Genomic DNA, 55,116 nt, shown 5'->3' with positions numbered 1-55,116 from the left:
GACCGTCGCGGTGTTCGAGGAACGGATCGCCAACCTCGAAGGCGGCGCAGGTGCGGTGGCCTTCGCAAGCGGGATCGCCGCCCAGGCGGCGGCACTGTTCACCCTGCTGGAGCCGGGCGACCACGTCGTCGCCTCCGCGGCCCTGTACGGCGGCACGGTCAACCAGCTCAAGCACCTGCTGCGCAAGATGAACGTCGAGCTGAGCTGGGTCGACCCCGACGATCCGCAGGCGTGGCGCAAGGCGGTCCGGGCGAACACGAAGGCGTTCTTCGGCGAGACGATCGGCAATCCCGGCGGGAACGTGCTGGACATCGAGACGGTGGCCGGCATCGCCCACGAACACGAGCTACCGCTTGTCGTCGACAACACCTTCGCCACGCCGTACCTCTGCCGGCCCATCGAGTGGGGCGCCGACATCGTGGTCCACTCGGCGACGAAGTTCATCGGCGGTCACGGCACCAGCATCGGTGGTGTGGTCGTGGAGGCCGGCACCTTCAACTGGTCGAACGGCCGGTTCCCGGTCATCGCCGACCCGTCACCGGCCTATCACGGTCTCCAGTTCCACGAGACGTTCGGCACGTACGGCTATCTGATGAAGCTGCGCGCCGAGACGCTGCGGGATCTCGGCGGCGCACTCTCGCCGTTCAACGCGTTCCTGTTCCTCCAGGGCCTGGAGACGTTGTCGCTGCGAATGGAGCGGCACGTCACCAACGCCCGCCGGGTGGCGGCCTTCCTCGAATCGCACCCGCTGGCCTCCAACGTCACCTACCCCGGCCTGCCCGACAGCAGGTACCAGCCGCTTGTGGAGAAGTACCTGCCCCTGGGCCCGGGGGCAGTGTTCTCGTTCGACTGCGCCGGCGGACGCGACGGTGGACAGAACCTGATCCGCCGTGTGACGCTCTGGTCCCACCTCGCCAACGTCGGCGACGCCAAGAGCCTGATCATCCACCCGGCCAGCACCACCCACCGGCAGCTGAGCGACGCCGAACTGCAGGCGGCCGGAGTCGGGCCGGGAACCGTACGACTGTCGGTCGGCACCGAATCCGTCGAGGATCTGATCTGGGACCTGGATCAGGCGTTCGCGCACGTCGCCGCTGCGACCGTGGAGGAGTGACAGGCATGTTCGCAGTCGAGCGGTACCAGGACGTGTCGACCATCCAGCGCGCCCTGCACACGGCGAAGACGATCGCGGTCGTCGGGCTGTCCGGCAATGCGCTGCGGGCCAGCAACTTCGTCGGCTACTACCTGAAGCGGCACGGCTATCGGATGATCCCGGTGAACCCTCGGGAGACCGAGATCCTCGGTGAGCGCAGCTACCCGAGCCTGACCGACGTACCGGTGCCGGTGGACATCGTCAACGTCTTCCGGGCACCCAGCGCCCTGCCGCAGATCGCCCGCGAGGCGGTCGCAATCAAGGCCGGCACGCTGTGGACCCAGTTCGGTGTGATCAACGAGGAGGGTGCCCGCATCGCCGAGGAAGGCGGTCTGACGGTCATCCTGGACCGCTGTCTCAAGGTCGAACACGCCCGCTACGTCGGCCGCATGCACTGGCTCGGCTTCAACACCCAGCGCATCACCGCCGTGCGGGGCGGGCTCCAGTAGCCCACCCCGTCAGGCCGGCGGCCGCTCAGGCCGGCTCAGGCCGTGGCACCGCCGTCGACGGCGATCGACGCGCCACTGATGTGCTGTCCACCGTCGCCGACGAGGTGGCTGACCGTGGCCGCCACGTCGGCCGGGGACCCGTAGCGACCGAGGGCGATCTGGGTGCGCTGGGCGTCGGCAGCGGCGCTGTCCGCCGGGTTCATGTCGGTGTCGGTGGAGCCGGGCAGGATCAGGTTGACGGTGATCCCGCGCGGGCCGAGTTCCCGGGCCAGTGCCCGGGTCAGCCCGTTGACCGCGCTCTTGGTCATCGCGTACGCGCTCACCCCGGGCGCCGCCACCCGGCTGGCGAAGCTGCTGCCGATGTTGACGATCCGCCCACCGGCGCCCATGTGGCGGACCGCCGCCTGGGTGACCAGGTACACCCCGCGCACGTTCACCGCGACCGCCCGGTCGAGGTCTTCGAAGCTGACCGACTCGATCGGCCCGCCGGCGAACACCCCGGCGTTGTTGACCAGGATGTCCAGCCGCCCGAACTCGGCGACGGTCCGCTCGACCGCACCCACGACCGCCGCCGGGTCGGCGCTGTCCGCGCTTATCGACAAACCCCTCCGACCGTACGCCTCGATGTCGGCGACCACGGCCTTCGCGCTCGCCTCGGCGGCGCGGTAGGTGAACGCGACGTTGATGCCGTCCTCGGCCAGCCGGCGCGCGACCGCAGCGCCGATGCCCCGGCTTCCGCCCGTGACCAGTGCAACCCTGTGCGCAGATCGAACCGTCATGGCCGCAATCCTGACAGTCGACTCAGGACGCGAGTCGACCGGGTCGCTGGTTTACTGACCCCGCGATCAGTCGGCGCTTCAGCGGGACAGGCTGGTGTTGAGGCGAGCGGCCTGGCGGGTCAGGTGATCCCGTTCGGGGAGGTTGTGTGCCTTGCGAGCGGCCTCGGCGTACAGGCGCGCCGCCGTCACCAGGTTGCCGTCGCGTTCGTGCAGGTACGCCGCGACGGCTGTGTGCCGGGGCAGCGCCTCGTCCAATGCTGCGAGCGCCACCAGACCGGCGCGTGGACCGTCGGCCTCCCCGACGGCGACCGCCCGGTTGAGTCGTACGACCGGGCTGTCGGTCAGTTGCGCGAGTTCGTCGTACCACTCGACGATCTGCACCCAGTCGGTCTCCTCGGCCGCGCGGGCGTCGGCGTGCAGTGCCGCGATGGCGGCCTGGGCCTGGAACTCGCCCAGCCGGTCCCGCGCGAGCGCCGCCTGCAGGAGCGCGATGCCCTCGGCGACCGCGGTGGTGTCCCAGCGGCCCCGGTCCTGCTCGGCGAGCGGCACCAGGCTGCCGTCGGGCGCGGTCCGGCTCGCGCGGCGGGCGTGGTGCAGCAGCATGAGGGCGAGCAGCCCCGCCACCTCGGGATGGTCGATCACCGCCGCGAGTTGCCGGGTCAGTCGGATCGCCTCGGCGGCCAGGTCGACGTCACCCGAGTAGCCCTCGTTGAAGACCAGGTACAGCACCCGCAGCACGGTGGCGACGTCGCCCGGCTGGTCGAACCGCACGGCCGAGACGGTGCGCTTGGCCCGGCTGATGCGCTGCGCCATTGTCGCCTCGGGCACCAGGTACGCCTGGGCGATCTGGCGGGTGGTCAGCCCGCCGACCGCGCGCAGCGTGAGCGCGACGGCCGACGACGGCGTCAGCGACGGATGGGCGCAGAGGAAATACAGCGCCAGCGTGTCGTCCACCGAAACGGCGGGCCCTGGTGCCGGTTCCTCGTCGAGGAGGTCCTCCCGTCGGCGGCGCGCGGCGTCCGCCCGGGCCACGTCGAGAAACCGACGCCAGGCCACGGTGATCAGCCAGCGTTGCGGATCCCGTGGCGGGTCGGTGGGCCACGTCCGGATCGCCTCGACAAGCGCGTCCTGGACGGCGTCCTCGGCCGCCGCGAAGTCTGCTCCGCGGCGGACGAGGGCCCCGAGCACGCCCGGAATGAGGCTCCGGAGCAGTGCTTCGTCCATCAGGTCACTGCGTGATGGTGGGCGGCGCGGCCAGGAACGGGCGCACCTCCAGCCATTCGTGGATCGGCTTGCCGCCCGCCCCCGGCGCGGCCGACAACTCCCCGGCCAACTCGATGGCCCGTTCGTAACTGTCGACGTCGATGATCATCCAGCCGGCGATGAGATCCTTGGTCTCGGCGAACGGACCGTCGGTGACCGGCGGACGGCCCTCCCCGTCGTACCGGACGAAGGTCCCCTCCGGGGCGAGCGCCTGGCCGTCGACGAACTCGCCCGTCGCCTCCAGCCGGGCCGCGAAGTCGCTCATGTACTGCATGTGGGCCGAGATCTCCTCCGGCGTCCACTGGTCCATGGGCACGTCGTTTACCGCAGCCGGCGCACCACGGTAGTGCTTGAGCAGCAGATACTTTGCCATGCTGGTTCTCCTCGATGCCTGTACGACCCATTCTGGCCGCTTCCACCCAGGGGACGGAGCCAACCACCGGATCTCGACATACCCGCTACCAGCGATTGCGTGCTTCCTCGGCCCAACCGACCAGACCGTCCAGGTCGACCCGCTCACCATCATCGGTCGTCGCCCAGCCGGTGAAGTGCCCGAAGCACTGGTGTGTCTCGTTGGCGAGCACACCGAGGTTGGTCCGGGCCACCTTCTCGTGGAAGGGGTGGAACCGCACGTCCACCCGCTGGCCGCTGATCCGCCACGGCCGCAGCCAGTCGGCGCGGTCGTACTCCCAGCGCAACTCGTCGCCGATCTTGTGCAGCCGGCCGTCGACGAAGAGGCCGTTCTCGGTCGAGCCGGTGCCGTCGGTCCACCGGCCGCCGAGTTGGATGGCCCGACCCGGGCCGCTGCCGGCGGCCCAGTTCCAGCGGATCGCGTACGGCCACCGCCCACGCCCGTGATCCAGTACGGCGAACGAGTCGGCCTCGTCGACCACGTACGGCACCCCGCTGACCCGCAGTGTGCCGTGCACCGGGCGACCGACGTCCTTGACCGTGTACTGGAACCGGCGGCTGCTCCAGGGCACCACCACGCCGAGCGACTCGTGCCCCAGCGGCACCACCAGGTCGACCTCGATGTCTTCAGCGGTGGCCCGGATCGTGGTGCCCATCGCCGACTGGTCGATGTCGATCGAGATCCCGGCGCCGCGGGCCCGCACCTCACCCGCCCCGCTGACCGGCGGAAAGACGGTGCCGCGCGCGAACGGAACCACCACGCCACGGTCGATCTCGACATTCGTCGTACGGTCGAGCACGTAGAGGCTGTGCACCCCGGCGTAGTCCAGCGACGAGGCGACCAGGCCGACGATGTGGCTCGGGGTGACGATCCCCCAGTACTCCCAGCGCTTGTTGCGGCCCCAGCCACGCAGGTTCGCCCGGTGTACGGGACGGCGGCTCCACCCCACCGCGTCAGGCCGGAGCCGCCCGTTGGCCAGACACAGGTCGACCGGTTCGGTGATCTCCTTCTCGTGCGTCACGACGCGAGCGTAGCCACTGCTCATCGCCTTGCCCCTGCACCGGCCCTCCGACGGGCTCAGCGGTCTCGCCGGGGTTGCTGTCCCCGAGGTTCGACGGGCAACTGATCCTGGATGAGGCGCATGACGCGCCGTTGGGCCTGGTTCATGTTCTCGGTCGCGACCACACCGACGACATCGGCGCTCACCCGACTGCCGCCGATGTCCGGGAACGTCTCGTAGTTGACGGCGATGAACGTCTTGAGCGCGGTGGCCGCACGATCGGCGAGCGTGACGATCTCGTCCTCCGACGCCTCGGCGGGCAGTTCGAGGATCGCCGTGTTGATGCTTTTCAACTCTTCGGGCACGCCTTCGAGGACCGCGACGAGAGCGACCATGTCCTCCCGAGGCATCAGGTGGGACAAGATGATCGCTACGTCACGTGACGCGGGGTCGCGCCCAAGTGTCTCCATGGCAACAAGCGCTTCGGTTGACAGGTCCGGCGAGACGCCGAGGCGGATCAGCTCGTCGATCTCGGTGCGGATGCGTTCGAGCCTGCCGATCGTGGTGTCCAGTTCCGCCCGCAGCCCGTGCAGCGACTCCTGGCCGTACTCCTGGGATGCGAGCATGCGCGCCACGTCGTCCAGAGCGAACCCGAGGCCGCTGAGCCGACTGATGCGCAGCGCGAGAATGAGATGCCGCGCGCCGTACTGCTTGTAACCGTTCGTCAGGCGCTCCGGTTCGGGAAGCAGCCCGATGTCATGCCAGTGGCGGATCGACCGCAGGGTGACCCCTGCCAGATCCGCGAGTTGCCGGGTGCTCCACGCCACGATCAGCCCTCTGCTTCCGCTACCGGATTCAGCCTGTCCAACGACCGGAAGGCGGGGGCGCAGAGCGCGACGATGACGGTCAGCACGATGACGACCGCGAGCCCGATGCCGGCCGTCTCCAGCCCGCGACCCGAGGCGATCGCGGCGATGGGAGCCGCGGTGAGCGCGGGAGCGGCGAGCATGAGCGCATTCTGTACGCCGAGCACCCGTCCGCGCAGTTGGTCAGGGGTCGCCTCGATGGTCGCCACCCCCAACACCGCCGACATGGGACCGTTCGTCAATCCGATGAACACGGCCGCGGCGAGCACCAGCCACGGCGCTGCCAGCAGACCGATCACGGTGAACCCGATGCCGATGCCGACCATCCCGATCACGAACCAGGTACGACGCGACACCTTGCCCACTGTCGCCGCGTAGATGGCGGCGCTGACCAGGCTGCCGACCGCGATGCCCATCGCGGCGAACCCGCTGAACTCGGGCAGGCTCTCGCTCGTGAAATAGGCGGGCATGATCGTGGTCTGCAACGCCACGATCACCGCGATGAGCACCGCCGACAGCACGCTCACCCCCAGCACCAGCCGATGCCCCAGCAGGAACCGCCACCCGGCCACAAGATCAGAGACCACCGTACGCACACCTGCCCGCGCGGCATCCCCGTCCGGCCGGTTGACTTCTCCCACCCTCGACGACATCGCGAATGACAGCAACGCCGCGGCAACGCTCATCCCAGCCGTGATGAACAAGGTGGCCGAACTCACCCCGACCAGCCACACCAGCAACCCGCCCAGCCCGGGGCCGATCAACACCAGCGCACCCGACAACGCCTCGCGTACGCCGACCAGCCGCTCCAACGCGCCCGGCTTACCCCCGTCGAGTTCGACGAGCCGGGGCAGCAATGTCTCCCGCGCCGTCATCCCCGGCATGTCACCGAACGAGCCGAGCACGCCCAGCACGATGAACCACGTCAGGTTCAACCCCCACAGGGCGTCCACGACCGGCACCGCCGCAACCGACACCGCCGACAGCACATCGCTGACAATCGACACGGTCCGCCGGTTGACCAGGTCCACGATCACCCCGGCCAGCACGCCGACGACCGCAGCGACAGCGGCGGTCACCGAGGCAAGAATCCCGGCCGCGAGAATGTCGCCGGTCTGCGCAAGCACCAGCAGCGGAAACAGGACCGACGCGACCCCGTTCCCCAGCAGAGACAGGCTGTACGACCCCAGATAAGCCCACGTGCTTCGACCCATGCCCCGAGGACACACCATGCCGCCACGGCACAGTCAAGCCCTGACCACCGTTACCGCCGCCACACACCCACCAGCAGCGCTGGGCACCTCTTTCGAGGCCTTGCCGGAAGGATCAGAGGCGGCACCAGAAGTACGCCGGCCGCGCTACTGCCTCACTGCTGTACAAGATCGAAAAGGCCGTCTCCGACTAGCGGAAACGGCCTTCGAACTGGGTGGAGCTGAGGGGATTTGAACCCCTGACCCCCTCGATGCGAACGAGGTGCGCTACCGGTCTGCGCCACAGCCCCTCCGCCGGCTAACCGGCGTCGGTCCCACCCGGCTGTCACCGGGCGGGCCGGCGCCAAGGCTAACAGGTCGACCACCTCCACCGCGAACCGCCCCGCCCGGCCGCCCCCGCCTCCGCTTCAGGGTGGTCGCGCAAGTTCGGCGATGTTGCGGTGTCCGCACCAGCCGGATACCGCAACATCGGCGAAATGGAGTCGGGCCCGGGGAACGCCCGTCGGGACGGGGGGCGGGTTGGTCAGGCGGAGTGGGAGCCTCGGCCGGCTTCGTAGGGGCGTCCGCGAAGGCCGCCGGTGCGGCGATAGGAGACCGAGCCGCCGTTGGCGGCGGGTGGCAGGTCGGCGGGGCGGTCCAGGCCCATGGCGGCCCGCCGGACGGCTTCCCGCTGGGCAGCCAGGCGGCGTTGGGCCTCGCGTCGGGCGGCGGCGCGGCGGGCCTGCTCGCGGCGTACCTCGGCTTGGCGGGCGGCGAGCCAGGCGGCCTCGCGGGCGCGGGCCCGGCGGCGGCGCTGGTCGGCGAGCGCACGGGCCCGCAGGTGTACGACGTACACCAGCAGGAGGGTGGCGGTGACCGCGAAGCTGATCCAGAAGCCGGGGCCGACCACTGCCACGCCGACCAGTTCGACGGCGTTGAGCAGGAACAGCGCGGCGAGCACCCGGCGGCGGCGGTAGATGACAGGGGTGTGCGGGCGACGCCGGTCGGGGCGGCGGCGGGACCGCCCTGCGGCGGACGGCACGGACCGCAGTCGGCTCGGCCGACCGGAGCGACGACCCGGCTCGCCGGAGCGAGGGGGCGACGAGTCCGTCAACTCGGCGGCGCGGCGAGGCGCGGGTGGTCCGGAGACCGGGGCGGCGAGTTCCCCCGAGGCGGAATCCTCGCTGAGCGTGACGACCAGGGCGCGGGGCGCGTTGACAGGGCGGCGTCCCGGGACAGTGCGACGTCGTCGGCGGCGTTGGAGCACCCGCGCCGTCGACTGCGCCCGCTCCGCCACCAGCCGCTCGGCGGCGTCGTACCGGCGAACCAACGCCGGAGCGAGGGCGAGCAGACCGGCGGCGGCGAGGACGGCGAGGAGCACCGAGGTCGGCACCCTCACCCCTCCCGTCACCAGATTCGAAGCAACCGCCGACCGGCCGCAGAATCTTTCACCGAACGGCGTCGGCGACGTGAAACGTGCGGAGCGGGCAGCGCCTGCCGCAGCTTGCAGTTACTTGAGGTTACGGGTCAGCGTCGCCGGAACCACCGCGCCGCGCCGATCCTGCACGTGGGACGCCTCACGGCGTGATCATGGCGTACGGGCACGTAGCCGGTGCCAGCGGGCCAGCAGCCCGCCCTCGGCGGCGACTTCCTCACTGGTCATCGCGTATCCGATGTGGTCGCGCCAGGCGCCGTCGATGTGCATGTAGCGCGGGTGGTACGCCTCCTCGCGGAAGCCCAGCTTCTCCACCACCCGGCGCGACGGCCGGTTCTCCGGCCGGATGTTGACCTCCACCCGGTGCAGCCCACCCGGGCCGAAGGCGTGGTCGACGACGAGGGCCAACGCGGTCGGGATCACGCCCCGGCCGGCGACCCGGCGGTCCACCCAGTAGCCGACGTAGCCGGAGCAGAACGCGCGGCGCACGATGTTGCCCACGTTGATGTGCCCGACCAGACGCTCCTCGCCGTCGGCGTAGAGGCAGACCGCGAACGGCATGCCCTCACCGGTACGCGCCGATCGCCGCTGGTCCCGGTACACCCATCGGAAGGTGGCCGGCGAGTTCAGCTGGTCCCAGTCACCGCCCAGCGACGACTCCCAGGGGGCCAGCCACTCACGGTTGGCGCAGCGCACCTCCGACCAGGCCATCGCGTCGGAGCGCCGGTACGGCCGCAGGGTCACCGGACCGTCGGTGAGTACCGCCGGCCAGCCGGGTGCCTGTCGGAACCGCACCTGTCCTCCACGTTGCAGCGTCAGCGGCGGCGGTCGAGCAGCAGCACGTCCACCGTGGAGCCAGCGGCGGCGGCGGTCACCCGCTCGCCGAGTACGAGAAGTCCGTTCGCCTCTGCCAGGCCGGAGAGGGTGAACGGGCCGCCATTGAGCGGTTGGACAGTGTAACCCCCGCCTCGCCGCTCGGCGACGTGCGCGGGCCGGAACTCGCGCAGCCCGGCGGGTGAGGAGACGGTCTCCAGCAGGTGTGCCCGCACGCTGGGACGGAAGACCGGTTCGGCGCCGGCGAGCAGGTTGATCGCCGGACGGGCCAGCACCTCGAAGCCGATCATCGCGGCACCCGGGTCGCCGGGCAGGCAGACCACCGGCACTTCCTCGGCGCCGACGGTGCCGAACCCGAGCGCGGTGCCGGGGTAGAGCGCCACGTCGGTGAAGGTGACCGGGCCGGCCCGGTTGCCCTCCCGGCGGGACAGGATGCGACGGACCATGTCACCCGGCCCGGTGCCGGTGCCGCCGGTGGTGATGATCAGGTCGGCCCGCAGCGTCTGGTCCTCCAGCAGGCCGCGCAGCCCTTCCGGGTCGTCGTCGCAGATGCCCACCCGGTACGCCAGCGCGCCCGCCTCCGCCGCGGCGGCGGTCAACGCGTGCGAGTTGGCGTCCACCACCTGACCGGGCTGGCTGCCCCGGCCCACGTCGACAAGTTCGTCGCCGGTGGCCACGATCACCACCCGAGGGCTGGGGCGGACCACCACGTGCCCGATGCCGGTGGCGGCGAGCACCGCCACCAACGCCGGCGAGACGTACGTGCCGGAGCGGGCGAGCACCGCACCGGCGGCCACCTCCTCGCCGGTGCGGCGTACCCCGTACCCCCGTTTGGGGACGCGGAAGATCTCCACCGCCGCCATGCCCTGGTCGGTCCATTCCACCGGCACCACCACGTCGGCGGCGATCGGCAGTGGCGCACCGGCGGCGACCGAGAAGCACGAGCCCGGGGTGAGGCGGACCGGACGCCAACTGGCCGCGCCGAGGTCACCGACCACATTGAGCCGTACGGTGCGGCCGGCGGCCCCGCCCGACTGGGCCGGGACGTAGATCGTGCCCCGGCCCCCGCCGGCGATGTCCTCCCAGCGCGCGGCGTACCCGTCCACGGCCGCCTGGTCGAAGGCCGGGAACGAGTGCGGCGCGACGACGTCCTCGGCGAGGACGTTGCCGTACGCCTGGGTGAGGTCGAGGTCGAGTGGAGGCAGCGCGCGTAACCTGCGCAGCACACTGCCCAGGTAGTCGGCGAGCGGCGTCAACCCGTTTTCGGCCGCCTCGGCGTCGGCCGTCGCGGTCATGTATCCCGACCGCCCGACGCGTCGGAGTTGACGAATTCGGCAAGCCACTTGCGGAACTCGCTGCCCAGGTCCTCGCGCTCGGCGGCGATCTGCACCACGGTCTGGAGGTAGCCCAGCGGCATGCCGGTGTCGTAGCGGGTGCCCCGGTAGACGATCGCGTGCACCGGGGTGCCCTCGGTCCGCAGCAGTTCCATCGCGTCGGTCAGCTGGATCTCGCCGCCGCTGCCCGGCTGGGTACGCCGGATGGCATCGAAGATCCTGCCGGGCAGGACGTAGCGGCCCAGTACGGCCAGGTTGCTCGGCGCCTCTTCCGGTGTCGGCTTCTCGACCATGCCGGTGACCTTGACGACCTCGCCGATGTCGGTCAGCTCGGCCTCCGCCGGCTCGACCGAGGCGATGCCGTACCGCTTGGTCTCGGCCGGGTCGACCTCGAAGAAGGCCAGCACCACCCCGCCGGTACGGGCCTGAAGCTCCAGCATGGCCGGCAGGAGCGGTTCGGAGGGCTTGACGAACTCGTCGCCCAGCAGCACTGCGAAGGGCTCGTCTCCGACGTGCGACTCGGCGTACCCGACGGCGTGGCCGAGACCCAACTGCTCGGGCTGCCGGCAGGTGTAGATGGCCGCCAGTTCTTCGGTCCGCTTGACGGCGGCTAGCAGGTCAGGTTTTTCCGCGAGCCGCTCCTCCAGGTCGGGCCGGCGGTCGAAGTGGTCGACCATCGATGTCTTGCCGCGGCCGGTGATCAGCAGAATGTCGCCGATGCCGGCCTGAGCGGCCTCCTCGACGATGTACTGCAACACCGGACGGTCGACGACCGGCAACAGTTCCTTGGGAACCGCCTTGGTGGCCGGCAGGAACCGGGTCGCCAGGCCCGCAGCCGGGATCACGGCCTTGACAGCACGGGGGCGACCGGCGGCGGCCGCTGAGGGGTTCGCTGAGTGCTCCGACATGTCGCGAGACTATCGGCCACGGCCGCACCTCGGCGGGTGAGGACCGGAAGACGCGCCGCCCACCCGACCGGTTCAGCCGGTGCAGGGCACAACCGTCTCAGGCGGACTCGTCGCGTTCGGCCGGGGCACCGGTGGCGTCGACAGGACCAGCCCGGGGCAGGCCGTCGATCGGGCTGCTCGTCACGGCCGACACCGGCATCTCCCGGGTGGGAGGCGCCGCGTGGGCGGCCCGTACACCTGTGCCGCCGTCGCCCGGGTCGGTGATCCGACTCGTGTCCTGCGCCACCCGCCAGGTGTCCCGGCCGGCCGACTTGGCGGCGTAGAGCGCCTCGTCCGCCGCTTCCAGCACCCGCAGTCCGGTCTCGGCGTGATCGGGATAGACGGCGATGCCGATGGAAACGGTGAACCCGATGGACTCCTGCACGCCCGCGTGCCCCAACACGGCGACCGGTGTGTTGCGGGTCGCCGCGCCGAGCCGCTCGGCGACGATCGTGGCACCTCGGGCGTCGGTCTCCGGCAGCAGCACCACGAACTCCTCCCCACCCTGGCGGAAGGCGAGGTCCACCTCGCGGATCTCGCCGCGGACCCGGCGGGCGAACTCGGCCAGCACGGTGTCGCCGGCCGCATGCCCGTACGTGTCGTTGATCTTCTTGAACCGGTCGAGGTCGAGGACGAGGACACTGACCATCCGACCGAACCGGTTGGCCCGCTCCACCTCACGACGCAGCGACTCACGCAGGTAGCGGTAGTTCCACAGGCCGGTCAGCGGGTCGGTGAGCGACAGCCGTTGCGCCTCCTCGTGGACGCGTACGTTGTCGACCGCCACCGCCACGTGCCCGGCGAAGGTCTGCAGCGTCGCCAGGTCGTCGTCGTCGAACTCCTCCCCGCCGAGTCGGTCGTAGAGAGCGAGCACCCCCAACGGCCGGGCCGACGCTGCACCCTCCTCCCCGGAGCGGCTGTCCGCGGTTCTGCCGGCCTCGGGGGCGGCGAACGGCACCGCGATGTACGTCCCGCACCTCGGCTCGCCGGGCGACGCGGCGGCGGTCTCCATCCGTCCCCGGCAGGGCTGGCCGGTGGCCGCGACCGCACCGACCACGCTGCTGCCCAGCGGCACCTGCGGCGTCCCGGTGCCGGCCCAGTACTCGTCGAGGCCCTCGGTGCACTGCGCGACGAGCATCCCGCCCGGCTCGGTGAGCAGGACGGCACCGGCCCGGGCCCCGGTCGCCGCGAGTGCGCTGTGCAGGATCACCCGCAGGATCCGTTGCAGGTCGTGCGTACTGGCCAGGGTGTCGCCGAGCACGGCGAGGTGGCCACGCAGCTGGTCCCGACTGCTGGCCAGCGCCGCCAGGTAGCCGCCGGTCTCCCGGGTCATCCGGTTGAACGCCTCGGCCAGCCGGCCGATCTCGTCGCCGCTGCGTACCGGCACCCGGGCGGTGAGGTCACCGGCGGCGACCCGGTCCACCGCGCCGGCCAGTTCCACGAGCGGCCGGGTGGTCACCCGGGCCAGCCGCCACGCCACCGCCACGCCCAGCAGGGCCGCCAGCAGCACGACGGCGATCAGCACCGGGTACAGCCCGGGCGGCTGGTCGCTGGGCACCGACAGCACCAGTGGGAGGGGTTGCCCCGGGGCCGGGCCGACCCGCCGCAGGTAGCGCCCGTCGGGGGTACTCGTCACACCTTCCTCGCGCAGCGCGGAGGCGGCGGCCAGGACCGCCTCGGCACCGCCGTCGGACTCGGTGGAGTGGGCCACCGTGAGGGTGGGGGCGGCACCGTCGAGCAGGGTCACCGCGACCCCGGTCACCGCCGCCAGTCGGGCGACGAGCATCGGGTCGACAGGCTGCGCGGCGGTGACCGTGCCCAGCGCCGCGCCGCTGATGTCGTGCAACTCGACCCGAACCGCGAGCGCGGCGACCGGCCCGGTGGGCCGGGCATGGTCGCCGCAGTCCCGCCAGGGGGCCGGCGGAGCGTTCGGGGTGGCCACGATGATCTGTCCGGTCACGTCGGTGACCTGCACGGCTGCGGCGAGGCCCCGCCCGACCACCTGGGTGGCGGCACCCCGGTGGTCGGCGGTCAGGGCGACGGCGTCCGCGGCGGCCCGCAACTGCTGGCAGAGAGCGTCGATCGAGGTACGCGCGGCAGCAGCGGCCACCGCCAGCCGTTCCGTGGCGCGGCTACGGTCCACCGCCGTCACGGTCGAGGCGACGAAGACGGCCCCGAACAGGATCGGGCCGAACGCCACGGCCAGGAAGGCTGCTGTCAACCGCCCGCGTAGCGTCAACACTTCCCCCCGGAAGTTGCGCGACCGTTGCCTGCGATGCTGACACAGAGCAACCGCAAGACGAGCGTTGCGTGAGGAGTGTTGCGTGCCGGAATTTGCGGAAGACGCGGAAGTGACGCATGACGCGAAGCGAGCGGTGCGGGTCGAGCTGCTCGCCCGCCGTCGGGCCCTGACCGAAACCGAGCGCCACGCGGCTGCGGCGCGCGTCCAGGACGAGCTGGCTGCCCTGGTACGCCGACTGCGGCCGACCCGGGTCGCCGCGTACGTGCCGGTCGGCAGCGAGCCCGGCGGAGCGCAACTGCCGGCGGTGCTCGCCGCCGCCCTGCCGGTCGGGGCGCAGTTGCTGCTGCCGGTCCTGCGCGACGATCTGGATCTGGACTGGGCCGCCTGGGCCGGGCCGCAGGCGCTCGTGGCCGCCGGCCGGGGCATCCGGGAACCGGCCACGACCCGGCTCGGGCTGGCCGCGATCGCCGCCGCCGACCTGGTCGTCGTGCCCGCCCTCGCGGTGGACCGCCGAGGCGTACGCCTGGGCCGGGGTGGCGGCTCGTACGACCGGGCGCTGGCAAGGGTGCCGGCGAACGTCCTGACGGTGACGCCGCTGTACGACGGGGAACTGCTCGACACCCTCCCGGCCGAACGTCACGACCGGCCGGTACGCGCGGTCGTCACCCCGACCGGTGGTCTGATCTCGCTCGACACCCTCTCGGGTGTCGTGACCCACACGTCCGCTGGACGAACCGGGTCCCCATGACGCACCATTGGCACTCGAACACGTCGAGTGCCAACCCGGCCGTATCAGATCCGGAGGAGAACGTGCCCACCTACCAGTACGCCTGCACCGCGTGCGGTCACCAGCTCGAGGCGGTGCAGTCCTTCTCTGACGAGCCGCTGACCGAGTGCCCCGCGTGCGAGGGGCGACTGCGGAAGATGTTCAACTCCGTCGGCATCGTCTTCAAGGGCTCCGGCTTCTACCGCACCGACTCCCGCTCGTCCGGCTCGGAGAGCACGTCGAGCAGCACCACTACCAAGTCCAGCGGGTCCGACTCGTCCTCCTCCGGCACGAGCACGCCGTCGAGCCCGTCGAGCAGCTCGTCGTCCGGTTCGACCGGCGGTTCGTCGAGCGGTTCCTCCGGCGGTGGCAAGGCACCGGCTGCCGCCAGCACCTCCTGAGTCGGCCGGTCGCCGACGCGTCAGTCCCAGTGCGGCGGGCGTTCGGCAAGCAACCGGTCGTCGTTGTCGCCGGTTCGCTCGCCCCACCCCTGGTCGGTGTCGTCGGCGGTCTGCTCGGGCAGCACCGTGAAGTCGTCGCCCAGGTCGACCACCCGGTCGTCGTCGCCCCGGCTGCGGGGTTCCTGCGTCATCACGAGGCGCAAGGTTAGCCGCTGCGCAGCTGCCACCGCGACGTGGTCGTCTCGCCGACGTGCCCGCCACCTCGGGCGATGACGGGCACGCCACCGACGCCTGGGCGGTGACCGCCGCGCTGATCGAGTCTCGACCCCGGCACGGCGGGGCGGCCTGACCGTCTTCGGGCGGTGTGGTTGGTAGCGTCGGACGGCGTGACGACCTCCCGACCCGGCCCGACCTCCGACGAGCCGTGGCGTCGACCCGAGTCCGACGACGGGGCCACGTCCGGCGAGCCGACGCCGCCGCGACCGACGCCGGGTGGCGGGCCGGTCGGCTATCCGGGGCCACCACCGACCGTCGCGCCGCCGACCGGCTGGCGGCCACCGGTGCACCTGCGGGTCAACCCGCCCCGACAGTTGCCGCCGCAGGACATGACCGCCCTCGACGCGCAGGAACAGCGGGCGCAGCGGGTGACCTGGGGGGTGGGCGCGGTCGCCGGCGTGGTCCTCGTGGCGCTGGTCTGCCTGCTCTGCACCCGGGCGCTGTTCTGACGCGAACCCGGATTCCCGCACCCGGGCGCTGCTACTCGAAGGTGTTGCCCCAGACCATCTCGGCGCCGGAGTGCCCGGTGAGCCAGACGTAGATCAGCGCGGCCACCCCGAGCCCCAGCACCAGCACGGACAACACCGGGGCAGCCCAGTCGGGCAGCTTCGGCAGCCGGTCGTGACGGCCGGTCGCCACCAGCAACAGCGCCACCGTCACGGCCAGTCCCAGGGTGATCCAGAACAGCACGTCGCCGTACTCGGCATGCTCGTTGATCTTGTCGAGGATCTCGCCGGAGAAGCCGCGCGCGATCTGCCGCTCCTGCAACGCCTCGCCGGACTGCACGCTGACCCACGCGGTGATCGGGGCCACCACCGCCAGCGCCGCCACCGCCCAGTCCAGGCGGGCCCGGAACCGGGGCAGCGCGACGTACGCGAGGGCGAGCAGCACCAGCAGCGGTACGAAGACCACCACCGCGTGCACCACCAACACGTGCAGGGGTAGACCCAGCGCCTTCTCGAACATCGACACCTCCGGCTTGATGATCGTGGCTGTCAGCGTACGGCGCGCCGGATCGCCCGCCCATCGCCCTGCTGGTTCACACGCCGCGCAGATCCGCACGGTTCAACCGCCCGGCTGATCAACCGCCCGACGGCGGGGGCCGGCGTCTGGTTGTCGCGCAGAGTTCAGCGTGTTGTCATTGACGCATGCCAACCGGTGAGGAACTGCTCCGGTCGAAGGGCCTGCGGGTCACCCGGCCCCGCCTCGCCGTGCTCGACGTCCTGGCCGGCGGCGGTCACCTCGAGGTGGACGAGATCACCCGCCAGGTACGGCAACGCCTCGACTCGGTCTCCACCCAGGCGATCTACGACGTGCTGGGGGCGCTCTCCCGCGCCGGCCTGTCCCGCCGGATCGAGCCGGCCGGCAGCCCGGCCCGGTACGAGGCCCGAGTGGGCGACAACCACCATCACGTGGTGTGCCGTGGCTGTGGCGAGATCGCCGACATCGACTGCGCCGTCGGCGACGCCCCCTGTCTCGACTCCGGGACCGCCCATGGTTTCCAGGTCGACGAGGCGGAGGTCACCTTCTGGGGTCTCTGTCCCGGCTGCCAGACCCGTCGTGCCATTGATCACTGACCGTGCGTTGAAGCGGTGACCAGGTGCCGTGGCAGGCTTGGATGATGGAGTCTGCCGACGCCGGCCTGTTCGGTCCCGGATCCGTGTCGTGGAAGCTGCACGCCGAGCCGATTCTGTTCGTCGCCGGTCTGCGCTCGCTCTACCTTCAGGCGCTGCACCCTCGGGCGATGGCCGGGGTGGCGCAGAACAGCAACTACCGCCAGGACGCCTGGGGACGCCTGATCCGCACCGCCAACTACGTCGGGACCGCCCTCTACGGCACCACCGCCGAGGCGGAGGAGGCCGGTCGGCGGCTACGCCGGCTGCACGCCCGGATGACTGCTGTCGACCCGGCCACCGGTGAGCGGTTCCGCATCGACGAGCCGGACCTGCTCCGCTGGGTGCACGTCACCGAGGTGGAATCGTTCCTCGACACCGGCCGCCGTGCCGGTGTGCCGCTGGACGCCGCCGAGGTGGACGCCTACTACACCGAGCAGCGTCGGGTCGCCGCCCTGGTGGGGCTGGACCCGCAGACGGTGCCGGGCACCGCCGCCGAGGTCGCCGAGTACTACCGGCAGGTCCGACCCGAGCTGCGGATGACCCGGGAGGCCGCCGAGACCGCGCTGTTCCTGACCGCCCCGCCGCTGCCGTGGAAGCTCAGCCTGCCCGCCCGCATCGGGCTCAACCTGAGCCCGGCACGGTGGGCGTACCTGGGGATCGCCGGCACCGCGCTGGCCCTGCTGCCCGCCTGGGCCCGGCGGCTCTACGGCGGGCTGGGCCTGCCGACCACCGCGCTCTCGGCCGACGTGACGGTACGCACGCTGCGGCTCGCCCTCACCGCGCTGCCCCGCGACTGGCGGGAAGGCCCGATGCGCCGCGCCGCCGAGGAGCGATACGCCAGCCTGGCCAGCACCGCCCCCACCGCCTGACCAGCCCCCACCGCCTGACCCGCCCTCACCGGTTAAGCGGCGTCCGGGACGGCTCAGTCCTGCTCGGTGGGGGGTGCGGCGGGGCGGTCGACCGCGGCCCACGGCTCCTTGCCCGGCAACGTCGCGCCCGCGGGGCAGGTGCGGCGGTAGTCGCACCAGGCGCAGCGCGGGCCCGGTGTGGTGGGGAAGGCCTCGTCCGGGTCACCGCCGTCGGCGACGGTCCGCTCGGCGGCCATGATGTCGCGGGCGGTCTCCTCCGCCCGGGACACCTGCCGGGCCAGCGACTCGACGGTGTGGTCGTGCGCCGCGACGGTGCCGCTGGGCAGGTGGTGCAGCTCGACCCGTCGGCACGGTCGGCGGAAGACCCGCTCGGCCGCGTACGCGTAGAGGGCCAACGCCTGCGAGCCTCGGGCATCGTCGGCGTCCAGCCCGGTGCGGCCGGTCTTGTAGTCGACGATGACCAGTTCGGGGCCGTCGCTGCCGGCCCGCCCGTCGATCCGGTCGGCGCGGCCGTTGAAGGCCAGCACCCCGGTCTTGACCGCCACCACCCGCTCCACGCCGACCGGCTCGTCGGCCGGGTCGAGCCCGTCGACGTACGCCTCCAGCCAGCCCAGGGCCCGGCGGTAGACCTCGCGTTCCTGCTCGTCGTCGCGGTAGCCGTCGCGCACCCAGGTGCCCTTGAGCAGGGTGGGAAGCACCTCGGGGCGACGACGGTCGACGGGCAGTGCGTACCAGTTCTTCAGGGCGGTGTGCACGCTGGCGCCGAGGGAGTTGTGCGCCCACGGCGGGCCCTTCGGCGGGGCGGGCCGGTCGACGTACGTGTAGCGGTAACGACGGGGGCAGTCCGCGTACGCGCCGAGTCTGCTCGGGGTGCAGACGAACAGCCGCTCCGGCATGCCGTCGAAGCCGAGTTGCTCCGGCTGCGCGTCGCGCGGTCGGGGCGCACGCCCACCGGCGGCGGGTCGTCCGGCAGGTCGTCCGGTCGGGGAGGGTCGTCGCACGCCTGCGATCCTGCCATCCACCCCCGACACTGCGCCCGACCGGTCAGCGCGTGGCGGTGAAGTCCGCCACGAACGCGAAGATCGCGTCCGCGATGAGCTGCACGGCGATCGCCGCCAGCAACAGGCCGGCGATGCGGGTGAGCACCTCGATGCCGCCGGGCCGCAACACCTTGACGATGCCGCCGGAGAAGCGCAGCACGATCCAGACGGTCAGCATCACCGCGACGATCGCGGTGGCGATGGCCACGTAGTCCGCCACCACGTCGGCCTGCTGGACGAAGAGCATGGTGGCCACGATCGCGCCGGGGCCGGCCAGCAGCGGCGTACCCAGCGGCACCAGGGCGATGTTGGAGGTGGCCTGCTTGGTCGGATCGTCGGTCTTGCCGGTCAGCAGCTCCAGCGCGACAAGCACCAGCAGCAGTCCACCTGCCGCCTGCAACGCCGGCAGGTCGACGTGCAGGTACGCGAGCAGGGTCTGCCCCGCGACCGCGAAGACCACGATCACGCCGAGGGCGAGCGCGACCGCCTGCCAGGCGGCCCGGTTGCGCTCCCGCGCCGCCAGCGGGCTGGTCAGGGCGAGGAAGATCGGCATCATGCCCGGCGGGTCGACGATGACCAGCAGGGTCACGAAGACCTCGCCGAAGAGCTTGAGATCCACCTGGTCACCGTAGCGGTGCGGCCGGAACCGAGATCAGCCGGACGCGACCTCGACCACACCGGACGACTCGGCGACGATCCGTTCGTACGCCTCGGGGTCGGTGGTGAAGGCCCCCAGCTGAACCGTCTTGTGCGTGCCGTGGAAGTCCGACGAGCCCGTCACCAACAGACCCAGGTCGGCGGCGAGGCCGCGCACGTGCTCCCGCTCGGCGGGCGAATGGTCCTCGTGATCGGCTTCCAGGCCGGCCAGACCGGCCGCCGCCAGCTCGGCGATCAGCTCGTCCGGCACGATCCGGCCACGCCGGGTGGCCCTCGGGTGGGCGAAGACCGGCACCCCTCCGGCCGCCCGGACCAGCCGGACGGCCCGGAAGACGTCGATGTCCTCCTTGGGCAGCCGGTACCGCTCCCCCAGCCAGTCGGGGCCGAACGCCTCGCTGGTGGTGGCGACCAGGCCGGCCCGGATCAGCGCCTGCGCGATGTGCGGCCGGCCGACCGTCCCACCGCCCGCCCCGGCCAGGATCTCCGGCCAGCTGACGTCGATGCCGTCGGCCCGGAGCCGGGCCACGATGCGTTCCCCGCGCTGAAGCCGGGCCGCGCGCACCCGGGCCAGTTCCGCGACCAGTTCCGGCGCGTCCGGATCGAAGAGGTACGCCAACAGGTGCAGCGGCAGCGACGGCTCGACACCGCTCCAGCGGCAGGACAGCTCGGCACCTCGAACCAGGCGCAGCCCGACCGGCAGGGCCTGCAGCGCCGGCTCCCATCCCGCGGTGGTGTCGTGATCGGTGATGGCCACGACGTCGAGCCCCGCCTCGGCGGCGGCACGAACCAGCTGCGGCGGGCTGAGCGTGCCGTCGCTGGCGGTGGAGTGGGTGTGCAGGTCGATCCCGGGCAGCATCGCCCGAGGCTACCGGCTTCAGCCGCCCTGGCTGACCACCACGGGCGGCTGGTCGGCGGGCAGGCCGGTGAGGGCGATCAGGGTCGGTGAACCGCCCTCGGCCGCCCGATCGACGTCCACCCGGGTCAGGCGGTCGACGGTGTCGGCGTGGTAGTAGGCGGTGCTCGGCGTACTCCACGCCACGGCACCACTGATCGCCGGGCCGGCGACCACGGGCTTGACCGACCGGTCCAGCCGGGCCAGGTCGACCAGCAGCGCCTTGTCCCCGTCCGCGAAGCGTCCGTTGGCCAGCAGCCAACGCCCGTCCGGCGACACCGCACCCCGGCCGTCCCCGTCCAGGCTCGGCCCGCACGCCGGGCCGGTCGGGGCGAGCCCGCCGGCCGGGTCGAGCAGCGTCAGGCAGGTCTCCGTGCCGGTGACGACCTCACCGACCAGCCGACCGTCGGGCAGGGCACCGAAGATGCGACTGGTCGACCGGTCGGTGCCCGGTTCGAACACCCCGGGATGCAGGCGCCACAGCGCATGGCCCGGGCGGTCGGGTGCCAGCCGTACCAGCACGGCACCGTCGACGATCCGCAGCGGCATCGCCTCGGCCGGCACCTCGGCACGGGCGGCAGGGGACAACTCGCCGTTGACGATCCGCGCGCTGGCCAACACCGAACCCTGTTTCCAGGCGACCTGGTGACCTTGCGCGTCCACCACGATCTCGTCGGCACCGGCGAGCAGCACCTGCACCGCACCGGTGGGCGTCACCGCCCAGAGGAAACGGCCGGCCAGTCCCGGCGCGCTGACAGCCAGCCAGCCGCGATCGTCGGCGAGGCGGTGGGCCCGCTCGATCCGGCCGGCACCGGCGGCAGTCACCCGGCGGCCCTGCGCGGTGGCGATCGTTGCGCCCAGCACCAGGTCGACCTCGACGAACGGGGTGCCGGCCTCCGGGCTGGGTGCCGGGACGGTCGGCGTCACCGTCAACTCGGGCGGCTGGTCACGCTCGCCGATCACCACCCTGGTGCCGTTCGGTGGAGGCTCCTGGCCGAGTTGCGTCGCGCCGGCACTGACCATGACGATCGCCACTGCGGCGAAGCTCATCCCGGTCACGGCGCGACGACGCTGGATCCGCTTCGCTCGCCGGATCACGGCGTCCGCCGGATCGGCGACGGTCGCATGCGGCATCGCGGCCCGCCGGGACAACTCCTCCCGGACGGCCCGTTCCAGCCCGTCCTGCTCCACGTTCATTTGACGATCCGGAGCCCCGCTCGGGTTGTCACGATCTCCAGGAACGGCGTTCATCGCCGTTCCCCCGCCAGGGCACCGTCCGGCTTCGCGGCGATGCCCGGGGGCTGCGCGGACCCCGCGACGGCCGTCCGCTGCGCAGCCATCTCCGGCGCGCCCTCGGACCGGTCCTGCCGATGCGCGGCGATCGCCGGGTCGGACTGACCGGCCGCATCCGGGACACCTGTCGGAGTCGACGGTGCCGGGGTCGCGGGCGCCGGGGTGGCGGGACGGGTCCGCCGGGCCGGAAGCGGCTGGCCGGTCCGCGGCGCGGCGGTCGTCCGCCGGGGCGGGTCCACGCTCGACGACGCCGCGCCCGGCAGCGTGAAGGCTTCGTCCGCGCCGATCCGGCGGCGCAGGGTGGCCAGCGCGCGGAAGGTCTGGCTCTTGACCGTGCCCGTCGAGATGTTGAGCAGGGCGGCGGTCTGCGACTCCGACAGGTCCTCGTAGAAGCGCAGCACCAGCACGGCACGCTGGCGGGCGGGCAGCGCCCGCAGGTGCCGCCAGAGCACATCCCGGTCCAGTTGCTGCTCGATCTCGTCGACGCCGGGCCGTTCGGGCAGCACCTCGGTGGGTCGCTCGCCGTGCCAACGACGCCGCCACCAACTCGTCGACGTGTTGACCATCACACGCCGGGCGTACGGCTCGATCGCCTCGATGCCGCCGAGGCGCTTCCAGGCCAGGTACGTCTTGGTCAGCGCGGTCTGTAGCAGGTCCTCCGCGGTGCCCCAGTCTCCGGTCAGCAGGTACGCGGTCCGCAGCAGGGCGCTGGAACGGGCCGTGACGAAGTCACGGAACTCGTCCTCCAGCGGATCACTGCTGGCCACGCGCCACCTCCCGTACCGGGCTCTGCGGGCAGCCTGCCACGGCCGGACCAGCAGGTCGAGGGCGGAAGATGTGCTTTAGCTCCGATTTTCGGTCAGGAACCGTCAGGCACCGTCGTCAGCCTTGGCCTCGTCCTGCTCCTTGCCCAACCGCGCCTCGACCGCCTGCGGCTCGTACATCTCCTCGACCACGCGCAGGTAGAGCTCATTGGGGTTGGGCAGGTTCTTGACCTCGCGCAGCGCCTGCTCCTGACCGGCCGACTCCAGCACGAACGTGCCGTAGTTGAGCGCGCGGCCGGCCGGCGACTGCTCGTACTTCATGTCGGTGACCCGGGTCAGCGGCATCATGGCGACCTTGCGGGTGATGATGCCGTTGACCACCATGACCCGTTTGTTGGTCAGGATGAACCGGTCGTACCACCAGTCGGCGACCTTCCAGGCCACCCAGCCCATCACCGCGAACCAGAGCAGCACGGCGACAGTGGTGAGCGCCCCGACGTCCTGCCCGGCGAGGAAGCCGGAGAGGTAGCCGAGCACGAAGGTCGCGGCGACACCGACGACGATAGGCGTGGCGAGGTGGACCCAGTGCCGCTTCCACTCGCCCCGGTAGCGCTCGGTGGGGAAGAGATAGCGGGCGACCAGCGAGCTGGGCTCGTCTTCCAGTGGCAGGACCCGGCGTGGGGTCATGCCACTGGCGTCGGCGCGCAGCCCTGCCAGCTCGTCCTCGGAGATCTGAGGCGGCTGGTAGCCCGCCTCGGGGTCCCGCACCCAGGTTCGCCCCGACCGGTCGTCGTCGACGTAGTCGGGCCCTGGTCCGTAGCCGGCGTCGTCCGAGAAGAACGGGCCGTCGGAGGAGTAGGGGTCGGGGCGCGAACCGGGGCCGCGGCCCGGACCGTCATCGGGGTCGATCCGGGGAATCGGCTCGGTGTCCTGTTCCCGACGGGCCCGATCAGGGTCGTCGGGATCGAAGGGCGGGCCGGAGGGGCTTCCCATCGGCGGCTAGGCGACCAGGCTGGTGAAGAAGTCGCCGAAGCCCTGTGCGATGTCCATGATGCCGCCACCGAGCGACTTGAACACGTCCGCAGCAGAATTTGGCCGGTAGGCGACAAAGAAGATCAAGAATGCGATTCCGGCCCAGGTGAGGACCTTCTTGACCATGGCGGGCCATCCTCTCGCGCGGCGCCGGGTCCCATTACCGCAGCGGCACCCAGAGTATCAGCGTGGTGTCTTACCGTGAATATCTGCGTCCGTTCTCCGACATTCCGGGGGGCTTGTCAAGCCTTCCCGTGCAGGTAGGGAGACGGTGCGCCGTACACGAGCTCGGTTGGCGTCCACTCCACCAGGTCGTGCAACACCACGTCCTCGGCAAGCAGATGTCCCGCGCTCGCGGGCCAGGCTATCGCATACAGCCACAATCCCCGAGCCTCGCCGGCGTACGCGCTTCGATCCGTCAGGGAATTGATCAACCACAGTGGAGTGGGGTGACCGGCCACCTTGATGCCGGCCCGTCCGACATGGCCCGGATGACCGGGGCCGGGCTCGGTCAACGCCTCGGCGAGTTCCGGGCCCGCATCGGGACCCGGCACCCCGGCGTACCGGGCACCCAGCCCCACCCCCGGCTCCTCGGCCACGAACACCAGGTCGGCGGGCCCACCACCGAGCGGTTCCGGACCGGCGCAGGCGACCGCGGTGGCACGTACGCCGAGCCGGTCGTCGCCGGCCCACGCCACGCCGGTGGTGGTCCAGCCCGGCGGCAACGGCCACGGGCACCAGAGCGGCACCGCCGGTTGCCCTGTCTGCGCGGCCTGGATCCGGTCGACCACGCTCGCCACGATCTCGGCACCGATGTTCTCGGGTACGTGCAGCGGAGCGACCGGGCCGCAGTCGGGGCAGCGCGACTCCGCGTGCATCAGGTCCGGCGGCCGCACGGACCCGCCGCATCTCGGACAACTCACCGCAACAGTCACGTCTCCACCGTCACCCGCCCGCCGCCCGCCGTCAAGCGGAGCGGCGCCATTGCCGGCGGCGATGTCGCCATTCGGCGCGGCGCGCCGGTCAGTCCGGTGGCGGGCCGGCGTGGGCTCGGATCCACGCGTGCATGGCGATCCCGCTCGCCACGCCGGCGTTGATGGAGCGGGTGGAGCCGTACTGGGCGATGGAGAAGAGTTGGTCGCAGGCGGCGCGGGCCGCGTCCGACAGGCCCGGTCCCTCCTGACCGAACAGCAGGATGCACCGGCGCGGCAACGTGCTGCTCTCCATCGGACGAGAGCCGGGCAGGTTGTCGATCCCGACCAGCGGCAGGTCGTGTCGCCCCGCCCAGGCGACGAAGTCGTCGATCGACTCGTGATGGCGTACGTGTTGATAGCGATCGGTCACCATGGCGCCTCGCCGGTTCCACCGCCGTCGGCCCACGATGTGCACCTCGGCCGCGAGGAAGGCGTTGGCGTTGCGCACCACCGTGCCGATGTTCATGTCGTGCTGCCAGTTCTCGATCGCCACGTGGAAGTCGTGCCGACGCAGATCAAGATCGGCGACCACCGCCTCGCGCCGCCAGTAGCGGTAGCGGTCGACCACGTTGCGCCGGTCGCCCTCGGCGAGCAGCTGCGGGTCGTAGCGGGGGTCGTCCGGCGGATCCCCCTGCCAGGGACCCACGCCGACCTCGTACTGCTCATCGGTCACGGTCAGGCAGGGTACGCCCCTTGCCGGTCGGCACCGACGGGCGCACGAGGTCAGCGAAGCGCGAGGGCGCCACCGATTCGGTCCAGGAGGCGACGGTCGACCGGAGCCAGCGTGCCGTCCGGCGGTACGGCGGACCCGGCGCGGCACACCCGGGCCGCCACCGACTGCACCCACTGCCGGTAGGCCGCCGAGTCGGCGAGGTCGGCCCGACGGTCGAGGATCCGGACGACCGCCCGGCAGGCCGCGAGCACGTCCACCAGGTCGGCGGGTCGCGGTTGCGGTTGCGGTGCGCTCGCCTCTTCGTGTCGGGTGTAGATCGCGGCCACCACGGCACGGACCAGGTCGCTGTCGAAGGCGCGTCCGGCCGCCACCGCCTCCAGGCCGGCGAGCCCGGCCGCCACGCCCGGGTACGGCCGCCCGGGACCAGGTTGGGTGGCGACCGCGATCACCCGGCCGGGTAGACCGGTGATCAGATCCCACTCGGTGGCGGAGTAGCCCGTCGCGGCGGGGAACACGTTCGGGTGGTCGGCCTGCGGCGGCCCGCCGGGGGCCGGCCGGCTCACGCCCGCACTCCGCATCGCGCCATGCCGTCAGGAGGCGTCGCCGTACTGGACCCGGGATCCGCCGGCCCTCCGCCACGCCTGCCGCCGACCCGAGGCACCTCGGCGCCGCGTCTGCCGACCCGCTCGCTGCGCTCGCTCATGGCGCGACCTCCGGCGTCAGCATATGCGCCGCGTCGCTGGTCAGGGGCCGTCAACCGGAAATCGGCGCGGGTGGCGAAACCGGCGCGGTGCGGCTGGACGGAAACCAGCGCGGCAGGCGGTAGCGGAGGAGAAAGGCATCCGGGCCCGGGTGGCCGCCAACGGGCTCGCGGCAACTGGTCCGCCGCGGCGAAGAAGGCCGTCAACCGGGGCCGGACGCAATGAGCGGCGGGGCCCTCCCCGGCACCCGCCGCCCACGCTCTGATGGCTCAAGATTCTGCCGTACGCCCATCCCACTGCACAGAGACCGAGGTCACATTTATATTTTTGTTACATTACTCTGCGTTATCAAACGTCCCCTTCCAGGCGATCTCTGCAGGTCGCATAGGTGCCCGTCAACGCCCAAGTTACCGTTCCGTAGCACGATTGAAGCCGGTCCTAATTGGAAACGCTCCCATCACCCGCCGTCACGCAAATGCGACATGCATTTGCGCGCAGGCGGTGCCACCATAAACCGGAGATGATCGATGTGTGCTAAAGCTCCAGCGCTGCGGCCCTCGGCCCGGTTTCGGGGATGCCCCGACGGGAATGCGACAGGGTGGCGCGAAGTTCCACCAGACGTAGCTGTTCCGCGTGATCGGAGAGATTCAGATGGCAACCGTCGAGCTGACCACCGCTAACTTCGACCAGGTAACTGAGAGCGATGGCATCGTCCTGGTCGACTTCTGGGCCGACTGGTGTGGCCCCTGCAAGCGGTTCGCTCCGGTATACGAGCGCTCGTCCGACAAGCACTCCGACATCACCTTCGGCAAGGTCGACACCGAGGCGCAGCAGGAGATCGCGGCCAAGTTCGACATCCGCTCCATTCCCACGATCATGGCGATCCGCGACGGCGTGATCGTCTTCGCCCAGCCGGGCGCGCTGCCCGAGTCGGCGCTGGAGAACCTGATCGAGCAGGTCCGGGCGCTGGACATGGACGACGTCCGCAAGAAGCTCGCCGAGCACAACCACTGACGACGCAGGACGCATGAGTGGTGGCCGGGGCCGTGAGGTCCCGGCCACCGCCGTCTCCGGCCGCCGTTGCGGTCGCGTACCGGTCCCGGCGTGCCACTTGCGGGCCTGTCGTACGTGTGTTCGAATGACTGTCATGCGCTGGGAGAACCTCACCGCTCCCCCGGTCGAGGGAGTCCCCGGACAGGCAGCGCCAGCGACTCCACCCCTGCCGCTGGCGCTGCCTGGCGCGGTCGTCCGCACCTTCGACACTCCGGGTTTCGCCGGCATGACGTTCTACGAGGTGCGCGCCAGATCGATCCTGAACAAGGTGCCGGGCACCTCCCGCGTCCCGTTCGAGTGGACGGTGAATCCGTACCGGGGTTGCAGCCACGCATGTTTGTACTGCTTCGCCAGGAAGACCCACACATATCTGGACTTCGACGCGGGAGCGGACTTCGACCGGCAGGTGATCGTCAAGGTCAACGCGGGTGAGCTGCTGCGCCGCGAGTTGGCCGCACCGCGATGGCGTGGCGCGCACGTGGCGATGGGCACCAACGTCGACTGTTACCAGCGGGCCGAGGGGCGATACCGGCTCATGCCGTCGATCATCGAGGCGCTGCGGGACTTCGCCAACCCGTTCTCGATCCTGACCAAGGGCACTCTGATCGTGCGTGACCTGCCCCTGCTCCGGCAGGCGGCGCAGGTTGCCCGGGTCGGGGTGTCGTTCTCGGTGGGCTTCGTCGACGAGCGACTGTGGCGCTCGGTCGAGCCGGGCACCCCGAGCCCGCAGCGACGGCTCGACGCCGTACGCCAGTTCACCGACGCCGGCTTCGAGGTCGGGGTGCTGATGGCACCGATCCTGCCCGGCCTCAGCGACGACGACGAGTCCATCGACGCCACCGTCGCGGCGATCGCCGCCGCCGGGGCGGCAAGCGTGACACCGTTGCCGCTGCACCTGCGACCCGGCGCCCGCGAGTGGTACGCCCAGTGGCTCGCTCGGGAACATCCCCACCTGGTCCCCCGCTACCGGGAGCTCTACCGGTCCGGTGCCTACGCGCCGCAGCCCTACCAGCGGGAGCTGACCGCCCGGGTACGCGTCGCCGCCCGGCGACACGGCCTGCACCGGCCCGATCGGGGTGAGCACCGCCAGGTGCCGGCCTCGCCGGCCCCCGCACCCGAGCAGCTCAGCCTGCTCTAGCAGGGTGTCGGCCCGGACGTCCGCACCGCATCCGCCGGACTACAGTCGATGTGTGCGCTCCCCCAGCCAGATCCTCGCCGAATCCGCCGTGATCGCCGTCGTCGGCGCCTCCCGTGACCCGGACAAGACGGCCCACAGCGTGCCGGCGGCGATGCAACGGCAGGGCTGGCGGATCATCCCGGTCAACCCGTTCGCCGACGAACTGTTCGGCGAGCCGGCGTACCGCACGCTCGCCGACATCCCGCACCCGGTCGACCTGGTGAACGTGTTCCGGCCCGCGGAGGACGCCGTCGAGGTGGTCCGGCAGGCGGTGGCGATCGGTGCCCCGGCGGTCTGGTTGCAGCAGGACATCGTCTCCGCGCAGGCCCGCCAGATCGCCGAGCAGGCCGGGATCGACTACGTCGAGAACCGCTGCATCGCCGTCGAGCGGGCGTTGGCCGGCCTGACCCGGCTGGGCTGAGCCGCCCAGGCACCGCCGACCCGTCAGGAGCAGCCGACCCGCCCGGAACAGAGGCCGGTGCGGGCAGTCCACCGAACCGCTGTGAAAGCTCTCCGGTGCAGGTAGCGTCCCGACATGGGGGCGTCATCCGACGGCTACCGGCAGCGAGCGGCGGACGGAGGAGATCAGCGTGAGTCAACCGCCAGAGCCGGATCAGCCGCCATCGCCGTACGAGCCGCCGCCGTCGCCGTACGGGCAGCCGCAGTACGGGCCACCCGGCGAGACCGGGCAGCCCCCGTACGGGCAGTACGGCGAGCCGTACCCGGGTCAACCCGCGTACGGGCAGCCGTCGTACGAGCAGCCGGGCCAGCCGCCGCACGGCCAGCAGTGGGGACAGCAGCCCCCGTACACCCCGCAGGTGCCGTACGGCCAGTACGGCCCACCGTCACCGTCGGGAGGCGGTGGGGGCGGTGGGGGCACCAACGTGCTCGCCATCCTGTCGCTGGTCTTCGCGTTCGTCTTCGCGCCCGCCGGCATCGTCCTCGGCCATCTGGCCAAGCGGCAGCTACGCACCAGCGGTGAGCAGGGCGAGCAACTCGCCAACTGGGGCTTGATCCTCAGCTACATCTTCACCGGTCTCTACCTGCTGGCCTGCTGCGGCTGGCTGGCGCTGGCGATCTGGGCCGGCTCGGACAGTCAGTACACCTGACCCGACTCAGCGGAACTCGGCCTCGCGCACAGAGTTGCCGCCATCCACCACCAGCATCTGCCCGGTGATGTACGACGCCGCCGGCGAGCAGAGGAAGGTGATCGCGGCGGCCACCTCGTCCGGCGTACCGGGTCGTCCCACCGGTGTGCCCAGACCCTGTTTGATCTCGGCCATCGTCGACGCTGCGGTGTGGATGGTGCCAGGTGCCACCGCGTTCACCGTCACCCCGTCGGCGATCATCTCCATCGCCAGGGCCCGGGTCAGCCCCACCACACCCGCCTTGGCTGCCGCGTACGCCGCCTCGGTGGGCAGCGCGTTGACCGGCCCGGCGGTCGCGGCCAGATTCACGATCCGGCCCCAGCCCCGCTCGGCCATCCCGCCGATGAAGGCCCGGCTGCACAGGAAGGCGGTGGTGAGATTGCGGTCGATCTCGCCCTGCCACTCCTCGTAGCTGAGCTGGGAGACCGGGCGCAGCACCTCGGGGGAGGCGCGGCTGGCCAACCCCGCGTTGTTGACCAGGACCTCCACGTCACCGAGCTGCTCGGCCACGGCGTCGGCCAACGCACCGACCTCCGACTCGTCGGTGAGGTCGGCGACGAAGCCGGTCACCCCGAGTTCACCGGCCCGGTCGTGGATGCGCCGGGTGGTGGAGACGATCGCCACCCGGGCCCCCAGGTCGGTCAGCCGCCGGGCGGTGGCGTACCCGATGCCGTCGGGACTGCCGGCACCGGTGACCAGGGCGACCTTGCCGTCCAGCCGCATGGTCACCGGCTCGGGCAGCACGGCCGGCGCGTCGGTGCCCTCCATGCCGGCCGTCACGGCGGCGCGGGTCCGTCGGGCCACACCTGGTCGGCTGTTGTCCCGTCGCGGCCTGCTGCCGGACCGGTCCGCCGCTCGCGCGTCAATCCCCATGCCGAGATCCTGCCCTGCGTCACCGCCTCGGGCAACGCGGCACCCGGGGACACTGTCCGGCGAGTCCTCGCCCGGGCTGGCTACGCTGACTGCCCGATACCGCGATGGAAGTGAGCCGATGACACAGCCCGCGTCCGGCGGCTGGCCCGACCCCTCGGCCGGCCAGCCCTCCAGCCCGCCGGTCGACCCCACTCTGCCGACGAGTCCGCCGCCCGTACCGTCCCAGCCCGCCGGGTACGACCCCTACCAACCCGCCGACCCGTACGGTGGCATGAAGTCCGACCTCGGCACGCCGCCGGCTCCCGCCCCGTACCCGCCGGCCGGTTACCCGCCCCAGCCCGGCTACGGATATCCGCAGCCGGGGTACGGCTACCCACCGCCGCAGCCGACGAACTCGTTGGCCATCGTCGCCCTGGTGCTCTCCCTGATCGGCATCGGTTCGTGCATCACCGCGCCGATCGGCGCGATCATGGGGCACGTCGCCATGCGTCAGATCCGTGAGCGGGGCGAGGGCGGTGAGGGCATGGCGAAGGCCGCCATCATCGTCGGCTGGATCCTCACCGCTTTCCTCGCGCTGGCGGTCGCCGTCTACGTGATCCTGATCATCTTCGCGATCTCCAGTTCGTCCACGGTCTAGACGGCGCGGGCCCGCCGGCGGCAAGGTCGAGCGGGCCCCGACCGGCGGGCGTCACGGTAACCTCATCCGGTGATCGGCGTGAATGGATCTGTGCGGGACACCGACCGTCGGCTGGTGGTGGTCACCGGAGCCAGTGCCGGCATCGGGCTGGCCGCCGCCATCGAGCTGGCGCGCCGCGGCGACCGGTTGGTGCTGGTCGGCCGCGATCCGTCCCGGCTACGCACCGCCGCCGCCGAGGTACGCGAGGCCTCCGGCGAACGCCCTGCGGTGTTCCGCGCGGACTTCGCCGTACTCGACGACGTCCGGCAGTTGGCCGAGCAGTTGCGGGCCGCGTACGACCGGATCGACGTGCTGGCCAACAACGCCGGCGCGATCGTGCTCGCGCCGGTCACCACGGTCGACGGCTTCGAACTGTCCATCCAGGCCAACCACCTGGCTCCCTTCCTGCTCGCCAACCTGCTGGCCGACCGGGTCCGCCGGATGGTGGTGACCGCCTCCGGCGCTCATCGCAGTGGCGTACTCGACCCGGACGACCTCAACGCCCCGCTGCGCCGGTACCGCCCGCTCACCGCGTACGGCACCAGCAAGCAGGCGAACATCCTGTTCACCGCGGAGGCCGCCCGGCGGTGGCCGGCGGTCGGCTCGTACTGCTTCCATCCCGGCGTGGTGCGGACCAGGTTCGGCAACGAGAGCCGGTTGGTCGCGGTGGGCATGCGCCTGCTTCCGCTGCGCAGTCCGGGCAAGGGCGCGCAGACCCTGGTGTGGCTGGCCAACCAGGACCGGTCCCGCCTGCACGACGGCGGCTACTACTTCGACTGCCGACCCCGCCGGCCGCTGCGCAAGGCGGCCGACCCGCAGCTCGCCGCCCGGCTCTGGACGACCAGCGCCGCCGCAGTCGGTCTGCCCGCCTGACCACCGCAGCGTCGGGCGGGGACGACCACGTTGCCGCCGACGGGGTCGCGGGAAGGGCGGGACGTTGGAATACTCCGCCCGTGGTGACCACGGGGGACGTGAGTATCGACGTACTCGACAACGACGAGAAGCTGACCGAGCGGCTGGACGCGGAACTGACCGCTTACAACCGGCGGGCGACCGGCGCCGACGACGAGTCGGGGCTCTGCGTCCGGGTCACCGGGGCCGACGGCGAACTGGTGGCCGGGCTGACCGGGTGGACCTGGGGCGGTTGCGCCGGGATCGACATGGTGTGGGTCCGCGAGGACCGCCGGGGCGAGGGCTGGGGTACGCGGTTGCTGGCGGCAGCCGAGCAGGAGGCCCGACGACGCGGTTGCACCCAGATCTCGGTCGCCTCGTTTTCGTTCCAGGCCCCGGATTTCTACCGGCGGCACGGTTACCTCGACACCGGGCGACGGGAGGGCATCCCGGGCGGTCACGTCGACCACCAGTTCTGGAAGTCGCTTGTCACCGAGTCTGCCGCCGCCGTACGCCTGGTCGCGCTTGTGGAGTTGGCCGGCACGGCGGTCGAGGCCGGGCAACGGTACGAGGATCAGGTGCTCGCGCTGCTGCGTCGGCACGGTGGCCGGGTGGAACGGCGGCTGCGCACCGGCGACGGGCGTACCGAGGTGCACGTCATCCGGTTCGACACCCGGGCCGGGTACACGGCGTTCCTGGCCGACCCGCAGCGGCTCGCGCTACGGGCCGAGCTGGGCGACGCCGCGCCGCAGACCCGGGTGTTGGAGGTCAACGAGGTCTGAGCCGTCAGTCGCGTATCGGTGCCGCGTCCACCGGCACGGCGGTGTTCACCCGGGTCGCCCGGCGGGCGGTACGGGCGCTGCTCAGCACCACCACCGCGACCCCGACGAGCAGCAGCGCCAGGCCGGGCAGGGTCACCGGGTCGGGCAGCTGCCCCAGCCAGGCCCAGCCGAGCAGGGCCGCGCCGGGCGCCTCCAGCAGGATCAACACGCTGACCGTGGTGGCCGAGACCCGCCGCAGCGCATAGCTGAACATCGAGTGGCCGAGCAGTTGGGCGCCGGCCACCAGGGCCAGCACCGCCAGCCAGGTCCCGGTGTCGAAGCCGCCGAGCGGCACCCGGGCGACCAGGCAGATCACCAGCAGGATCAGCGCGCAGACCCCGTAACAGATGGTGGTGTAGGTGGCGGTGCTGACGGTGACCCGGGCCCGCTCCCCCAGCGCCGTGTAGATCGCCGCGAACAGTCCACCGACCACCGCCAGCAGATCACCGGTGAAGGCCTGCGCGGACACCGTGAAGTCGGCGCCGGTGGCCAGCACGGCACCGACGACCGCCACACCGATCCCGGCCCACACCCCGGCCGGGAGCCGGCGGCCCTGGGCCCGGGCGATCAGCCCCTGCCAGACCGGTTGGGTGGCGACCAACGCCGTCGCCGCGGCCACCGAGGTGAGCTTCGCGCTCGGCATCCAGGTGGCGAAGTGCGCCGCCAGCGCCACCCCGGACAGCACGCAGAACATGCCCTCGCGCCGCCCGGCACCGGTGACCAACGAGCGGAACTCGGCCCGCCGCCGCAGCACCGCGAACGGGCTCAGCACGCCCACCGCGATCATGTTGCGCCAGAACGCGACAGCCAGCGCGGGCGCGGCGGCGAAGGCGATCAGCGGGGCGGACGACGACACGGCGACGACGGCGAGCGCCAGCGCGCCGGTGGTGAGCAGCTCACGCGGTGGACGATGCGGTTCGAGGGGCACGAGGGGTAATCCTCACACGTCGGCGATCGACACGGTCCGTCAGCATTCGGTTACGATCACGCACGTCCTTCGGGACCCTCTTCTCGTGCCGGAGGCACCCCTCCTCATGCCCAGATTCCAGGCAGTGCTGTTCGACTTCTTCGGCACGCTGACCCGTCCGATCCGACGCGGCAGCGGCCACCGTGCCACGGCCGAGCTGCTCGGTTGCCCACCGGACGCCTACATCGACGTGCTCGACCGCACCTTCTACGAACGGGCCAGCGGACGCTTCGGCGACGCCGAGGCGACCCTGCGCTGGGTCTGCGATCAGATCGGCGTACGCCCGTCACCGGAGGCGCTGCGCGCGGCGGTGGCCTGCCGACGGCAGGCGATACGCGCCGACACCCGACTGCGGGCGGACGCCGTGCCGACCCTGCGGGCGCTCCGCGAACGGGGCATGCGCACCGGGCTGATCAGCGACTGCACCCACGAGCTGCCGGCGATCCTGCCGGAACTGGCCGTCGCACCCCTGCTCGACGTGCGGATCTTCTCCATCCAGGCGAAACGCTGCAAGCCGGACCCGTCGCTCTACCTGGCCGCGTGCACCTGGCTGGGCCTGCCACCGTCGGACTGCCTCTACGTCGGCGACGGGGGCAGCCAGGAGCTGACCGGCGCGCAGCAGGCCGGGCTGAGCGCCGTCCGGCTGACCGCTCCCGATCTGGTCGAGCACCTGGCCTTCAACGTCGACAGCGGCTGGGTCGGCCCGGCGTTGGGCACTCTCGGTGAGGTGGTCCACCTGGTCGACGGCACACCGGTGGCGGTGCCGTCCTGACCGGGTGAGGTCAGCGGCGGCGTACCCGGTGCAGCCGGAACGGCTTCCGCGCGGCCCGGACCGCCGACGTCGGCCGGGGTGGCTCGGCGAGCGAGTCGGCCGGCAACTGCCCGCCGTGCACGACGTCCCCGGCGGGCCTCAGCCGCACCAGCGCACAGTCGTCGGCCGCCCAGCGGGCCACCAGGTCGGCCGTCGAGCCGGGCGCGTTGAGTCGTTTCGCCCCCACCAGCGGGGCCAGCGTGTCCCACTCGTCGGTTCCGGGCAGCACCCGGGACACCCGCGCCCGCCAGGTCACGATCCGGCCGCCGTGGTCACCGCGGAGCGTCACCTGCGCCTCGTCGGCGTCGGCCAGCCCCGGTGCGGCCTGCTCCCCGGGACCACTGACCACGCAGAGCGCACCCTCCAGCGGGACGCACCACAACGCGAGGGCCGGGCCGCCGGACACCGCCACCCAGGCCACCGAGGCCTTCTTCATCGCCTCGTCGACCAGCGGCGTGCTGTTGTGCTCGTCGGTCACCACGGCATCCTCTCGCACCCGGCCCGTCCCGCGCCGCCCGGTCAACCGACGAAGGGCGGAATCAGGATCTCGCCCTTGGCCACCGCCATCACCTGGCCGGAGACGGTCGCGCCCAGCACCGTACCGCCGGCCGCGGTGACCGTGCAGGCCAACGACGACGGCCGTCCCATCTCGACGCCCTGCCGGACGGTGTACGACGACCGTTCGTCACCCGGCAACAGACCACTGGCGACCAACCACACCCCCAGCCCGAGCGCCGCCGAGCCGGTCGCCGGATCCTCCGGCACGCCGAGGCCGGGCACGAAGACCCGGGCGTACGCGGTTTGCGCCGCCGCGTCCCAGGAGAAGACGCTGACATGCTCGATTCCGTACCGTCGTGCCGCGAGCGGGTCGACCTGCGCCCGGGCCAACGCCTCGGGGCGTACGGGCAGGAAGGGGAACTCCAGACCGCAGCCGGCCACCCGGGGTGCCGGGCCGACGTGGTCGCCGGCCGCCAGGCCCGCCATCTCCAGCAGCGGCTCGGGATCCAGTTCCGGGCCGAGTGTGGGCATGCCACCGGTAAGCGTCGCGCCGCTGTCGGTCACCTCGATCGGCAACACACCGGCACCGCACTCCTGGGTGACCTGGCCCGGCTCGAACAGACCGCGTCGGCTCGCGGTGACCGCCGCGCCCACACTGGGGTGTCCGGCGAACGGCAGTTCCTCGACCGGCGTGAAGATCCGGGCCCGGTACGTGACGCCGACCTGCGTGGCGGGCAGCACGAAGACGGTCTCCGAAAGGTTGAACTCCCGGGCCAACGCCTGCATCTGCTCGGTGGCCAGCCCTTCGGCACCGAACACCACCGCGAGCGGGTTCCCCGCGTACGGACGAGCGGTGAACACGTCCACGATCTCGTAAGCCAAGGTCGACATGTTGATAAACCCTAGGCGCTTAGGCTGGTGCGCGTGAGCACGCCGACCCGGGTGTACATCGCCCGCCTCGCCGGAGTCGCTGTCTTCGACCCCAACGGTGACCAGGTGGGACGGGTTCGTGACGCGGTGGCACGGCTACGGGCGGGCCAGCGCCCACCCGAGGTGGTGGGACTGGTCGCCGAGATGCCGATGCGGCGGCGCATCTTCCTGTCCATCAACCGGATCACCTCCATCGACGCCGAAGCCGTCGTGCTGGGCAGCGGGACGCTCAACCTGCGCCGGTTCGAGAAACGCCCCAACGAGCTGCTTGTGCTTCAGGAGCTGCTGGACCGCCGGGTGCAGGTCCAGCCGGAGGGCCGGGCGGCGACGGTGGTCGACGTGGCGATGGAGTGCAGTCGAAGCGGCGAATGGTCGCTGGCCCGGGTGGCCGTACGGGAGCAGACCGGCCGTCTCGCCCGCCGGGGCAACCTGCACCAGGTCGAGTGGGACAACGTACGCGGGCTCAGTGGCGTCGCCGACACCCGCGGCACCGCCAACCTGCTGGCCGTGCTGGAGGACATGCGCCCGGCCGACCTGGCCAACGCGTTGCAGGACCTGCCCGACAGCCGGCGCAACGAGGTCGCGGCAGCCCTGGACGACCAACTGCTGGCCGACGTGCTCAGCGAGTTGCCGGAGCGCGACCAGGTCGAGATCCTCGCCGCGCTGGATCGCCAACGGGCGGCCGACGTTCTGGAGGAGATGGACCCGGACGACGCCGCCGACCTGCTCGGCGAGCTGTCGCCGCCGGATCAGGACGTGCTGCTCGACCTGATGGAGCCGGACGAGGCCGATTCGGTGCGGCAGCTGTTGAAGTACACGCCGGGCACCGCCGGCAGCGTGATGACCTCCGAACCGGTCATCCTGCCCCCGGACGCCACTGTCGCGGAGGCCCTCGCCCGGATCCGGGAGCCGCAGCTCTCCCCGGCGGTGGCCGCGCAGGTCTTCGTGGCCCGCGCGCCGATGACCACGCCGACCGGTCGCTACCTGGGGATGGTGCACTTCCAGCGGTTGCTGCGGGAGCCGCCCGCCGACATTCTCGGCGGGGTGGTGGTCAACGACATCGACCCGTTGCGCCCGACCACGCCCCTGCCGGAGATCACCCGCCGGATGGCCACCTACGATCTGGTGGCCATGCCGGTGATCGATCGGAACAATCGGCTGGTGGGCGCGGTCACCGTGGACGACGTGCTGGACCATCTGCTGCCTCGGGACTGGCGGGAGCGGGACGCGGTCATGAGCACCAACGGCGACCCGGCGACGGAGGGCACGGATGTCTGAACAGCGCCGGGCGGAACGACTCGACCTGCCCCGGGAGCCCCGTGGGCTGAAGCTGCCCCGGGTCGACCAGGAGACCTTCGGCCGCTGGGCCGAGGGCATCGCCCGCGGCATGGGTACGGCGAACTTCATCGTCTACATGACGCTTGTCATCACCATGTGGTTCGTCTGGAACACCCTCACCCCGGCGAGCCTGCACTTCGACCCGTACACCTTCACCTTCCTGACCCTGGTGCTGTCCATCCAGGCCTCGTACGCCGCACCGCTGATCCTGCTCGCCCAGAACCGGCAGGCCGACCGCGACCGGGTGGCGTTGGACGAGGACCGTCGCCGGGCCACCATGCAGAAGGCCGACACGGAGTACCTGGCCCGGGAAATCGCGGCGCTGCGGATCGCGCTGGGTGAGGTGGCGACGCGGGACTTCGTCCGCTCGGAGCTGTCCCGGTTGGCCGAGGAGCTGGACGAGGCCGCGCAGCGTCGGCAACGGTTGGAGCGCCGGCAGCGGGAGGGTACGACCGTACGGGCCGATGGGGACGGGCTCGACGAACCGCGCGACGAGCTGGATGGTGATCAGCCAAGGGGCGGCCGGCGGGACACCGACGCCCCGCGCCGCCCGGAAACCTGATCGAATCGCTCACAACCACCGCCGCTGGCACCGGTGACGCTGGGCCACCGACGTAACATTGCCGCCATGTCAGCTCCCGTCAGCACCGTCAACGACGCTGTTCAGGCCGCACTGGCCACCGTCAACGACCCGGAGATCCGCCGGCCGATCACCGAACTCGGCATGGTCCGCTCCGCCGAGGTCGGCGAGGACGGTGTGGTCCGGGTCGAGCTGCTGCTCACCGTGGCCGGCTGCCCGCTGAAGGACAAGCTGCGCTCGGACATCACCGCCGCGGTGAGCGCGGTGAGCGGGATCACCGGCGTCGAGATCGAGTTCGGTGTGATGAGCCCGGAGCAGCGCCAGGGTCTCCAGGCCAAGCTGCGGGGCGGCAGCGCCGGCGAGGAGCCGGTCATCCCCTTCGCCCAGCCCGGCTCCCGCACCCGGGTGTACGCGGTGGCCAGCGGCAAGGGCGGCGTGGGCAAGTCCAGCGTGACGGTGAACCTGGCTGCCGCGCTGGCCGCCCGGGGCCTGTCGGTCGGCGTGGTCGACGCGGACATCTACGGACACTCCGTGCCCCGGATGCTCGGCGCGGACGGCCGTCCCACCCGGGTCGAAGACATGATCATGCCGCCGCAGTCGCACGGCGTGAAGGTCATCTCGATCGGCATGTTCACCTCCGGCAACGCCGCCGTGGTCTGGCGCGGGCCGATGCTGCACCGGGCGTTGCAGCAGTTCCTCGCCGACGTCTACTGGGGCGACCTCGACGTGCTGCTGCTCGACCTGCCCCCGGGCACCGGTGACGTGGCCATCTCCCTGGCCCAGTTGCTGCCCAACGCGGAGATCCTGGTGGTCACCACGCCCCAGGCCGCCGCCGCCGAGGTGGCCGAGCGGGCCGGTGCGATCGCGCTGCAGACCCACCAGCGGGTGGTCGGTGTGATCGAGAACATGTCCTGGCTGGAGCTGCCGGACGGCTCCCGGATGGAGGTCTTCGGCGCCGGGGGCGGTCAGACCGTGGCCGACTCGCTTACCCAGACCATCGGCGCGCAGGTGCCGTTGCTGGGGCAGGTGCCGCTGGACACCCGGGTACGCGAGGCCGGCGACGAGGGAAACCCGATAGTGCTCGCCGCGCCGGACTCCCCGGCGGCGCAGGCGTTGAACAAGGTCGCCGACCGGCTCGCGGTGCGCCGCGAGTCGCTGCTCGGCAAGCCGCTCGGCCTCAAGCCGTCCGGTCGCTGACCCGCTCCGCTCGCAGCAACCACGACCGCCGGCCACCCGAGAGGGTGACCGGCGGTTCGGCGTGGGGAGGCATCCGCGGGCGCGGGCTCAGGTGACCTCGTCGTAGCTGGCGCTGCGTGGTGCCGGCGCGGTCGCGGGCGGCGAGGCGGTCGCGGATGGCGAGGCGGTCGCGGAGGAGCCGGGGGTACGCGGGTCCGCCGCAGCAGCCACGTCCTTGATGTCCTTCTGCACCTTTGTGACATCCGACCGCAGATCGTCGTACATGCCCTGGAGGGGCTTACGGATCGCCTGCTCGTCCTCCTCGCTGAGCAGGTGCTTGCGGATGAACGCCTTCGGGTGCAGGTCCTCCAACTGGATGTCGGTGCCGAGTTCCTTGCTCAGGTCGGTGGTCGCGTTACGGGCCATGTTGCGCAGGTTCCGCACCATGCGCAGGCCGTCACCGATCACCGCCGGCAGCCGGTCACCGAAGATCAGCAGCGCCAGCAACAGCAGCGCGCCGACCTCCCACACGTTCAGGTTCTCGAACACCCCTGGGGCCTCCTCACCGGGCTACGCAGCAAGACTACGCACGTCACGGGCCGGTCAGAAGGGGGGACGAGGTCACTTCGCGTCGGCCGCGAGGGTCACCGAGGTGTTCTGCCGGGTGGAGCCTCTGCGGTATTCGACGGTCACCACCGAGCCGGGCGCGTACTTGCGGACCAGGGCGATCAGGTCGGTCGGCTCGGTCATCGGCCGGCCGTTGAGGCGCAGGATCACGTCGCCGGCCCGCAGACCCGCACCGGCCGCCGGGCCGGACGGCTCCACGGCCCCCAGGCGTACGCCGGAGCCGTTGGTGTTCGACCCGGGTCCACCCACCTGGGCGCCGATCACCGTACGGCGGGCCTTGCCGGTGCCGATGATCTCCTGAGTGATCCGCTTTGCCTGGTTGATCGGAATGGCGAAGGCGAGCCCGATGTTGCCGGCCTCCTGTCCCTCCGACACCAGCGACTTGATCGTGGAGTTGACGCCGATCACCCGCCCGGCCGCGTCGACCAGCGGCCCGCCCGAGTTGCCGTGGTTGACCGCGGCGTCGGTCTGGATCGCGGCGTAGTAGCGCGTCGGGCCGCCCGGCTCGCCGGCCTGCATCGTCCGGTCCAGGGCGCTGACGATGCCCGCCGTCACCGTGTTGGCCAGGGACAGCGGCGAACCGATGGCCAGCACCGGGTCACCGACCGCGAGCGCGTCGGAGTCACCGAACTCGACCGGACGCAGCCCGGTGCGCGTGACTTTGATCACCGCGATGTCGGACTCCTCGTCCTGCCCCACCACGGTCGCCGGGGCCGTACTGCCGTCGTTGAAGACCACGGACGCCTTGCCGGTGCCACCGGCGACCACGTGATCGTTCGTGATCACGTGCCCGTCGGCGCTGACGATGAACCCGGAGCCCTCGCTGATGCCGGCCACCCCCGCCATCCGGACGGTGACGACGCTGGGCAGGACCCGCTCGGCAACCCCGGCCAGTGACTCCGGCGGGCGCTGGGCGAGCGCAGGCGCCGGACCGGGCGCGGCACCGAGCACCGGCCCGACGGCACCTCCGCGCACGGCGAAGGCGTAGCCGAGCGCACCGCCCAGGGTGCCCGCGAGCAACGCGGTGATCAGGGGAATGAGCAGCATCTGGCGTAGTTTCGGGTGCCGGGGCGCATCCGGATCGGTCACCGGCTCCGGCTCGGTTCCCGGCATCGGCGCGGCCGGAATCACCACCGCCGCCGGGGCGTACGGATCACGCCACGGGTCGGCGAGCGCGTCGGACCACCACGGCGAGGCAGCCGACTGGCCGCCGTACGGCGATGTCGTCGGTGAGCCTCCCGGCGGGTGTCCGGGCCCCGGCGTGCCTGCCGGTGCGCCGCTCGCGCCGGGCTGGCGCCAGTCCCAGCCGTCGGTCACTCGGTGCCTCCCAGTCCGTCCCCGGTATCCGCGATCCGCGATGGATGCCGCCGGACGTGCGGTCGACGGGATACCGCTTCCAGGATTGCACGGATGTGCCGCATGGGGTCAGCGGTTGTCACCGCGGGTGGGTGCCCGGCTGCGCCCGTGGCGGGCCGCCTCTAGAGTCACAGTGCCCACCCGCCCCCCGCTTCACGCTCGCTGCCCGGAGGTGTCCCATCGCCACGGTCGCTGGTTCCGGCAGTTCGGCGAACCCGGCGTTGCACTTCGCCGAGTCGTACGTGCCCGAGGACCTCGTGCTACGGACCGCGCGCAGTCTGGCCAACGAGATCGGCCTCGACGCGGTCACCCCGGGGGCCGGTGCCGCGTTGCGCCTGCTCGCCGCGGCCGGTAACGCCCGCGCGGTGGTCGAGATCGGCACCGGCACCGGAGTCAGCGGAGTCTGGCTCCTGCGTGGCATGCGCGCCGACGGTGTGCTCACCACCATCGACGTGGAGGTGGAGCACCAGCGCATCGCCCGACGCATCTTCACCGAGGCGGGCTTCGTCGCCGGCCGGACCCGGATCATCACCGGGCGGGCGCTGGACGTCCTGCCCCGGCTCGCGGACGGCGCGTACGACCTGGTCTTCGTCGACGCCGAGGCGACCGGCTTCACCGCCTGCGTGGACGCCGCGCTGCGGCTGCTGCGGCCCGGCGGTGTGCTGGTGCTCAACGGCGCGCTGGCCGGCGGCCGGATCGGTGACCCGGCCGCCCGCGACGCGGAGACGGTGACGGTGCGCGAGGCGGTCAAGGCCATCCGGGAGTCGGAGCACTGGATCCCGGCGCTGCTGCCGGTCGGGCACGGCCTGCTGGCCGCGGTCCGCTGCTGATCCGCCACGGCGGTCTCAGCGGAGCGTGGCCAGCCACCGCAGCAGGCCGCGTACGCCCCACCCGGTCGCACCCCGGGTCAGCTCCGCGTCGTCCCGTTCGCACCAGGAGGGTGCCGACATGTCGATGTGCAGCCACTTCTCGCGCAGCTCGCCGGTGAACTCGCGCAGGTAGAGCGCGGCCAGCACGGAACCCGCACCCTGCGTCGGTGCGCTGTGCAGGTCGGCCAGTTCGCTGCCGAGGTGTTCGACGTAGTCGGTCGGCAACGGCATCCGCCAGGCAGCCTCGCCGGCCGCCGCGACCGCGGCCAGCACGTCGTCGGCGAGCTGGTCGTTGTCGCTGTAGAGGGCGCCGGTACGGGTACCGAGCGCGATGGCGTTCGCCCCGGTCAGGGTGGCCAGGTCGATCAGCAGGTCGGGCTTGAGTTCCGCGACGGCGTACGCCAGGGCGTCGGCGAGCACCAGCCGCCCCTCCGCGTCGGAGTTCGTCGTCTCGCTGGTCAGCCCGCCGTAGTGCCGGATGATGTCGCCGGGCCGGAACGCCGCGCCGCTGACCATGTTCTCGGCCAGCGGGGCCAGCGTGGTGATGCGCACCGGCAGCCGCAGCGCCGCCGCACCGAGGGTCGCCGCCACGACGGCAGCCGCACCGGCCATGTCCTTGCGCATCAGCTTCATGGCCGGCACCGGCTTGATCGAGATGCCGCCGGTGTCGAAGGTGATGCCCTTACCGACGAGCACCACGTGGGTGGTCGCCTCGGCCGGTTGCCAGTCCAGCTCGACCAGCCGGGGACCGCTCGCCGAGCCACCGCCGACGGCGAGGATTCCACCGAAGCCCTCGGCGGCCAACTCCTCGGGCTCGCGCACCCGCAGCCGCAGTCCGGGCAGGTCGGTGGCGGCGGCAGCAACCTGGTCGGCGAACCACTGCGGGTTCTTCACCGAGGAGGGCGTGTTGGTGAGGTCGCGGGCCAGCCGGGTCATCGTGGCGGTGGTACGGGCCACCTCCAGCGCCTGCTGGTAGGCCTCCGGCTCGGCGACCGCCAGGTCCACGCCGGTCAGCGCGGGCGCCTCGGCGTCGGCACCCAGCCGGTAGCGGTAGGAGGCCAGCAGCAGCCCTTCGGCCAGACCACGGACCGCCTCGGCCGACACACCTGCCGGCAGCGCCACTGTGATATGGGTCTCATCTTTGCCGGCTCGGGCCAGTGCCGCCCCGGCGGAGCGCCAACCCGGCTCGTCGCCGTCCCCGATGCCGACCAGCAACAGTCGGGCCGGAGCAGAGCCCGGGCGCAGCTGCCGATGCGCCTCGCCGGCCCGGCCGGTCAGCCCGATCATCGAAGCCAACGCGGCAGCTTCGTCGGCGACCTCTGCGGGCAGTGCCACAGCGGTGGGCACCGGTGCGGCCGATGCGTCGTCGGCGGCACCCGGTCGCATGGGTAGTGCTACGGCGTCGAGCTGGTCCGGCTCGGCGATCAGACGAATGGCGAGCACGCGGAGCCGTACCTCCTGAAGAAGATCGCGGGTCGAATTGCCCACGAAATGGTATGAAGGCCCTGAGCCACCGGTCGAGCCGGTGCCTCAGGGCCTGGGTACGGCTGCTGGAGCCGTACCCGAAACGAACCGTCCGCGGCGGCGAACATCGCCGACCAGACCGACCTTCGTATCAGCCGGCTGCCGCCTTCAGCGCGTCACCGAGCGCGGTCGCCTCGTCGGGAGTCATCTCGACGACGAGCCGGCCACCACCCTCCAGCGGGACCCGCATGACGATGCCCCGGCCCTCCTTGGTGACTTCCAGCGGACCGTCGCCCGTCCGCGGCTTCATCGCCGCCATGTTGTCTCCCCTCAGACCTACACCAGGGTCGGTGGGTTGCCCCACAGCCACTTCGCCATGACCTCCCGCAACTTGCACGGGGGCGTCGACAAACGATTTTCCCTGATGAACACCGCCGGACCCAAACCGGAGCAGCATTGATGTAACAGCATCTAGCTTATCCCGAGATGGCCTGTCACAATGTGCGGTCATGCAGGCACGGTCGGCACTATTCGACCTGTACGGCGACCACCTCCGGCCCCGGGGTGGCCGGGCACCGGTTGCTGCCCTGGTCAAACTCCTGGCTCCGCTCGGGATCGCGCCGCCGGCCGTTCGTACCGCGGTGTCCCGCATGGTGCGACAAGGCTGGTTGGAACCGGTCAAACTGATGTCCGGCCCCGGATATTCGATCACACCCAAGGCGGCCCGCCGACTCGACGACGCCGCCTCCCGGATCTACCGCACCGGCCGGGTCACCTGGGACGGGCGGTTCGATCTGCTGGTGCTCGACGCCCCGTCCGCCCGACGGGACCGGCAACGCCTCGCCGCCAACCTCCGCTACCTCGGCTACGGCACGCTCGACGAGCAGGTCTGGGTGGCCACCCGGCCCGGCGAGGACGTCGACCTGATGCTTGACGAGGCGGGCGTGCGCTTCGAGCGGTTCAGCGCCGCGCACGCCGCCAGCACCCCCGGCGCGATGGGCCTGGTCCGCCGGGCCTGGGACCTGGCCGAGATCGGCCGGGCCTACGAACAGTTCGTCGCCGAGCAGCGCGCCCTGCTGAGCGGGATCACCGCGCGCAGCGGCGACGAGGAGGCGTACGCGGCCCGATTCCGGTTGGTGCACGCGTGGCGTACGTTCCTCTTCCGAGACCCGCAGCTGCCCCCGGCGCTGCTGCCCGAGCGCTGGCCCGGCACCGCCGCGGCCAGCTTCTTCGACCGGCACGCGGCCCGGCTCCGGCCGGCGGCGGACCGGTACGTCGAGCAGTGCCTCGACGGTGGTAACCGGATGATCCGACAGAAGGAACGCCAGACGTGACCGAACTGCTCGTCGACCGCACCGATGCCGTCGTCACCCTCACCCTGAACCGCCCGTCGGCGATGAACTCGCTGAACGTGGCGCTCAAGGAGGCCCTGCGGGACACCCTCGCCGAACTGGAGGCCGACCGCAGTTGCCGGGCGGTGGTGCTGGCCGGTGCCGGCGGCTCGTTCTGTGCGGGACAGGATCTGCGCGAGCACGTGGCCACCCTCGAATCGGGTGCCGGGAAGACCCTGGACACGGTCCAGGCGCACTACAACCCGATCGCCTCCCGGCTGTCCAGCCTGCCCAAGCCGGTGGTGGCCGCAGTTCGTGGCATGGCCGCCGGTGCCGGCGCCTCGCTGGCGTTCCTGGCCGACATCCGCGTCGGTGGGCCGTCGACCAGGTTCCTGATGGCGTTCGCCAAGGTCGGTCTCGCCGCCGACACCGGCGCGTCGTGGACGCTGCCCCGGTTGGTGGGCCACGCCAAGGCCATCGAGCTGCTGATGCTCGCCGAGCCGGTCGGCGCCGACGAGGCGTGCCAGCTCGGCCTGCTCAACCGGGTGATGGACGACGACGAGGGCGTGCTGCCGGCCGCTCAGGAACTCGCCGCCCGGCTCGCCGCCGGCCCGACCGTGGCGTACGGCGCGATCAAGCGTCAGCTCTCCGTCGCCGACGCCGGCACGCTTGCCGACGCGCTGGCCGCCGAGGCGCAGGCACAGGCGATCTGCGGCGGTACCAACGACCACCGGGCGGCCACCATGGCGTTCGTCAACAAGCAGCGGCCGGTCTTCGAGGGCCGCTGAGCGCGTCAGTCGTCCTCTTCCGGATCCTGGTTCGCCTCCGCGCCGAGCACGAACGCCTGCATCGACAACTCGTCGCCGGAGGGTGAGACGAAGGCGGGAAGCTCCTGCGGGCCAAGCTCCTGCACGTACGCCCAGAACAGGCGGACCGCCTCCGCCGGCGAGTCGGCCTCGATCGGCAGATCCAGGCTGACCAGCCAGGACTGTCGCTGCGGCGGAGGCCCGAGCCGCTCGACCAGGTCGCGGAAGGCCCCCGCGTCGAGGGCGGTCACCGGGCCGCCGAGGGCGAGCGTGTCGGCCGGCACCGGCTCGTCGAAGGCCCGCCGGGTGTACGTCACCACAAGCGCCTGCGGCCCCCGGTCGGACTGCGGGTCGTCCGGATCCTCCGGAAGCCAGGTGGTCGGCGCGGCCACCCGGCCCACCGCCACCAGCCGCAACGGCTCGTCGGCCAGCACCGCGACCTGGTCACCGGCGCGCGGCAGGGCGGCGACGTCCGCCAGGCCGGTCAACTCCAGCGTGTCGTGGTGCACGAGGCGCTCGGCGTCGTACCGGCCGGCGGGCAGGAGCACCGCCCAGGTGCCCGTGCCGTCGGCCGGGCTCGCCCCGTCCACCCGGGGTGCGGTGTCGGTCGTCATGCCTCTATCCCATCACGGCCGCACCGGGCGACACGACGTGACAGCCCGCGACGTGATCGTCGACCATCCCGGTGGCCTGCATCAGCGCGTACGCCGTGGTTGGGCCGACGAACCGGAAGCCGCGCCGCTTGAGCGCCTTGGCCATCGCCGTGGAGGCGTCGGTCAGGGCCGGCACCTCGGCGAGGCTGGCCGGCCGGGGACGACGCGGCGGCGCGAAGGACCAGAGCAGCTCGGACAGGCCCTCGGGCAGTTCCAGGGCAGCGCGCGCGTTCGCGATCGCTGCTTCGATCTTGGCGCGGTTGCGGACGATGCCGGCGTCGGCGAGCAGCCTTGCCACGTCGGCCTCGCCGTAGCCGGCGACCGCGCTGATCCGGAAGTCGTCGAAGGCCCGCCGGAACGCCTGCCGCTTACGCAGGATCGTCAGCCAGGACAACCCGGACTGGAACGCCTCCAACGTCATCCGCTCGTACAGGGCGTCGTCACCGCGGACCGGGCGGCCCCACTCCTCGTCGTGGTAGACCACGTAGTCAGCAGTGCCCGCGCCCCAGGCACAGCGCGGTAGCCCGTCGGCCCCGATCACCAGCTCAGTCACGGCAACCAGGCTAGGACCCCCCACCGACAAGCCGGCGGCGCGCCGTGGTGCTGGGGTGCCGGGGTGCCGGGCCGCGCAACGGTGGGACGCTCTCAGGGCAGGCGACCCTGCTCGACCTGACGGGCGAAGCGTCGTAGCGCCTGGGTCAGACCGAACTTCGAGCCGGGCCAGAGCACCGGCCAGGCCACCCGGCCGGCCGCGCCACCCGGCAGGTGGAACCACTCGTGCCAGACCACCTGGCTGCGCCCGCTCGCCAACGGGGTGCAGCGCAGCACTCCCGGCCCGCGCAGCAGCGTGCCGCAGTGCACCACACCGATCTCGTACGGCGCGTCCACCCGGACGACCCGCATCCGGTCCCGCAGCACGGTCGGGCCGAGCGTGGTGACCGCCTCGACCAGGCTGCCCTCGCCGCCGTCCCCCTCGACCACGCGCACCGTGGTGAACGGGATCCACTCCGACTGTCGCTCCCAGGCGAGCAGCGCCGCGAAGACCTGCTCCGCCGGGGCGTTGACGATCACGGTGGCGGTGACCTCACCGGCACCCCGTCGGGCCGCCTCGCGAAGCTCGTCCGCCGCGTCGGGGTCGGTCACGGCGATTCCGCGCGCACCGCCGAGGCGCGCGGCTCCTCCTCCGCGACCCCGTCGCCCTGCTCCGCCCTGGTCGCCGGGTCCGCCTCGGCCGCCGGGTCCGCCTCGGCCGCCGGGTCCGTCTTGGCCGCTGCGTCCGCCTTGGCCGCCGGGTCCGCCTTAGTCGCCGGGTCCGCCTTGGTCGCCGGGTCCGCCTTGGTCGCCGGGTCCGTCGGCTTCGCCGTCGTGGCATCCGGCTCGGAGTCGTGCTTGTCGAGGTCGATGTCGACCGCGCCGTCGCTCGTCGCCTCCGGCGCCGGGCCGCTTGCCAGGCTCGCCGACTGCTCACGGGCACTGCGCAGGGCGTCGGCCTCGGCCGTCCGTCCCTCCCGCAGCGCGGTCACCTCGGCCTCCAGTACGCCGATCAGCTCGGTCTTGTACCCGATGTCGTACGCCGCCCGGCGCATCGCCTGGTCGACCTGGGCCATCCGATACCCGCGCAACGCGGTGTCGAAGCGCACCTCGCCGACGTCCGACTCGCGCAGTGGCCGGTCGCCGGGCAACGGCACCGCACGGCCGTCCGCCTCGGCCGGCACCAGGCCGGGATCCTGGCCGTTGACCAGGACCGTCACGCCGAACACCACCGCCGCGACGGTGACCGCCACGACCACCAGGAGCAGAAGCTGACCCATGTACTGATCGTGGCATGTCCGGCGGTGCAGAGCGACCCCTCCCGGCGTGCCGTACCGGACGGGCCCTGCGACCTGCGACCGGATAGCGTCACGGTGTCCGGCGGCGGGTCGCCGGGCGGCGTACGGCGTGAAGGAGGCGGTGTGTCCGGGGTGCTGCGGCTCGGTGGACGCACGTTCGACCCCGACGAGCTGGTGGTGATGGCGATCGTCAACCGCACTCCGGACTCGTTCTTCGACCGGGGCGCGACGTTCGCCGCCGACAGCGCCCTGCGGGCCGTGGAACGGGCCGTGGAGGAGGGCGCGGAGATCGTCGACATCGGCGGGGTGAAGGCCGGCCCCGGTGCCGAGGTCGACGTGGCCGAGGAGATCCGCCGTACCGTCGACACCATCGCCGCCGTCCGGACCGCCTTCCCCGACGTGGTGATCTCGATCGACACCTGGCGGGCCGAGGTCGCGGTGGAAGCGGTCGCGGCCGGCGCGGACCTGCTCAACGACACCTGGTCGGGGGCGGACCCGGCGCTGGCCCAGGTCGCCGCCCGCACCGGTGCCGGCCTGGTCTGCTCGCACGCCGGAGGGCTCAGTCCGCGTACCCGCCCGCACCGGGCCGCCTTTGCCGACGTGGTGACCGACGTGGTGACGACGGTGACCGGGCTCGCCGAACGTGCGGTGTCACTCGGCGTACGCCGGGACGGGATCCTCATCGACCCGGCGCACGACTTCGGCAAGAACACCCGGCACTCGCTGGAGATCACCCGGCGACTCGGCGAGCTGACCGCCACCGGTTGGCCGCTGCTGGTCGCCCTGTCGAACAAGGACTTCGTCGGCGAGACGTTGGACCTGCCGGTCGACGAGCGGCTGGAGGGCACGCTTGCCGCCACCGCGGTCTCCGCCTGGCTGGGCGCCCGGGTCTTCCGCGCCCACCAGGTACGCCCGACCCGGCGCGTCCTGGACATGGTCGCCAGCATCCGGGGCAGCCGCCCACCCACGGTCAGCCGACGAGGGCTCGCCTGAGCCTGCGGGCAGGCTCGGTCGAGCCCGCTCTGGTCAGGTCCAGTGCAGGATCCGGCGGCGCCAGGCGTAGAGCAGCCCGAGGGCGAGCACGGCCACGAAGATCGCCATCTCCACGACGGTGACCAGGCCGAAGTCCGGACGGTCGAAGATCAGCGCCCACGGGAAGAGGAAGACCGCCTCGACGGCGAAGAGAACGTACAGGTAGGCGTAGACGTAGTAGCGGATCTGCATCTGCGCCCAGTCGCCACCGACCGGGTCGACACCGCACTCGTAACTTGCCCGCTTTCCGGGCGGATCGGCTGGTCGAGCGGGCCGCAGCACCCGGTTCGCCGAGAACGCAACTACCAAGAAGAGGACGCTGACGAGCAGCAGCAGCCCGAGCGTCGCGTACGAGCCCAGATAGCCGGTCACAGCAGGTCAGCCTACCGCCCGGTGGGCTGGGCCACGACCGGCAGCGCGGTGGTGATCTGGATTACGCGGACCGCACGAAACAGCGCAAGACGCCACATAAACCTCCACATTTCGGTCCCAGGGAACGGACCTCCGGCAAAGGTGCGAGGTCGATTCGACGTAGGCTCTCGGGTGAGGACGACGCGCCGCACCGCGGCGCGCAGCGAAGCGAGGTGCGGGCGTGACCAAGCAGATCCGCCAACTGGACCGAGTGGTCATCCGATTCGCCGGTGACTCCGGCGACGGCATGCAGCTCACCGGTGACCGGTTCACCTCGGAGACAGCCCAGTTGGGCAACGACATCTCCACGCTGCCCAACTTCCCCGCCGAGATCCGGGCGCCCGCCGGCACCCTGCCGGGCGTGTCGAGCTTCCAGGTGCACTTCGCCGACTACGACATCCTGACGCCGGGCGACGCACCGAACGTGCTGGTGGCGATGAACCCGGCGGCGCTCAAGGCGAACCTCACCGACCTGCCCCGCGGCGCGGACATCATCGTCAACACCGACGAGTTCACCAAGCGCAACCTGGCCAAGGTCGGGTACGCGAGCAGCCCGCTGGACGACGACACGCTCGACGGTTACGCCGTGCACCCGGTGGCGCTGACCTCGATGACGATCGGCGCGCTGGCCGAGCTGGATGTGTCCAAGAAGGACGCCGAACGGGCCAAGAACATGTTCGCCCTCGGCCTGCTCAGCTGGATGTACTCCCGGCCGTACGAATCGACCCTGCGGTTCCTGGAGCGCAAGTTCGCCAAGCGCCCGGAACTGGTCGCGGCGAACGTGGCCGCCTTCAAGGCCGGCTGGAACTTCGGCGAGACCACCGAGGACTTCTCCGTCCGCTACGAGGTCAAGCCCGCGAAGATGCCGGCGGGCACCTACCGCAACATCACCGGCAACGCGGCACTGTCGCTGGGCATCGTCGCCGCCGGGGTCCGCTCCGGGCTGCCGGTCTTCCTCGGGGCGTACCCGATCACCCCGGCCTCGGACATCCTGCACGAGTTGAGCAAGCACAAGCGGCTCGGCGTGACCACCATGCAGGCCGAGGACGAGATTGCCGCGATCGGTGCCGCGCTGGGAGCGTCGTACGGCGGTGCGCTCGGTGTGACCACGACCAGCGGTCCGGGGGTGGCCCTCAAGAGCGAGACGATCTCGCTGGCGGTGGCCCTGGAGTTGCCGCTGCTCATCGTCGACGTGCAGCGGGCCGGGCCGTCCACCGGCATGCCGACCAAGACCGAGCAGGCCGACCTGAACATCGCGCTGTTCGGTCGGCACGGTGAGGCCCCGGTGGCGGTGATCGCCCCGAAGTCGCCCTCCGACTGCTTCTACGCCGCACTTGAGGCGGCCCGGATCGCGCTGACGTACCGCACTCCGGTGATCCTGCTGTCGGACAACTACGTCGCCAACGGCTCCGAGCCGTGGCTGCTGCCGGACGTGGAGTCGCTGCCCGACCTGCGGGTCGAGTTCGCCAGCGCGCCCAACGGCGAGGACGGCACCACCTTCCTGCCGTACCTGCGTGACCCGCAGACCCTGGCCCGGCCGTGGGCCATCCCGGGCACGCCCGGCCTGGAGCACCGCATCGGCGGTCTGGAGAAGGCCGACAAGACCGGCGACATCTCGTACGACCCGGCCAACCACGACTTCATGGTGCGTACCCGGGCCGCCCGGATCGAGACCATCCCGGTGCCGGACGTCGAGGTGGAGGATCCGGACGGCGACGCCCGGGTGCTGGTGCTCGGCTGGGGCTCGACGTACGGCCCGATCGGCGCCGCCTGCCGGGCCCTGCGCCAGCGCGGACTGCCGGTCGCGCAGGCGCACCTGCGACACCTCGCGCCGATGCCGGCGAACCTGGGGGCGGTGCTGCGCTCCTACGACCGGGTGGTCATCCCCGAGATGAACCTCGGCCAGCTGGCCCACGTGATCCGGGCGCGCTACCTGGTCGACGCGATCGGCTACAACCAGGTCCGCGGCCTGCCGTTCACCGCCGCCGAGCTGGAGACGATGCTGGAAGAGGTCCTGAAGAATGTCTGAGCCCGTCGCCCTCAAGCTCACCGCCAAGGACTTCAAGTCCGACCAGGAGGTGCGCTGGTGCCCCGGCTGCGGTGACTACGCGATCCTCGCGGCCGTCCAGCAGTTCATGCCGGAGCTGAACATCCCCCGGGAGAACATCGTCTTCGTCTCGGGCATCGGCTGCTCGTCGCGGTTCCCGTACTACATGAACACGTACGGCATGCACTCGATCCACGGCCGGGCCCCGGCGATCGCCACCGGCCTGTCGGTCTCCCGTCCGGACCTGTCGGTCTGGGTGGTGACCGGTGACGGTGACGCGCTCTCCATCGGCGGCAACCACCTGATCCACGCGCTGCGCCGCAACGTCAACCTCAAGATCCTGCTGTTCAACAACCGGATCTACGGCCTGACCAAGGGGCAGTACAGCCCGACCTCCGAGGTCGGCAAGATCACCAAGTCGACTCCGGTCGGCTCGGCGGACGCGCCGTTCAACCCGATCTCGCTGGCGCTGGGCGCGGAGGCCACCTTCGTCGGCCGGACCATCGACTCCGACCGCAAGCACCTCCAGTCGGTGCTGCGCGCCGCCGCCGAGCACGAGGGCTCGGCGTTCGTGGAGATCTACCAGAACTGCAACATCTTCAACGACGGGGCGTTCGACCAGCTCAAGGACCCGGGCATCCGGGACGACCACCTGATCCGCCTGGAGCACGGCCAGCCGATCACCTTCGGCAAGGACGGGCAGTTCTGCGTCGTACACCCGCCGGGTGGTTTCGGTCTGGAGGTCCGCGAGACCGCGAACACCCCGACCGAGGAGATCGTCGTGCACGACGCGGGCGTCGCCGACCCGGCGTACGCGTTCGCGCTGTCCCGGCTGCCCGGCTTCGACCTGCGCAACACCCCGATCGGGGTGTTCCGCTCGGTGGCCCGGCCGTCCTACGACAGTGTGGTGCAGGCACAGGTCGCCGAGGCGAAGGCGAGCGTCACCGAGACCCCCGAGCAGCAGCTCGCCGGCCTGTTGGGCAGCGGCGACACCTGGACCATCGTCGGCTGACGACCGCAGCGAAGAGCGGGGCGTTCCTCTCGGAACGCCCCGCTTCTGCGTGCGGCGGCCCCGCCGGGTCAGGACAGGGTGTTGGCGGTGGGCCGGTCGTCGCGTACGTGGACAAGCATGTCGCCGGTCTCGACGACCGCGCCCGCCTGATCCGCCAGGGTGACCACCTTGCCGCGCCGGACCAGCGCGATCACAAGCGATTCCAGCTCACGGGGATTCCGGCCGACCTCGTGCCGCTCGGCCGACCGCATCGCCAGCGCCATGCCCTGACCGGGAGTCAGCAGATCCTCCACCACGTCGATCAGCGGTGGCGCGGACGTGGACAGCCCGAGCAGCCGACCGGCGGTGGCCGAGGAGACGATCACGTGGTGTGCGCCGCTCTGCTTGAGCAGCGGAGCGTTCTCCGCCTCCCGGGCGGCGGCGATGATCCGCACCTGACCGGCGGTGAGCTGGCGTACGGTCAACGCCACAAGCACCGAGGCGTCATCGCTGTCGGTCGCGATGATCACCGCTTTGGCGGTCCGCACATGGGCCTGGTTGAGCACCGAGGACCGGGTCGCCGAGCCTTCGATCGCCACCAACCCGTTCGAGGTGGCCTGCCGCAACGCCGCCCCGCTGCGCTCCACCACGACGATCCGGGACTTGTCGAGCCCGTTCTCCTGGAGCGCCGAGATGGCGCTGCGACCCTTGGTGCCGTAGCCGCAGATGATGACGTGGTCCTTCAATTTCCTCTCCCACCGGTGCAGGCGACGTCCGGTCCGGTACTGCTCGGTCAGCACCTCCAGGGTGGTGCCGACCAGGATGATCAGGAACAGCACCCGGGCCGGGGTGATCAGCAGGACGTTCACCAGCCGAGCGCTCTGGGAGGCCGGCACGATGTCGCCGTAGCCGGTGGTCGACAACGAGACCACCGCGTAGTAAAAGCAGTCCAACAGGGTCAGGCCGTCATCGTTGATGTCGCGGTACTGGTCCCGTTCGAGATAGACCGCCGCGACCACGATCAACACCAGCCCGACGGCGGCGGCCAACCGTAGGCTCAACGCGCTCAGCGGGCCACGCCGCTGCGCGGGAAAATGGATCACCGCGGGACCTGCCCCGCCTCCGTCGCCTGCACGAGCACAACATAGCCCTTGGTCGGCAATCCGCACGCCGAGGTTCCCAAGCACCTGCTCTGCGGGTACGCAGTGCAGGTCGGTAGGGCGGCGCAGGCGGGCGAGCGGGACGGCGTCGGCGACGCCGGCCGGGCATGATGGGTGGGTCAGCGCAGGACCGGCGAGAGTGAGGCCCGCATGTCGTTGCTACGACGGGTGATCGGCGCGGTGCTGCGCCGGGAACGCCAGCGCCAGGGCCTGACGCTACGTGAGGTCGCCCGGGCCGCCGGAGTCTCCGTGCCCTACCTGTCCGAGGTGGAACGGGGGCGCAAGGAGGCGTCGTCCGAGGTGCTCGCGGCCGTCTGCCGCGCGCTCGGCCTCTACCTCTCCGACCTTCTCGAAGCGGTACGCGACGACCTGCGCCGGGTCGAACGCCGGATGCCCTCCACCCCGCTGGGTACCGCGCCGCTGGGCAGCCAACCGCCTCCCAGCCGGCACGCCGGCGGCTCGGTGATCTCGTCCACCCGGTCCGCCTCCGGCGGCACCCCGAGCCCGATCGCCCGACTCGGCGCGGTCGGATCCCATGCCGCCTCGACGGGTGGGCTCGACGCCACCGGCGGGCTGGCAGGCACCATCGGTGGGCTCGCGGGCACCATCGGTGGGCTCACGGGCGCCAGCGGTGGGCTTGCCGGCGCCATCGGGAACGAACTCGCCGGGTTGTCGTTCGGCGGGTTCACACCCGTGGGCGGCGTCAGTGGGGGCCTGCGGATCACGGTGTTCACCGATCCACTCGACACCGAGGCGGAACAGCCCGGTCGAGTGGTCGCCCGCGGTGCGCTGCGTCGCCCGGCAACGGTCACCAGGCCCAGCGGCAGCGCGCTGCGCCGAGCCCGACGGCTGCGGTCCGCCGCGCTGGCGGTCCGGTTGCTGCGTACGCCCTCCCGCCCCGACAGCCGACCCCGGAACACCTCCCGGCTTGGGCGACGACCCGCAGGTCACCTCGTTCCCGGCGTACTCACCCCACTGCTCCGCTCGTCGCGCGACCTCGCCCAGCGCTAGGTGGTTCTGCCGAGGGCGAATCTGCCCCGGGCAGAACCACTGGGAGCCGGGTCCTGGGCTGGTCCAGCCTTGTGACGGTGCCGGTTCCCGGGCGGTCGTCTCGCCCACCGGCAACGGGAGAGGTGGACGAGATGATCACCATGCTGGACGACGGGCAGCGAACCTTCGGCGACCAGGTGTTCGAGCGGCTGCTGCGGGAACGGATCGTCTTCCTCGGCAGCGAGGTGACCGACGAGGCCGCCAACCGGATCACCGCGCAGATCCTGCTGCTCGCGGCCGAGGACTCGACCCGCGACATCCGCCTGTACATCAACTCCCCCGGCGGCTCGGTCAGCGCCGGCATGGCCGTCTACGACACCATGCGCTTCGTGCCCAACGACGTGTCGACCCTGGCACTCGGGCTGGCCGGCTCGATGGGCCAGTTCCTGCTCTGCGCGGGTACCGCCGGCAAGCGGTACGCCCTGCCGCACACCCGGATCCTGATGCACCAGCCCTCGGGCGGCATGGGTGGCACCGCCTCCGACATCACCATCCAGGCGGAGAACATGCTGCACGTGAAGCGGACCATGCAGGAACTGATCGCCCACCACAGCGGGCGCGACCTGACCGAGATCCAGCAGGACTGGGACCGCGACCGCTGGTTCACCGCCGAACAGGCCCGCGCCTACGGCCTGATCGACCACGTCCTCACCACCACCACCCAAATCCCCACCCCCTAACCCCCACCCCTTA

General features: G+C 71.7%; 61 protein-coding genes, 1 tRNA gene and 3 pseudogenes (1 of these 65 only partly in view). 26 read left to right on the top strand and 39 right to left on the bottom strand.

Going from position 1 to position 55,116, the window contains the following annotated elements:
* Positions 1 to 1,114 carry the 3' portion of an O-acetylhomoserine aminocarboxypropyltransferase/cysteine synthase family protein gene (locus C1A38_RS16220; RefSeq protein WP_102658676.1) on the top strand. Its footprint begins 212 nt before the window's first position, so 1,114 of the gene's 1,326 nt are visible here — the last part of the coding sequence; the start codon falls outside the window, past its left edge; it ends in the stop codon at positions 1,112 to 1,114.
* A gap of 5 nt (positions 1,115 to 1,119) precedes the next feature.
* A complete protein-coding gene (locus tag C1A38_RS16215; RefSeq protein ID WP_102658653.1) occupies positions 1,120 to 1,602 on the top strand; it encodes a CoA-binding protein in 483 nt (160 codons plus the stop codon).
* Between the two features lie 35 nt (positions 1,603 to 1,637).
* On the opposite strand, the gene C1A38_RS16210 is transcribed toward C1A38_RS16215, so the two are convergent.
* From C1A38_RS16210 to C1A38_RS16155, 12 genes and pseudogenes are all read right to left on the bottom strand, one after another.
* A complete protein-coding gene (locus C1A38_RS16210) occupies positions 1,638 to 2,381 on the bottom strand; it encodes a 3-oxoacyl-ACP reductase family protein (protein ID WP_102658652.1) in 744 nt (247 codons plus the stop codon).
* 78 nt (positions 2,382 to 2,459) lie between these two features.
* The gene (locus tag C1A38_RS16205; RefSeq protein WP_102658651.1) at positions 2,460 to 3,605 is read right to left on the bottom strand and encodes an RNA polymerase sigma factor; all 1,146 of its coding nucleotides are present in this window, start codon (positions 3,603 to 3,605) and stop codon (positions 2,460 to 2,462) included.
* 4 nt (positions 3,606 to 3,609) lie between these two features.
* Positions 3,610 to 4,017 (bottom strand): YciI family protein, encoded by a 408-nt coding sequence (locus C1A38_RS16200; protein ID WP_102658650.1) that lies wholly within the window; start codon positions 4,015 to 4,017, stop codon positions 3,610 to 3,612.
* An 85-nt stretch (positions 4,018 to 4,102) separates the two neighbouring features.
* A complete protein-coding gene (locus C1A38_RS16195) occupies positions 4,103 to 5,077 on the bottom strand; it encodes a DUF2804 domain-containing protein (protein WP_102658675.1) in 975 nt (324 codons plus the stop codon).
* Positions 5,078 to 5,133: 56 nt separating this feature from the next.
* The gene (locus tag C1A38_RS16190; RefSeq protein WP_158244905.1) at positions 5,134 to 5,883 is read right to left on the bottom strand and encodes a MerR family transcriptional regulator; all 750 of its coding nucleotides are present in this window, start codon (positions 5,881 to 5,883) and stop codon (positions 5,134 to 5,136) included.
* 2 nt (positions 5,884 to 5,885) lie between these two features.
* Positions 5,886 to 7,136 carry an MFS transporter gene (locus C1A38_RS16185; protein WP_102658648.1) on the bottom strand — a complete coding sequence of 417 codons (1,251 nt, stop codon included), beginning with the start codon at positions 7,134 to 7,136 and terminating at the stop codon, positions 5,886 to 5,888.
* Positions 7,137 to 7,349: 213 nt separating this feature from the next.
* A tRNA-Ala gene (locus C1A38_RS16180) sits at positions 7,350 to 7,423 on the bottom strand.
* Between the two features lie 233 nt (positions 7,424 to 7,656).
* Positions 7,657 to 8,511, bottom strand: coding sequence for a hypothetical protein (locus tag C1A38_RS16175; RefSeq protein ID WP_199180219.1), 855 nt, complete (start codon positions 8,509 to 8,511; stop codon positions 7,657 to 7,659).
* A gap of 189 nt (positions 8,512 to 8,700) precedes the next feature.
* Positions 8,701 to 9,342, bottom strand: coding sequence for a GNAT family N-acetyltransferase (locus C1A38_RS16170; RefSeq protein WP_013731446.1), 642 nt, complete (start codon positions 9,340 to 9,342; stop codon positions 8,701 to 8,703).
* Positions 9,343 to 9,362: 20 nt separating this feature from the next.
* A complete protein-coding gene (locus tag C1A38_RS16165) occupies positions 9,363 to 10,676 on the bottom strand; it encodes a molybdopterin molybdotransferase MoeA (RefSeq protein WP_102658646.1) in 1,314 nt (437 codons plus the stop codon).
* Positions 10,673 to 11,623: a UTP--glucose-1-phosphate uridylyltransferase gene (locus C1A38_RS16160; RefSeq protein WP_102658645.1), complete on the bottom strand. Its 951-nt coding sequence runs from the start codon at positions 11,621 to 11,623 to the stop codon at positions 10,673 to 10,675. Before C1A38_RS16160 ends, C1A38_RS16165 begins: the two co-directional genes overlap by 4 nt.
* Before the next feature lie 9 nt (positions 11,624 to 11,632).
* Positions 11,633 to 13,901: pseudogene (locus C1A38_RS16155) on the bottom strand (GGDEF domain-containing protein).
* 112 nt (positions 13,902 to 14,013) lie between these two features.
* On the opposite strand from C1A38_RS16155, the gene C1A38_RS16150 reads away from it, so the two are divergent.
* Together C1A38_RS16150 and C1A38_RS31835 are read left to right on the top strand one after the other, a co-directional pair.
* Positions 14,014 to 14,652, top strand: coding sequence for a 5-formyltetrahydrofolate cyclo-ligase (locus C1A38_RS16150; protein WP_502696939.1), 639 nt, complete (start codon positions 14,014 to 14,016; stop codon positions 14,650 to 14,652).
* Positions 14,649 to 14,807 (top strand): annotated as a pseudogene (locus tag C1A38_RS31835) (FmdB family zinc ribbon protein); the annotation flags it as partial. The gene C1A38_RS16150 and the pseudogene C1A38_RS31835, both read left to right, overlap by 4 nt.
* Positions 14,808 to 14,869: 62 nt before the next feature.
* On the opposite strand, the gene C1A38_RS31830 reads toward C1A38_RS31835, so the two are convergent.
* Together C1A38_RS31830 and C1A38_RS31390 are read right to left on the bottom strand one after the other, a co-directional pair.
* Positions 14,870 to 15,064 (bottom strand): hypothetical protein, encoded by a 195-nt coding sequence (locus C1A38_RS31830; protein WP_233196855.1) that lies wholly within the window; start codon positions 15,062 to 15,064, stop codon positions 14,870 to 14,872.
* 27 nt (positions 15,065 to 15,091) lie between these two features.
* Entirely contained in the window at positions 15,092 to 15,265 is a 174-nt protein-coding gene (locus C1A38_RS31390) for a hypothetical protein (RefSeq protein ID WP_169804606.1), read from the bottom strand.
* Positions 15,266 to 15,457: 192 nt separating this feature from the next.
* On the opposite strand from C1A38_RS31390, the gene C1A38_RS16135 reads away from it, so the two are divergent.
* On the top strand, positions 15,458 to 15,796 hold the full coding sequence (locus tag C1A38_RS16135) for a hypothetical protein (protein WP_102658640.1): 339 nt from the start codon (positions 15,458 to 15,460) through the stop codon (positions 15,794 to 15,796).
* A 31-nt stretch (positions 15,797 to 15,827) separates the two neighbouring features.
* On the opposite strand, the gene C1A38_RS16130 is transcribed toward C1A38_RS16135, so the two are convergent.
* Positions 15,828 to 16,313: a DUF2231 domain-containing protein gene (locus tag C1A38_RS16130; protein ID WP_102658674.1), complete on the bottom strand. Its 486-nt coding sequence runs from the start codon at positions 16,311 to 16,313 to the stop codon at positions 15,828 to 15,830.
* A gap of 182 nt (positions 16,314 to 16,495) precedes the next feature.
* Here C1A38_RS16130 and C1A38_RS16125 point away from each other — a divergent pair, with 182 nt between their 5' ends.
* Positions 16,496 to 16,924, top strand: a complete 429-nt coding sequence (locus C1A38_RS16125) for a Fur family transcriptional regulator (RefSeq protein ID WP_102658639.1) — start codon at positions 16,496 to 16,498, stop codon at positions 16,922 to 16,924.
* A gap of 44 nt (positions 16,925 to 16,968) precedes the next feature.
* A complete protein-coding gene (locus C1A38_RS16120; RefSeq protein WP_102658673.1) occupies positions 16,969 to 17,832 on the top strand; it encodes an oxygenase MpaB family protein in 864 nt (287 codons plus the stop codon).
* 53 nt (positions 17,833 to 17,885) lie between these two features.
* On the opposite strand, the gene C1A38_RS16115 is transcribed toward C1A38_RS16120, so the two are convergent.
* The 10 genes from C1A38_RS16115 to C1A38_RS16075 all read right to left on the bottom strand — a co-directional run bounded on the left by C1A38_RS16115 (position 17,886) and on the right by C1A38_RS16075 (position 25,720).
* Complete coding sequence (locus C1A38_RS16115; RefSeq protein ID WP_233196857.1) at positions 17,886 to 18,728, bottom strand: RecB family exonuclease; 843 nt, start codon at positions 18,726 to 18,728, stop codon at positions 17,886 to 17,888.
* A 148-nt stretch (positions 18,729 to 18,876) separates the two neighbouring features.
* A complete protein-coding gene (locus C1A38_RS16110) occupies positions 18,877 to 19,491 on the bottom strand; it encodes a MarC family protein (RefSeq protein WP_102658637.1) in 615 nt (204 codons plus the stop codon).
* A gap of 33 nt (positions 19,492 to 19,524) precedes the next feature.
* Positions 19,525 to 20,385: a PHP domain-containing protein gene (locus tag C1A38_RS16105; RefSeq protein WP_102658636.1), complete on the bottom strand. Its 861-nt coding sequence runs from the start codon at positions 20,383 to 20,385 to the stop codon at positions 19,525 to 19,527.
* Positions 20,386 to 20,403: 18 nt separating this feature from the next.
* The gene (locus C1A38_RS16100) at positions 20,404 to 21,618 is read right to left on the bottom strand and encodes a hypothetical protein (protein WP_102658635.1); all 1,215 of its coding nucleotides are present in this window, start codon (positions 21,616 to 21,618) and stop codon (positions 20,404 to 20,406) included.
* A gap of 50 nt (positions 21,619 to 21,668) precedes the next feature.
* On the bottom strand, positions 21,669 to 22,481 hold the full coding sequence (locus C1A38_RS16095) for a SigE family RNA polymerase sigma factor (RefSeq protein ID WP_102658634.1): 813 nt from the start codon (positions 22,479 to 22,481) through the stop codon (positions 21,669 to 21,671).
* 102 nt (positions 22,482 to 22,583) lie between these two features.
* Entirely contained in the window at positions 22,584 to 23,471 is an 888-nt protein-coding gene (locus C1A38_RS16090) for a PH domain-containing protein (RefSeq protein WP_102658633.1), read from the bottom strand.
* Positions 23,472 to 23,477: 6 nt separating this feature from the next.
* Entirely contained in the window at positions 23,478 to 23,636 is a 159-nt protein-coding gene (locus tag C1A38_RS31385; RefSeq protein ID WP_007455302.1) for a hypothetical protein, read from the bottom strand.
* 116 nt (positions 23,637 to 23,752) lie between these two features.
* Positions 23,753 to 24,433 carry a DUF6758 family protein gene (locus tag C1A38_RS16085; RefSeq protein ID WP_343898575.1) on the bottom strand — a complete coding sequence of 227 codons (681 nt, stop codon included), beginning with the start codon at positions 24,431 to 24,433 and terminating at the stop codon, positions 23,753 to 23,755.
* Between the two features lie 100 nt (positions 24,434 to 24,533).
* A complete protein-coding gene (locus C1A38_RS16080) occupies positions 24,534 to 25,157 on the bottom strand; it encodes a TrmH family RNA methyltransferase (protein WP_102658632.1) in 624 nt (207 codons plus the stop codon).
* 50 nt (positions 25,158 to 25,207) lie between these two features.
* On the bottom strand, positions 25,208 to 25,720 hold the full coding sequence (locus C1A38_RS16075) for a hypothetical protein (protein WP_102658631.1): 513 nt from the start codon (positions 25,718 to 25,720) through the stop codon (positions 25,208 to 25,210).
* A 789-nt stretch (positions 25,721 to 26,509) separates the two neighbouring features.
* On the opposite strand from C1A38_RS16075, the gene trxA reads away from it, so the two are divergent.
* From trxA to C1A38_RS16055, 4 genes are all read left to right on the top strand, one after another.
* Complete coding sequence (trxA, locus tag C1A38_RS16070) at positions 26,510 to 26,872, top strand: thioredoxin (RefSeq protein WP_102658630.1); 363 nt, start codon at positions 26,510 to 26,512, stop codon at positions 26,870 to 26,872.
* Between the two features lie 133 nt (positions 26,873 to 27,005).
* Entirely contained in the window at positions 27,006 to 28,049 is a 1,044-nt protein-coding gene (locus tag C1A38_RS16065) for an Rv2578c family radical SAM protein (RefSeq protein WP_102658629.1), read from the top strand.
* 52 nt (positions 28,050 to 28,101) lie between these two features.
* Positions 28,102 to 28,509 (top strand): CoA-binding protein, encoded by a 408-nt coding sequence (locus C1A38_RS16060; protein WP_102658628.1) that lies wholly within the window; start codon positions 28,102 to 28,104, stop codon positions 28,507 to 28,509.
* A gap of 169 nt (positions 28,510 to 28,678) precedes the next feature.
* Positions 28,679 to 29,197: a DUF4190 domain-containing protein gene (locus tag C1A38_RS16055; protein ID WP_102658627.1), complete on the top strand. Its 519-nt coding sequence runs from the start codon at positions 28,679 to 28,681 to the stop codon at positions 29,195 to 29,197.
* A 6-nt stretch (positions 29,198 to 29,203) separates the two neighbouring features.
* Here the strand turns inward: C1A38_RS16055 and C1A38_RS16050 are convergent, their stop codons facing one another.
* Positions 29,204 to 30,109, bottom strand: a complete 906-nt coding sequence (locus C1A38_RS16050; protein WP_102658626.1) for an SDR family NAD(P)-dependent oxidoreductase — start codon at positions 30,107 to 30,109, stop codon at positions 29,204 to 29,206.
* Positions 30,110 to 30,227: 118 nt separating this feature from the next.
* Between C1A38_RS16050 and C1A38_RS16045 the strand changes: the two genes are divergently transcribed.
* The 3 genes from C1A38_RS16045 to C1A38_RS16035 all read left to right on the top strand — a co-directional run bounded on the left by C1A38_RS16045 (position 30,228) and on the right by C1A38_RS16035 (position 32,458).
* A complete protein-coding gene (locus C1A38_RS16045; protein ID WP_102658625.1) occupies positions 30,228 to 30,746 on the top strand; it encodes a DUF4190 domain-containing protein in 519 nt (172 codons plus the stop codon).
* A gap of 69 nt (positions 30,747 to 30,815) precedes the next feature.
* Complete coding sequence (locus C1A38_RS16040; RefSeq protein WP_373306836.1) at positions 30,816 to 31,658, top strand: SDR family NAD(P)-dependent oxidoreductase; 843 nt, start codon at positions 30,816 to 30,818, stop codon at positions 31,656 to 31,658.
* 98 nt (positions 31,659 to 31,756) lie between these two features.
* Positions 31,757 to 32,458 (top strand): GNAT family N-acetyltransferase, encoded by a 702-nt coding sequence (locus C1A38_RS16035; protein ID WP_233196854.1) that lies wholly within the window; start codon positions 31,757 to 31,759, stop codon positions 32,456 to 32,458.
* 4 nt (positions 32,459 to 32,462) lie between these two features.
* On the opposite strand, the gene C1A38_RS16030 is transcribed toward C1A38_RS16035, so the two are convergent.
* Positions 32,463 to 33,425 (bottom strand): DMT family transporter, encoded by a 963-nt coding sequence (locus tag C1A38_RS16030; protein WP_102658622.1) that lies wholly within the window; start codon positions 33,423 to 33,425, stop codon positions 32,463 to 32,465.
* Positions 33,426 to 33,531: 106 nt separating this feature from the next.
* On the opposite strand from C1A38_RS16030, the gene C1A38_RS16025 reads away from it, so the two are divergent.
* Positions 33,532 to 34,236: an HAD family hydrolase gene (locus C1A38_RS16025; protein WP_102658671.1), complete on the top strand. Its 705-nt coding sequence runs from the start codon at positions 33,532 to 33,534 to the stop codon at positions 34,234 to 34,236.
* A gap of 10 nt (positions 34,237 to 34,246) precedes the next feature.
* On the opposite strand, the gene C1A38_RS16020 is transcribed toward C1A38_RS16025, so the two are convergent.
* Positions 34,247 to 34,711, bottom strand: a complete 465-nt coding sequence (locus C1A38_RS16020; protein ID WP_102658670.1) for a hypothetical protein — start codon at positions 34,709 to 34,711, stop codon at positions 34,247 to 34,249.
* An 83-nt stretch (positions 34,712 to 34,794) separates the two neighbouring features.
* Positions 34,795 to 35,664 (bottom strand): PhzF family phenazine biosynthesis protein, encoded by an 870-nt coding sequence (locus tag C1A38_RS16015; protein ID WP_102658621.1) that lies wholly within the window; start codon positions 35,662 to 35,664, stop codon positions 34,795 to 34,797.
* 33 nt (positions 35,665 to 35,697) lie between these two features.
* On the opposite strand from C1A38_RS16015, the gene C1A38_RS16010 reads away from it, so the two are divergent.
* The 3 genes from C1A38_RS16010 (at position 35,698) to C1A38_RS16000 (ending at position 38,818) form a co-directional block, all read left to right on the top strand.
* A complete protein-coding gene (locus C1A38_RS16010; protein WP_102658669.1) occupies positions 35,698 to 36,981 on the top strand; it encodes a magnesium transporter MgtE N-terminal domain-containing protein in 1,284 nt (427 codons plus the stop codon).
* Positions 36,974 to 37,603, top strand: coding sequence for a DUF1003 domain-containing protein (locus C1A38_RS16005; RefSeq protein WP_102658620.1), 630 nt, complete (start codon positions 36,974 to 36,976; stop codon positions 37,601 to 37,603). Before C1A38_RS16010 ends, C1A38_RS16005 begins: the two co-directional genes overlap by 8 nt.
* A 66-nt stretch (positions 37,604 to 37,669) precedes the next feature.
* Positions 37,670 to 38,818, top strand: coding sequence for an Mrp/NBP35 family ATP-binding protein (locus tag C1A38_RS16000; RefSeq protein WP_102658619.1), 1,149 nt, complete (start codon positions 37,670 to 37,672; stop codon positions 38,816 to 38,818).
* A gap of 87 nt (positions 38,819 to 38,905) precedes the next feature.
* Here C1A38_RS16000 and C1A38_RS15995 read toward each other — a convergent pair whose 3' ends face one another.
* Positions 38,906 to 39,346, bottom strand: coding sequence for a twin-arginine translocase TatA/TatE family subunit (locus tag C1A38_RS15995; RefSeq protein WP_102658618.1), 441 nt, complete (start codon positions 39,344 to 39,346; stop codon positions 38,906 to 38,908).
* A gap of 72 nt (positions 39,347 to 39,418) precedes the next feature.
* Entirely contained in the window at positions 39,419 to 40,741 is a 1,323-nt protein-coding gene (locus C1A38_RS15990; protein ID WP_102658617.1) for a S1C family serine protease, read from the bottom strand.
* 281 nt (positions 40,742 to 41,022) lie between these two features.
* Between C1A38_RS15990 and C1A38_RS15985 the strand changes: the two genes are divergently transcribed.
* Entirely contained in the window at positions 41,023 to 41,610 is a 588-nt protein-coding gene (locus C1A38_RS15985) for an O-methyltransferase (protein WP_102658668.1), read from the top strand.
* Between the two features lie 15 nt (positions 41,611 to 41,625).
* Here the strand turns inward: C1A38_RS15985 and C1A38_RS15980 are convergent, their stop codons facing one another.
* A complete protein-coding gene (locus C1A38_RS15980) occupies positions 41,626 to 43,092 on the bottom strand; it encodes a leucyl aminopeptidase family protein (RefSeq protein ID WP_102658616.1) in 1,467 nt (488 codons plus the stop codon).
* A gap of 172 nt (positions 43,093 to 43,264) precedes the next feature.
* Positions 43,265 to 43,432: a DUF3117 domain-containing protein gene (locus C1A38_RS15975; protein WP_013283866.1), complete on the bottom strand. Its 168-nt coding sequence runs from the start codon at positions 43,430 to 43,432 to the stop codon at positions 43,265 to 43,267.
* Between the two features lie 190 nt (positions 43,433 to 43,622).
* On the opposite strand from C1A38_RS15975, the gene C1A38_RS15970 reads away from it, so the two are divergent.
* Entirely contained in the window at positions 43,623 to 44,447 is an 825-nt protein-coding gene (locus C1A38_RS15970) for a PaaX family transcriptional regulator (RefSeq protein WP_102658615.1), read from the top strand.
* Complete coding sequence (locus tag C1A38_RS15965) at positions 44,444 to 45,232, top strand: enoyl-CoA hydratase-related protein (RefSeq protein ID WP_102658614.1); 789 nt, start codon at positions 44,444 to 44,446, stop codon at positions 45,230 to 45,232. Before C1A38_RS15970 ends, C1A38_RS15965 begins: the two co-directional genes overlap by 4 nt.
* Positions 45,233 to 45,237: 5 nt before the next feature.
* On the opposite strand, the gene C1A38_RS15960 is transcribed toward C1A38_RS15965, so the two are convergent.
* The 4 genes from C1A38_RS15960 to C1A38_RS15945 all read right to left on the bottom strand — a co-directional run bounded on the left by C1A38_RS15960 (position 45,238) and on the right by C1A38_RS15945 (position 47,714).
* A complete protein-coding gene (locus C1A38_RS15960; protein WP_102658613.1) occupies positions 45,238 to 45,864 on the bottom strand; it encodes a hypothetical protein in 627 nt (208 codons plus the stop codon).
* A gap of 4 nt (positions 45,865 to 45,868) precedes the next feature.
* Entirely contained in the window at positions 45,869 to 46,456 is a 588-nt protein-coding gene (locus C1A38_RS15955; RefSeq protein WP_102658612.1) for a DNA-3-methyladenine glycosylase I, read from the bottom strand.
* A 92-nt stretch (positions 46,457 to 46,548) separates the two neighbouring features.
* Complete coding sequence (locus C1A38_RS15950) at positions 46,549 to 47,046, bottom strand: SRPBCC family protein (RefSeq protein WP_102658611.1); 498 nt, start codon at positions 47,044 to 47,046, stop codon at positions 46,549 to 46,551.
* Positions 47,043 to 47,714 (bottom strand): DivIVA domain-containing protein, encoded by a 672-nt coding sequence (locus C1A38_RS15945; protein WP_102658610.1) that lies wholly within the window; start codon positions 47,712 to 47,714, stop codon positions 47,043 to 47,045. The genes C1A38_RS15950 and C1A38_RS15945 overlap by 4 nt, the downstream gene beginning before the upstream one ends.
* 141 nt (positions 47,715 to 47,855) lie before the next feature.
* Between C1A38_RS15945 and folP the strand changes: the two genes are divergently transcribed.
* Positions 47,856 to 48,725 carry a dihydropteroate synthase gene (folP, locus tag C1A38_RS15940; protein WP_102658609.1) on the top strand — a complete coding sequence of 290 codons (870 nt, stop codon included), beginning with the start codon at positions 47,856 to 47,858 and terminating at the stop codon, positions 48,723 to 48,725.
* Between the two features lie 33 nt (positions 48,726 to 48,758).
* Here folP and ndhC read toward each other — a convergent pair whose 3' ends face one another.
* On the bottom strand, positions 48,759 to 49,136 hold the full coding sequence (ndhC, locus tag C1A38_RS15935) for an NADH-quinone oxidoreductase subunit A (protein WP_013731400.1): 378 nt from the start codon (positions 49,134 to 49,136) through the stop codon (positions 48,759 to 48,761).
* Positions 49,137 to 49,356: 220 nt separating this feature from the next.
* On the opposite strand from ndhC, the gene C1A38_RS15930 reads away from it, so the two are divergent.
* Both C1A38_RS15930 and C1A38_RS15925 read left to right on the top strand, forming a co-directional pair.
* Positions 49,357 to 51,204, top strand: a complete 1,848-nt coding sequence (locus C1A38_RS15930) for a 2-oxoacid:acceptor oxidoreductase subunit alpha (RefSeq protein ID WP_102658608.1) — start codon at positions 49,357 to 49,359, stop codon at positions 51,202 to 51,204.
* On the top strand, positions 51,197 to 52,234 hold the full coding sequence (locus C1A38_RS15925) for a 2-oxoacid:ferredoxin oxidoreductase subunit beta (protein WP_102658607.1): 1,038 nt from the start codon (positions 51,197 to 51,199) through the stop codon (positions 52,232 to 52,234). Before C1A38_RS15930 ends, C1A38_RS15925 begins: the two co-directional genes overlap by 8 nt.
* Positions 52,235 to 52,302: 68 nt before the next feature.
* Here C1A38_RS15925 and C1A38_RS15920 read toward each other — a convergent pair whose 3' ends face one another.
* Complete coding sequence (locus C1A38_RS15920) at positions 52,303 to 53,316, bottom strand: potassium channel family protein (RefSeq protein ID WP_102658606.1); 1,014 nt, start codon at positions 53,314 to 53,316, stop codon at positions 52,303 to 52,305.
* Positions 53,317 to 53,523: 207 nt separating this feature from the next.
* On the opposite strand from C1A38_RS15920, the pseudogene C1A38_RS15915 reads away from it, so the two are divergent.
* Positions 53,524 to 53,769, top strand: a pseudogene (locus C1A38_RS15915) (helix-turn-helix domain-containing protein); the annotation flags it as partial.
* Positions 53,770 to 54,515: 746 nt separating this feature from the next.
* Positions 54,516 to 55,103, top strand: coding sequence for an ATP-dependent Clp protease proteolytic subunit (locus C1A38_RS15910; protein ID WP_102658667.1), 588 nt, complete (start codon positions 54,516 to 54,518; stop codon positions 55,101 to 55,103).
* Positions 55,104 to 55,116 lie beyond the last annotated feature (13 nt).

Origin of the sequence: Verrucosispora sp. ts21 (genome assembly GCF_002879555.1) — a bacterium.
GTDB classification, from domain to species: domain Bacteria; phylum Actinomycetota; class Actinomycetes; order Mycobacteriales; family Micromonosporaceae; genus Micromonospora; species Micromonospora gifhornensis.
Note: the sequence above shows the minus strand (reverse complement) of the source record. Positions and strands in the feature narration are given on the sequence as shown.

What these genes read in the sequence shown, in the direction of transcription:
- C1A38_RS16215 (WP_102658653.1), top strand. Translation starts at nt 1,120, where the DNA reads ATGTTCGCAGTCGAGCGGTACCAGGACGTGTCGACCATCCAGCGCGCC.
- C1A38_RS16210 (WP_102658652.1), bottom strand. Translation starts at nt 2,381, where the DNA reads ATGACGGTTCGATCTGCGCACAGGGTTGCACTGGTCACGGGCGGAAGC.
- C1A38_RS16205 (WP_102658651.1), bottom strand. Translation starts at nt 3,605, where the DNA reads ATGGACGAAGCACTGCTCCGGAGCCTCATTCCGGGCGTGCTCGGGGCC.
- C1A38_RS16200 (WP_102658650.1), bottom strand. Translation starts at nt 4,017, where the DNA reads ATGGCAAAGTATCTGCTGCTCAAGCACTACCGTGGTGCGCCGGCTGCG.
- C1A38_RS16185 (WP_102658648.1), bottom strand. Translation starts at nt 7,136, where the DNA reads ATGGGTCGAAGCACGTGGGCTTATCTGGGGTCGTACAGCCTGTCTCTG.
- C1A38_RS16165 (WP_102658646.1), bottom strand. Translation starts at nt 10,676, where the DNA reads ATGACCGCGACGGCCGACGCCGAGGCGGCCGAAAACGGGTTGACGCCG.
- C1A38_RS16160 (WP_102658645.1), bottom strand. Translation starts at nt 11,623, where the DNA reads ATGTCGGAGCACTCAGCGAACCCCTCAGCGGCCGCCGCCGGTCGCCCC.
- C1A38_RS16130 (WP_102658674.1), bottom strand. Translation starts at nt 16,313, where the DNA reads ATGTTCGAGAAGGCGCTGGGTCTACCCCTGCACGTGTTGGTGGTGCAC.
- C1A38_RS16125 (WP_102658639.1), top strand. Translation starts at nt 16,496, where the DNA reads ATGCCAACCGGTGAGGAACTGCTCCGGTCGAAGGGCCTGCGGGTCACC.
- C1A38_RS16120 (WP_102658673.1), top strand. Translation starts at nt 16,969, where the DNA reads ATGGAGTCTGCCGACGCCGGCCTGTTCGGTCCCGGATCCGTGTCGTGG.
- C1A38_RS16115 (WP_233196857.1), bottom strand. Translation starts at nt 18,728, where the DNA reads ATGCCGGAGCGGCTGTTCGTCTGCACCCCGAGCAGACTCGGCGCGTAC.
- C1A38_RS16105 (WP_102658636.1), bottom strand. Translation starts at nt 20,385, where the DNA reads ATGCTGCCCGGGATCGACCTGCACACCCACTCCACCGCCAGCGACGGC.
- C1A38_RS16100 (WP_102658635.1), bottom strand. Translation starts at nt 21,618, where the DNA reads ATGAACGTGGAGCAGGACGGGCTGGAACGGGCCGTCCGGGAGGAGTTG.
- C1A38_RS16090 (WP_102658633.1), bottom strand. Translation starts at nt 23,471, where the DNA reads ATGGGAAGCCCCTCCGGCCCGCCCTTCGATCCCGACGACCCTGATCGG.
- C1A38_RS31385 (WP_007455302.1), bottom strand. Translation starts at nt 23,636, where the DNA reads ATGGTCAAGAAGGTCCTCACCTGGGCCGGAATCGCATTCTTGATCTTC.
- trxA (WP_102658630.1), top strand. Translation starts at nt 26,510, where the DNA reads ATGGCAACCGTCGAGCTGACCACCGCTAACTTCGACCAGGTAACTGAG.
- C1A38_RS16065 (WP_102658629.1), top strand. Translation starts at nt 27,006, where the DNA reads ATGCGCTGGGAGAACCTCACCGCTCCCCCGGTCGAGGGAGTCCCCGGA.
- C1A38_RS16050 (WP_102658626.1), bottom strand. Translation starts at nt 30,109, where the DNA reads ATGGGGATTGACGCGCGAGCGGCGGACCGGTCCGGCAGCAGGCCGCGA.
- C1A38_RS16045 (WP_102658625.1), top strand. Translation starts at nt 30,228, where the DNA reads ATGACACAGCCCGCGTCCGGCGGCTGGCCCGACCCCTCGGCCGGCCAG.
- C1A38_RS16025 (WP_102658671.1), top strand. Translation starts at nt 33,532, where the DNA reads ATGCCCAGATTCCAGGCAGTGCTGTTCGACTTCTTCGGCACGCTGACC.
- C1A38_RS16020 (WP_102658670.1), bottom strand. Translation starts at nt 34,711, where the DNA reads ATGAAGAAGGCCTCGGTGGCCTGGGTGGCGGTGTCCGGCGGCCCGGCC.
- C1A38_RS16015 (WP_102658621.1), bottom strand. Translation starts at nt 35,664, where the DNA reads ATGTCGACCTTGGCTTACGAGATCGTGGACGTGTTCACCGCTCGTCCG.
- C1A38_RS16005 (WP_102658620.1), top strand. Translation starts at nt 36,974, where the DNA reads ATGTCTGAACAGCGCCGGGCGGAACGACTCGACCTGCCCCGGGAGCCC.
- C1A38_RS16000 (WP_102658619.1), top strand. Translation starts at nt 37,670, where the DNA reads ATGTCAGCTCCCGTCAGCACCGTCAACGACGCTGTTCAGGCCGCACTG.
- C1A38_RS15975 (WP_013283866.1), bottom strand. Translation starts at nt 43,432, where the DNA reads ATGGCGGCGATGAAGCCGCGGACGGGCGACGGTCCGCTGGAAGTCACC.
- C1A38_RS15970 (WP_102658615.1), top strand. Translation starts at nt 43,623, where the DNA reads ATGCAGGCACGGTCGGCACTATTCGACCTGTACGGCGACCACCTCCGG.
- C1A38_RS15960 (WP_102658613.1), bottom strand. Translation starts at nt 45,864, where the DNA reads ATGACGACCGACACCGCACCCCGGGTGGACGGGGCGAGCCCGGCCGAC.
- C1A38_RS15945 (WP_102658610.1), bottom strand. Translation starts at nt 47,714, where the DNA reads ATGGGTCAGCTTCTGCTCCTGGTGGTCGTGGCGGTCACCGTCGCGGCG.
- C1A38_RS15925 (WP_102658607.1), top strand. Translation starts at nt 51,197, where the DNA reads ATGTCTGAGCCCGTCGCCCTCAAGCTCACCGCCAAGGACTTCAAGTCC.
- C1A38_RS15910 (WP_102658667.1), top strand. Translation starts at nt 54,516, where the DNA reads ATGATCACCATGCTGGACGACGGGCAGCGAACCTTCGGCGACCAGGTG.